Annotated in this window: 49 protein-coding genes, 4 tRNA genes and 1 riboswitch (1 of these 54 running past the window's edge); of the genes, 29 read left to right on the plus strand and 24 right to left on the minus strand. The window is 63.1% G+C overall.

Annotated elements, in window-relative coordinates:
* Positions 1–70: 70 nt before the first annotated feature.
* The 3 genes from CHB87_RS07505 to CHB87_RS07515 form a co-directional block, all read right to left on the minus strand.
* Positions 71–158: transfer RNA gene (locus CHB87_RS07505), tRNA-Ser, on the minus strand.
* A 34-nt stretch (positions 159–192) separates the two neighbouring features.
* Positions 193–3,492, minus strand: a complete 3,300-nt coding sequence (locus CHB87_RS07510) for a protein kinase domain-containing protein (RefSeq protein WP_089407794.1) — start codon at positions 3,490–3,492, stop codon at positions 193–195.
* Positions 3,493–3,701: 209 nt separating this feature from the next.
* Entirely contained in the window at positions 3,702–5,774 is a 2,073-nt protein-coding gene (locus CHB87_RS07515) for a hypothetical protein (protein ID WP_142988264.1), read from the minus strand.
* 84 nt (positions 5,775–5,858) lie between these two features.
* On the opposite strand from CHB87_RS07515, the gene CHB87_RS07520 reads away from it, so the two are divergent.
* From CHB87_RS07520 to CHB87_RS07540, 5 genes are all read left to right on the plus strand, one after another.
* The gene (locus CHB87_RS07520; RefSeq protein ID WP_089407796.1) at positions 5,859–6,575 is read left to right on the plus strand and encodes an HAD family hydrolase; all 717 of its coding nucleotides are present in this window, start codon (positions 5,859–5,861) and stop codon (positions 6,573–6,575) included.
* A gap of 127 nt (positions 6,576–6,702) precedes the next feature.
* Positions 6,703–9,390, plus strand: coding sequence for a sensor domain-containing protein (locus tag CHB87_RS07525; RefSeq protein WP_142988265.1), 2,688 nt, complete (start codon positions 6,703–6,705; stop codon positions 9,388–9,390).
* 122 nt (positions 9,391–9,512) lie between these two features.
* Positions 9,513–9,597, plus strand: a tRNA-Leu gene (locus tag CHB87_RS07530).
* Between the two features lie 55 nt (positions 9,598–9,652).
* Positions 9,653–9,973, plus strand: a complete 321-nt coding sequence (gene secG, locus CHB87_RS07535; protein WP_089407798.1) for a preprotein translocase subunit SecG — start codon at positions 9,653–9,655, stop codon at positions 9,971–9,973.
* A 116-nt stretch (positions 9,974–10,089) separates the two neighbouring features.
* A complete protein-coding gene (locus tag CHB87_RS07540) occupies positions 10,090–10,728 on the plus strand; it encodes an MBL fold metallo-hydrolase (RefSeq protein ID WP_089407799.1) in 639 nt (212 codons plus the stop codon).
* Positions 10,729–10,794: 66 nt separating this feature from the next.
* On the opposite strand, the gene CHB87_RS07545 is transcribed toward CHB87_RS07540, so the two are convergent.
* Entirely contained in the window at positions 10,795–11,955 is a 1,161-nt protein-coding gene (locus CHB87_RS07545) for a pyridoxal phosphate-dependent aminotransferase (protein WP_089407800.1), read from the minus strand.
* Between the two features lie 45 nt (positions 11,956–12,000).
* Between CHB87_RS07545 and CHB87_RS07550 the strand changes: the two genes are divergently transcribed.
* Together CHB87_RS07550 and CHB87_RS07555 are read left to right on the plus strand one after the other, a co-directional pair.
* On the plus strand, positions 12,001–12,630 hold the full coding sequence (locus tag CHB87_RS07550; protein ID WP_089407801.1) for an HAD family hydrolase: 630 nt from the start codon (positions 12,001–12,003) through the stop codon (positions 12,628–12,630).
* A 129-nt stretch (positions 12,631–12,759) separates the two neighbouring features.
* Positions 12,760–18,558 (plus strand): beta strand repeat-containing protein, encoded by a 5,799-nt coding sequence (locus tag CHB87_RS07555; RefSeq protein WP_089407802.1) that lies wholly within the window; start codon positions 12,760–12,762, stop codon positions 18,556–18,558.
* Between the two features lie 7 nt (positions 18,559–18,565).
* Here CHB87_RS07555 and bshA read toward each other — a convergent pair whose 3' ends face one another.
* The 3 genes from bshA to CHB87_RS07570 form a co-directional block, all read right to left on the minus strand.
* A complete protein-coding gene (gene bshA, locus CHB87_RS07560) occupies positions 18,566–19,729 on the minus strand; it encodes an N-acetyl-alpha-D-glucosaminyl L-malate synthase BshA (RefSeq protein ID WP_089407803.1) in 1,164 nt (387 codons plus the stop codon).
* A gap of 2 nt (positions 19,730–19,731) precedes the next feature.
* Positions 19,732–20,676, minus strand: a complete 945-nt coding sequence (locus tag CHB87_RS07565; RefSeq protein WP_089407804.1) for a ChbG/HpnK family deacetylase — start codon at positions 20,674–20,676, stop codon at positions 19,732–19,734.
* Between the two features lie 24 nt (positions 20,677–20,700).
* Positions 20,701–20,777: transfer RNA gene (locus CHB87_RS07570), tRNA-Val, on the minus strand.
* 275 nt (positions 20,778–21,052) lie between these two features.
* Between CHB87_RS07570 and CHB87_RS07575 the strand changes: the two genes are divergently transcribed.
* Positions 21,053–21,129 (plus strand) — tRNA-Asp (locus CHB87_RS07575).
* A gap of 87 nt (positions 21,130–21,216) precedes the next feature.
* Here CHB87_RS07575 and CHB87_RS07580 read toward each other — a convergent pair.
* Positions 21,217–22,569 carry a sensor histidine kinase gene (locus CHB87_RS07580; protein ID WP_089407805.1) on the minus strand — a complete coding sequence of 451 codons (1,353 nt, stop codon included), beginning with the start codon at positions 22,567–22,569 and terminating at the stop codon, positions 21,217–21,219.
* 50 nt (positions 22,570–22,619) lie between these two features.
* Here CHB87_RS07580 and ribA point away from each other — a divergent pair, with 50 nt between their 5' ends.
* On the plus strand, positions 22,620–23,258 hold the full coding sequence (gene ribA, locus CHB87_RS07585; protein WP_089408122.1) for a GTP cyclohydrolase II: 639 nt from the start codon (positions 22,620–22,622) through the stop codon (positions 23,256–23,258).
* A gap of 29 nt (positions 23,259–23,287) precedes the next feature.
* Here the strand turns inward: ribA and CHB87_RS07590 are convergent, their stop codons facing one another.
* Genes CHB87_RS07590 through CHB87_RS07615 form a run of 6 tightly spaced genes read right to left on the minus strand, consistent with a single transcriptional unit; the run spans position 23,288 to position 27,538 of the window.
* Entirely contained in the window at positions 23,288–23,821 is a 534-nt protein-coding gene (locus CHB87_RS07590) for a hypothetical protein (protein WP_142988266.1), read from the minus strand.
* 10 nt (positions 23,822–23,831) lie between these two features.
* Entirely contained in the window at positions 23,832–24,362 is a 531-nt protein-coding gene (locus CHB87_RS07595; protein ID WP_245817873.1) for a DinB family protein, read from the minus strand.
* Positions 24,363–24,377: 15 nt separating this feature from the next.
* Entirely contained in the window at positions 24,378–25,265 is an 888-nt protein-coding gene (locus CHB87_RS07600) for a glycine betaine ABC transporter substrate-binding protein (RefSeq protein WP_245817874.1), read from the minus strand.
* Between the two features lie 41 nt (positions 25,266–25,306).
* Positions 25,307–25,936, minus strand: coding sequence for an ABC transporter permease (locus CHB87_RS07605; RefSeq protein ID WP_089407809.1), 630 nt, complete (start codon positions 25,934–25,936; stop codon positions 25,307–25,309).
* Positions 25,936–26,679: an ATP-binding cassette domain-containing protein gene (locus CHB87_RS07610; protein WP_245817875.1), complete on the minus strand. Its 744-nt coding sequence runs from the start codon at positions 26,677–26,679 to the stop codon at positions 25,936–25,938. The genes CHB87_RS07605 and CHB87_RS07610 overlap by 1 nt, the downstream gene beginning before the upstream one ends.
* A gap of 16 nt (positions 26,680–26,695) precedes the next feature.
* A complete protein-coding gene (locus tag CHB87_RS07615) occupies positions 26,696–27,538 on the minus strand; it encodes an AAA family ATPase (protein ID WP_425432468.1) in 843 nt (280 codons plus the stop codon).
* A gap of 451 nt (positions 27,539–27,989) precedes the next feature.
* Between CHB87_RS07615 and gap the strand changes: the two genes are divergently transcribed.
* From gap to tpiA, 7 genes are all read left to right on the plus strand, one after another.
* Positions 27,990–28,997 carry a type I glyceraldehyde-3-phosphate dehydrogenase gene (gene gap, locus CHB87_RS07620; RefSeq protein ID WP_089407811.1) on the plus strand — a complete coding sequence of 336 codons (1,008 nt, stop codon included), beginning with the start codon at positions 27,990–27,992 and terminating at the stop codon, positions 28,995–28,997.
* An 80-nt stretch (positions 28,998–29,077) separates the two neighbouring features.
* Entirely contained in the window at positions 29,078–30,436 is a 1,359-nt protein-coding gene (locus CHB87_RS07625) for a hypothetical protein (protein ID WP_089407812.1), read from the plus strand.
* Positions 30,437–30,519: 83 nt separating this feature from the next.
* Positions 30,520–31,161, plus strand: coding sequence for a pyridoxamine 5'-phosphate oxidase family protein (locus CHB87_RS07630; protein ID WP_089407813.1), 642 nt, complete (start codon positions 30,520–30,522; stop codon positions 31,159–31,161).
* A 10-nt stretch (positions 31,162–31,171) separates the two neighbouring features.
* Positions 31,172–31,549, plus strand: coding sequence for a RidA family protein (locus tag CHB87_RS07635; protein WP_089407814.1), 378 nt, complete (start codon positions 31,172–31,174; stop codon positions 31,547–31,549).
* 74 nt (positions 31,550–31,623) lie between these two features.
* Positions 31,624–32,838: a phosphoglycerate kinase gene (locus CHB87_RS07640; protein WP_089407815.1), complete on the plus strand. Its 1,215-nt coding sequence runs from the start codon at positions 31,624–31,626 to the stop codon at positions 32,836–32,838.
* 103 nt (positions 32,839–32,941) lie between these two features.
* Positions 32,942–33,910 carry a hypothetical protein gene (locus CHB87_RS07645; RefSeq protein WP_089407816.1) on the plus strand — a complete coding sequence of 323 codons (969 nt, stop codon included), beginning with the start codon at positions 32,942–32,944 and terminating at the stop codon, positions 33,908–33,910.
* 61 nt (positions 33,911–33,971) lie between these two features.
* Positions 33,972–34,727 carry a triose-phosphate isomerase gene (gene tpiA / locus CHB87_RS07650; protein WP_089407817.1) on the plus strand — a complete coding sequence of 252 codons (756 nt, stop codon included), beginning with the start codon at positions 33,972–33,974 and terminating at the stop codon, positions 34,725–34,727.
* A 73-nt stretch (positions 34,728–34,800) separates the two neighbouring features.
* Here the strand turns inward: tpiA and CHB87_RS22210 are convergent, their stop codons facing one another.
* Positions 34,801–34,956, minus strand: a complete 156-nt coding sequence (locus tag CHB87_RS22210) for a hypothetical protein (protein WP_176441649.1) — start codon at positions 34,954–34,956, stop codon at positions 34,801–34,803.
* Positions 34,957–35,046: 90 nt separating this feature from the next.
* Positions 35,047–35,601: a signal peptidase I gene (lepB, locus tag CHB87_RS07655; RefSeq protein WP_089407818.1), complete on the minus strand. Its 555-nt coding sequence runs from the start codon at positions 35,599–35,601 to the stop codon at positions 35,047–35,049.
* Positions 35,602–35,903: 302 nt separating this feature from the next.
* Here lepB and murQ point away from each other — a divergent pair, with 302 nt between their 5' ends.
* The 8 genes from murQ to CHB87_RS07700 all read left to right on the plus strand — a co-directional run bounded on the left by murQ (position 35,904) and on the right by CHB87_RS07700 (position 45,704).
* Positions 35,904–36,890 carry an N-acetylmuramic acid 6-phosphate etherase gene (gene murQ / locus CHB87_RS07660; protein ID WP_089407819.1) on the plus strand — a complete coding sequence of 329 codons (987 nt, stop codon included), beginning with the start codon at positions 35,904–35,906 and terminating at the stop codon, positions 36,888–36,890.
* A gap of 570 nt (positions 36,891–37,460) precedes the next feature.
* Positions 37,461–39,638 (plus strand): NHL repeat-containing protein, encoded by a 2,178-nt coding sequence (locus CHB87_RS07670; RefSeq protein WP_245817876.1) that lies wholly within the window; start codon positions 37,461–37,463, stop codon positions 39,636–39,638.
* Positions 39,635–40,888: an FtsX-like permease family protein gene (locus CHB87_RS07675; RefSeq protein WP_089407821.1), complete on the plus strand. Its 1,254-nt coding sequence runs from the start codon at positions 39,635–39,637 to the stop codon at positions 40,886–40,888. Before CHB87_RS07670 ends, CHB87_RS07675 begins: the two co-directional genes overlap by 4 nt.
* Before the next feature lie 36 nt (positions 40,889–40,924).
* Positions 40,925–41,386, plus strand: a complete 462-nt coding sequence (locus tag CHB87_RS07680) for a carboxymuconolactone decarboxylase family protein (protein WP_089407822.1) — start codon at positions 40,925–40,927, stop codon at positions 41,384–41,386.
* Positions 41,383–42,081, plus strand: a complete 699-nt coding sequence (locus CHB87_RS07685; RefSeq protein WP_089407823.1) for an ABC transporter ATP-binding protein — start codon at positions 41,383–41,385, stop codon at positions 42,079–42,081. Before CHB87_RS07680 ends, CHB87_RS07685 begins: the two co-directional genes overlap by 4 nt.
* 2 nt (positions 42,082–42,083) lie before the next feature.
* Positions 42,084–42,419, plus strand: a complete 336-nt coding sequence (locus tag CHB87_RS07690) for a hypothetical protein (RefSeq protein ID WP_089407824.1) — start codon at positions 42,084–42,086, stop codon at positions 42,417–42,419.
* A 237-nt stretch (positions 42,420–42,656) separates the two neighbouring features.
* A complete protein-coding gene (locus CHB87_RS07695) occupies positions 42,657–45,131 on the plus strand; it encodes an ATP-dependent Clp protease ATP-binding subunit (protein ID WP_089407825.1) in 2,475 nt (824 codons plus the stop codon).
* A 93-nt stretch (positions 45,132–45,224) separates the two neighbouring features.
* On the plus strand, positions 45,225–45,704 hold the full coding sequence (locus tag CHB87_RS07700; RefSeq protein ID WP_089407826.1) for a cupin domain-containing protein: 480 nt from the start codon (positions 45,225–45,227) through the stop codon (positions 45,702–45,704).
* A gap of 107 nt (positions 45,705–45,811) precedes the next feature.
* Here the strand turns inward: CHB87_RS07700 and CHB87_RS07705 are convergent, their stop codons facing one another.
* Both CHB87_RS07705 and CHB87_RS07710 read right to left on the minus strand, forming a co-directional pair.
* Positions 45,812–46,108 carry a YtxH domain-containing protein gene (locus tag CHB87_RS07705; protein WP_089407827.1) on the minus strand — a complete coding sequence of 99 codons (297 nt, stop codon included), beginning with the start codon at positions 46,106–46,108 and terminating at the stop codon, positions 45,812–45,814.
* Positions 46,109–46,434: 326 nt separating this feature from the next.
* Positions 46,435–47,154 carry a uracil-DNA glycosylase gene (locus tag CHB87_RS07710; RefSeq protein WP_089407828.1) on the minus strand — a complete coding sequence of 240 codons (720 nt, stop codon included), beginning with the start codon at positions 47,152–47,154 and terminating at the stop codon, positions 46,435–46,437.
* Between the two features lie 121 nt (positions 47,155–47,275).
* Here CHB87_RS07710 and tig point away from each other — a divergent pair, with 121 nt between their 5' ends.
* From tig to lon, 4 genes are all read left to right on the plus strand, one after another.
* Positions 47,276–48,715 carry a trigger factor gene (gene tig / locus CHB87_RS07715; protein WP_089407829.1) on the plus strand — a complete coding sequence of 480 codons (1,440 nt, stop codon included), beginning with the start codon at positions 47,276–47,278 and terminating at the stop codon, positions 48,713–48,715.
* 55 nt (positions 48,716–48,770) lie between these two features.
* Positions 48,771–49,361: an ATP-dependent Clp endopeptidase proteolytic subunit ClpP gene (gene clpP, locus CHB87_RS07720; protein ID WP_089407830.1), complete on the plus strand. Its 591-nt coding sequence runs from the start codon at positions 48,771–48,773 to the stop codon at positions 49,359–49,361.
* Positions 49,362–49,558: 197 nt separating this feature from the next.
* Entirely contained in the window at positions 49,559–50,845 is a 1,287-nt protein-coding gene (gene clpX / locus CHB87_RS07725; RefSeq protein WP_089407831.1) for an ATP-dependent Clp protease ATP-binding subunit ClpX, read from the plus strand.
* A 236-nt stretch (positions 50,846–51,081) separates the two neighbouring features.
* Positions 51,082–53,451: an endopeptidase La gene (lon, locus tag CHB87_RS07730; RefSeq protein WP_425432469.1), complete on the plus strand. Its 2,370-nt coding sequence runs from the start codon at positions 51,082–51,084 to the stop codon at positions 53,449–53,451.
* 82 nt (positions 53,452–53,533) lie between these two features.
* On the opposite strand, the gene CHB87_RS21860 is transcribed toward lon, so the two are convergent.
* From CHB87_RS21860 to nuoI, 6 genes are all read right to left on the minus strand, one after another.
* On the minus strand, positions 53,534–53,683 hold the full coding sequence (locus CHB87_RS21860) for a lmo0937 family membrane protein (protein ID WP_142988267.1): 150 nt from the start codon (positions 53,681–53,683) through the stop codon (positions 53,534–53,536).
* Between the two features lie 118 nt (positions 53,684–53,801).
* Positions 53,802–54,080, minus strand: coding sequence for a MoaD/ThiS family protein (locus CHB87_RS07735; RefSeq protein ID WP_089407833.1), 279 nt, complete (start codon positions 54,078–54,080; stop codon positions 53,802–53,804).
* A complete protein-coding gene (thrC, locus tag CHB87_RS07740) occupies positions 54,080–55,372 on the minus strand; it encodes a threonine synthase (RefSeq protein WP_089407834.1) in 1,293 nt (430 codons plus the stop codon). Before thrC ends, CHB87_RS07735 begins: the two co-directional genes overlap by 1 nt.
* Positions 55,373–55,478: 106 nt before the next feature.
* Positions 55,479–55,584: riboswitch (SAM riboswitch) on the minus strand.
* A 204-nt stretch (positions 55,585–55,788) separates the two neighbouring features.
* Positions 55,789–56,175 carry a response regulator gene (locus tag CHB87_RS07745; protein WP_089408125.1) on the minus strand — a complete coding sequence of 129 codons (387 nt, stop codon included), beginning with the start codon at positions 56,173–56,175 and terminating at the stop codon, positions 55,789–55,791.
* Between the two features lie 162 nt (positions 56,176–56,337).
* A complete protein-coding gene (locus CHB87_RS07750) occupies positions 56,338–56,952 on the minus strand; it encodes an HD domain-containing protein (RefSeq protein WP_089408126.1) in 615 nt (204 codons plus the stop codon).
* A gap of 4 nt (positions 56,953–56,956) precedes the next feature.
* Positions 56,957–57,463: an NADH-quinone oxidoreductase subunit NuoI gene (gene nuoI / locus CHB87_RS07755; protein WP_089407835.1), complete on the minus strand. Its 507-nt coding sequence runs from the start codon at positions 57,461–57,463 to the stop codon at positions 56,957–56,959.
* 139 nt (positions 57,464–57,602) lie between these two features.
* On the opposite strand from nuoI, the gene CHB87_RS07760 reads away from it, so the two are divergent.
* Positions 57,603–57,671, plus strand: partial view of a molybdopterin-dependent oxidoreductase gene (locus CHB87_RS07760; RefSeq protein ID WP_245817877.1) — the beginning only. 471 nt of this gene lie beyond the right edge of the window; 69 of the gene's 540 nt are visible here — the first part of the coding sequence; it begins with the start codon at positions 57,603–57,605; the stop codon falls past the right edge of the window.

Below are 57,671 nucleotides of genomic sequence, written 5' to 3' on the forward strand. Positions count from 1 at the left end.
CGACTTTGGCCGACTTCCCTGCCCTTTGTTTTCTTATGTTTAGAAGTATTTACCGCAAGACACAGGTCTATGGCGGAGAGACAGGGATTCGAACCCTGGATACCTTGCGGTATACACGCTTTCCAAGCGTGCGCCTTCAGCCACTCGGCCATCTCTCCGCGATGTGACGCGACCTTTTCAAGGTAACACAGATCAGCGTGTGCGAGACTCCGCTTCCGACAACAGAGGCTGTCCGGGGTCGGCGTTCTTCCACAGTTCGAGGAAGCTCTTATAGGCGCTGGCGCTGTTGCCGTGGTCGCCGGTGTCGGCAAAGGCGCGCGCCACGCCGATCTCGGCCATGGGGTAGACGTCGCTGCCCACCGTGAAGGTGATGCCGCGATGAGACAGCAGCGTCTGGAAATCGACGATGCCGATCTGCACCTGACGCAACGCGACGTGCGCCCTGCCCCGCAGGTACGGCGTCAGCGAGATCAGGTCGTACTGCCGGGCGGACTTCAGCGCTTCGAGCGCGGCCTCCGGGTCGTTCGCTCCCAGCGCCAGCGCCGCCTTCAGGTCCGGAATGTAGTAGCCGTTGACGCTGGTGCTCTGCGGATACCCGGACGCAAGCGCGTCGATCGCCGCATTGGCGGTCGAGGTGTCGCCGCAGAGGGCCGACGCCATCCCAATGTTGAACGTGGCGATCGGTCCCCTGGGTTGCGCGCCAGCCTCGCGCGCCATGCTCAGCGCCTCGCCACAACTGCCGATCAGGGCCCGGTTCAGCGCGCCCTGGCTCAGCAGGGTCGAGCTGGACGAAGCAAGGCCCGGAACCTCCAGCGCGGTTGCCGCCCGGTCGCGCCAGAACGCCGTGCCTGCCTCGATGCGGCCAGAGTTGTCAAGGTACAGGCCGTGGTTCCACGCCAGCGTGAAGTGCTTCGTCTTGGTCTGCGACTCGGCTACGGCCGCGTCGATAAGGTCTTGCCGGCCAGCGAGGTATGCCGCGATGAGGCTGACGCCGTCGCGCGGTCCGCCCAGCCGCTGCACCTGCATATCCAACTGCAGCGCGGCGTCGTAACGATCCAGGCCAATCAGCGCGATCTCGGCCTGCGTATACGCGTCGCCGCTGAGCGGATCGGCGGCATAAGCCTGCTGCGCCGCCTGCAGCGCCTCGCTCAGGTGCCCCTGCAGCCGCAGCGCGCGGGCCAGGTCGGAGAGCACCTCCGCGTCATGCGGATAGGTCGTCAACATCTGCCGGATGATCGCGGTCGCGCGCAGATAGTCGCCGCTGGCGTTCATCTCGTAGGTGTACTGCGCGATCAGGCGGGTGCGCTCGCTGGCGGCGTTCGCCCCGTCGAGCGCTGCTCTGGCAGCCTCCGCCGCCGCGACCTCGGCCCGCTGTTGCCGGTAGATCAGGGTCAGCCGCAGGTTGGCCCGCACAAACTTTGGATCCAGCGTAGCTGCCTGCTTGTAGGCTGCGAGCGCCTCGACGGGCTGGCCCATCCGCGCGGCGGCCTCGCCCAGCGTGTACGCGTGCAGCGCTTCCATGCTCGCCGTCGCCTCGCGCGAGAGCGGCACATGGGTGCGGGCGATCGAATCGCTGTCCTCGCCCGCATCCGAGCGCAGCGTGTCCGAGATGCGGTCGATGGTGGTAGCGATCTGCTCCTGACTGGGAACGTGCTCTTCCACCGTTGCCATCGTCTCGTTCGAGACCGTGTCCTGCATCTCCACGTGGATTGTGTAGGGCGCGCCCGAACCCGTGATCGTGCCGTAAATGTAGGCCTTCGCGCCGAGCCGCTCGGCGACCTTGTGCGCCATCACCGGGTTCACCTCGCCCGGCAGACCGCTGCCATCGCCGCCAAGCTGCTGCAAGGTCGAGCGATAGTCGTCGCGCGTCAACAGCGCAAGATACGGCGACTGGCGCAGCGCCATCTGCAGCCCCTCGGAGACGGAACCGTCCAGGGCCTTGTCGCCCGTGCGGTTCTCGATCGAGGTCAGAATCAGCGTGTCCTTCTCGGTCAGCATCATCGGACGGAAGCGTCCGCCATGCACCGCGAAGACGATGCCCGTAACCAGCGCGCCGGCGCCGACGATGCCTGCGACGGCCCATACCCACGGAGGGGTGCGCTTCACCCGCCTGGGCTCAAGATAACCCGAATCGTCGTAATGTGTGCGCGTCGTCTCGGAGTCCGACTCGCGTGCCGCGGCCGGCCAGCGTCCGGTCGGGTCCAGATCGGTGGGGACAAGCGCGGGCGGCTCCTGCTCCCAGGACGTCGCCTGACCGGAGATCTCGCCCGATTCGACCGCCGCCGCTGTCTCGGGCGGCGCGCTTTGCGCCTGGAAGGCGGCAGGCGACACGGGCCCGGTGGGGATTCCTGGGATCGCCGGCAATGCACCGCTCTGGTTCAACGGCGCCGGAGAGCCGGAGCCACGCGGCACACGCGCCACCGGCCGTAGAAACGCCTCTTCGCCAGAGCGCGGACGCGCTGCGGGAGGCTCCGGCCGGGATGGAATGCGGGGCGGCGAGTCCGGATAGATCTTCTCGTCGAAATTTTCGGTCGGCGCCTCGGAGAGCCGCTGACGCTGTCTGCGTTCGCGCGCGATCGGGTCCGGCGCCTTGACCAGAGGGATCGTCGCACGCCGCAGCCAACCGCCGCCGGTTCCCTTTTCGGAGAACTTTCTCAGCGCCTCTTCGAGCTCGGTGGCGGTCTGGTAGCGCTGCGTGCGCTCCTTGGCCAGCAGCTTGAAGATGATTTTTTCGAGCTCGCGCGGCACGCTGTCGTTCCAGTCGCGCACCGGTTCCGGCGGATGATTCAGCAGCTTGACGAAGACGAGCGCGCTGGTCGTACCTTTGAACGGCACCTGCCGCGTCGCCATCTCGTACATCACCACGCCCAGAGAGAAGAGGTCCGAACGCGAGTCGAGCACCTCTCCCCTGGCCTGCTCGGGCGACATGTACGCCAGCGTGCCGACGGTTGCGCCGGCGGTCGTCAGGTCCAGACTGCGTCCGCCGCGTCCGCTTCGCGCGTTCGATTCGATCTTGGCAAGGCCGAAGTCCAGCACCTTTGCCTGACTCTTGCCGTTCGGCTTGTTGACGAGAAAGATGTTCGCCGGCTTCACGTCGCGGTGGACGATTCCCTTCGCATGCGCCGCGGCCAGCGCCTCGGCGACCTCCCTGGCGTAACAGACGATCTCGTCGACCGGAATGATCTTGTGCATGATCCGGTCTTTGAGCGTCTCGCCTTCGAGCAGTTCCATGACGAGGTAGGGGTCGCCGTCGCGATCGCCGATGTCGAAGATCGTACAGATATTGGGGTGATTCAGAGCCGAAGCGGCCCGCGCCTCCCGAAGGAAGCGTTCGCGCATGCCGGACATCGAGAACTCATCGTGCAGCAGCTTGATCGCCACCTCACGATGCAGACGCGCGTCCCACGCACGAAAGACGAGTCCCATGCCACCGCCACCCAGGCGGCCCAGGATCTCGTATGGCCCGAACCTCTGCCCTGGCTCAGGAATCATTCTTCGTTCTTCTCCCGCATCCCGGCTTGACGCATAGATGTTGTATCGAAACCTACTCTAAGTAATGGCCGTAAGGGGAATCATACTCCGGCGACGTACCGCATCAATCAAGTTCCGACTCTGAGTGTATGTCATTATCACGCATCGGACAGCCGCTTGGTTTGCCCAAAGATTGATTCAACTCTAACAGCCTTCAGGGCGTCTGTTTCTCAACGTCCACAGCTTACGATATGCACCGCGTCCGTTGCGACGACGGGCGGCAGCGTCCACGCCCAACTGCCGGGGCGAGTCCAAACCGCATCCCAGCGAGTGGCAACGAGGTAGTCCGCGTTCATCGAACGGCATAGGTTCTGGGCCTCGGGACCCGGTAATTTCACCGCATCATATATAGATGCAAGGTTTTTCCGTATTCCGGCACAGGGCACGGCGCTTCCGCCAAAGGCTGTATTGCACTCGGGGATCGCATTCAACGCCTGGCGCCCGAGGTTCAGAGTGACGACGAGGTTGTAAAAGTCCAGCGTCTCGGGCCGGTATGCGATCACCGCATCGCGCGGGACACGCTGCCCCATCTCGTTGAACGCCGTGTGGAAGGCGGCGTTTCGCTCCGCGAGATCCACGTAGCCCGCGCGTTGGCGCGACTCTTCAAATGGTAGAAATCCGCGCAGCCAGACCGCCTGCACGACGGTTCCGAGGACTCCGAAGCCCGCGAGAGCCAGCATCGCCAGCCGGGCGTCGCCCTTCCAACCGCCGAACATGCGCGCCGCCAACAGCAGCAGAAGGAACTGCGCGACCAGCGTGACGCGCATGGCGAAGTCGTTATTCGCGATCACGGTCGAACGCACCAGCCCGGTCAGGATAAGACACGCAATCGCCAGTGCGAGGCCCGTTCGATTCGCCTCGCCCAGAATCCGCCAGCGTCGAAGACCCAGCACCAGAACGACGCCGAAAAATCCCAGCTCCAGAACGTATCCGGGGGCCAGCAGGACTATGCCTGCAAGTTGTTCTTCCCCATAGGGATGCGTCTCGCGCAGAGACCGGAATCCAGGGACGGACGAAAGTATGCCGGACGAAAGGATCCGGCGCGGGCCGAATCCCAGCAGATGCGTCGCGGGCGCGGGCGAGCCAGCGGTCGTTGCAACGGCTGCCTGATCCGCTCCGCGCAGCTCCCGCAGATACGGCAGCAGCAGGACGGCGGCGACGGCTCCCGCCGCAAGCAACAGACTGGCGCGTCTGCGCGAACCCGTGGCCAGCAGCCACGCCAACCAGCCGCACATCAGAATGGCGAAGCCGAGCGCCACCCAGGTCGAAAGCCCGAAGGCCCCGGCGAACCCCGCTCCAGCGACGACGGCGACCAGCCACCGCCTGCGTTCGCCCTCCACCCATATCAGCAGAAAGCCCGTCAGGCATGCGATCACGGCGGCCATGTGGTGCGGCGCCCAGAGCAGCGCGTCCATCCACGAGGTCACCTGATCCTGCGCCCACCACTCCGGATCGGCGAGCGACTTGCCCGCCGCGACGCTGCCCAGCACCGGCAGCAGGTCGAAGCCCGTGACTGTCAGGAGCGCCAGCCCGGTCAGGACGCGCTGCCGCACGCGCGCCGGAGGTACGTCGTCGAAGTAGCGGGTAAAGAGTGCGATGAGACTCGCCAGCCCGTATCCGGACCAGACGCAACTCGCGATCAAGGCCGAACGAGCCGAGACCCCGGCCAGCTTTACCACGACCGCGCAAAGCACATACCAGAAATAGTAGTAGCGCATGGTCGAGGCGTGACCTGGCCAGTAGAGCGGGTTGACCGGAGGCACGCCCGTCCGCGCGACCGCATCGACGAAGGCTGTCCGCAGCGCGTGGTCGTAGACCGCCGAGCTCATGTAAAGCCGCGCGCCGACGGGCAGGTCGATCAGTTCGAAGATGGCGAAGAGCGTCCAACCGGCCAGCATCGCCAAGGCCCACCGGCCGCTGCGTCCAAGGCCCGTTTCGCCGCCCCCGCCGCGAGCCTCCCGCACCACGGTCCCGCCAAAGGCAAGCCCGAAGGCGCCGGCGAGCCAGCACAGCACTTCGACAGAAAGCAGCTTGCCCACCAGCACTGCCGCAATCGTCACGACACAGAGCGAGAGCGGCACGCTCCAGACCACGCGCTCCGCAGTCGACCTGGCGCGGAATTCGAAGAAGTCGAAGGCCCAGGCGAAGACATATCCGGGACAGAACAGCACCAGCGAGAACGTCGCAACCGCCAGGAGACAGCCGCCCACCTCCGGCGCCATCTGCGAAGTAGAGAGAGTCAAGGCGTTCAAAGGCTCCGTCCCGTGTCCTCGAAAGCCTGAGTCTACCACCCGCTCTTATGCACAGAGCCCTTTTATACTGATCGAGTGACCGCCCAAAATGCAGACCGGCTCCTCTCTCAGACCCTCTTCTTCGACGCGGACGATACGCTCTGGGAGAACAATATCTACTTCGAGCGCGCGATCGCGGCCTTCATCTCCTACCTCGATCACCGCGTCCATACGCCGGAGGAGGTTCGCGAGCACCTGAACGTCTGCGAGCGCGCCACGATCGCAGAGCATGGCTACGGCCTGCAGAGCTTTCGCCGCTCGCTGATCGCCTGCTTCGAGCGCCTCTCCAGCAGTCCGGTGACTCCGGAGAAGCATGCCCGCATCGTCAGCTTCGCGAACTCCATCGCGGAGGCGGAGATCGAACTGCTGCCCGGCGTCGGCGCCACGATCGCGGAGCTGGCCACGCGCCACCGCGTCATCCTCGTGACCAAGGGCAATCTGGAGGAGCAGACCGATAAGCTGAAGCGCTCCGGTCTTGCGGCGCACTTTGCCGCGGTCGAGGTGCTCGCCGAGAAGAATACCGAGGCCTACCTCGAACTGATCGAGCGCCACGCCTGCGAGCCGGCCTGCACCTGGATGATCGGCAACAGCCCCCGCTCGGACATCAATCCGTCGCTCGCGGCAGGCATCAACGCCATCTTCATTCCGCACGATTTTACCTGGGTGCTCGAGCACGAGACCGTCAACCCGGCGCCCGAAGGCCGGGTGCTGCTGGAGCTGCCGGCCTTCAGCGACCTGCTCTATCGCTTCTAATGTGACCGCAGGTTACCAAAGAAGGTGTTGTACCACCAGAGTTGCAGACCGCCCTCGCCAAGCGGTACATACCGGACGCCCCACCCCGCCTACACTTGAAATTCAGGGCAAGTAAGCGGAGACTTTAGTGGATTCAGCAGTTGAGAGCAGCGTGTTGCAGGGGCCGGGCGAGCTCTCTTCCTTTCGGAAGCTGAGCCTTCGCCTGGTGGGTTTGCCCGCGCTGGTCTGTCTGTTGCCGGCTCTTGCAGTCTGGATGCGCGGCGGTCTGCGGCTCTCGCACTCCTACCTCTGGCACTTCCAGAGCCACTCGCTCTTCGCGCTCCACTTCTTCTCCGACCTGGCCATCTTTGTTTCCTACCTGTTCATCGCGGCGATTCTGCTGCTGAGGCTGCGGCGGGAGTGGTCGAGGCTACGCGCCAACTGGGTCGTACCCTTCTTCGTGCTCTTTCTCGCTGCCTGCGCCTTCACCCAGGTCGTCGACATGCTGGAGCTGTGGCGTCCCTTTCTGTGGGTTGCGGGCGCGCTGAAGCTCGTCACCGCCGTCGCCTCCATCATCACGGTGGCGACCCTGCCGCCGATTCTGATGAAGCTGCACCGCGTGCTGGAGTCCTCCGACCGTTCGCGCCTGAACGCCGAACGTTTTCGCGCCGCGGCCGAGAGCAGCCTCGACGCCTTCTATATTCTCGACAGCGTGCGCGACGACGCAGGCCAGATCGTCGACTTCCGCTTCGTCTACCTGAACGACAACGGCGCGCGTATGACCACCTACGACCGCGACTCTCTGTTAGGCAAATACATCTGCGAGGTCATCCCGGTCAACCGTACGGGCGGCTTCTTCGACCACTACAAGCAGGTGGTCGAGACCGGCGTCCCGATGGACTATGAGTTCCCCATCTCGTCGCCGGAGACGACCTGCAACTGGATGAGCTCGCGCGTCGTCCGGGTCGGCGACGGTGTCGCGCTGACCTGCCGCGATATCTCCGCGCGCAAAGAGGCCGAGCGGGAGCTGCACAACAATCTCGATACGCTGCGCGTCTCCGAGTCCGAGCATCGCTCGTTCAGCGACCGGCTGCAGCTCGCCAATCAGGTCGCGCAGGTCGGCGTCTGGGAGTGGGATCTCGCGACCGACCACCTCATCTGGGACGACACCATGACCCAGCTCTACGGCATCGAAAGCCTCCCGGTGATCGAGTACGACCGCTGGCGCCAGATGGTCCACCCATCCGATCGGCCCGAGGTCGAATCCGTCCTGAAGAGCGTCATCTCGAACGGTAAGTCGGCCAGCGTGGACTTCCGCATGTTTCGCGCTGACGGCGCCGTGCGCTATATCTCTTCCTCGCAGGGTGTCGTGCGCGATCCCTCCGGGCGGGTGACGCGCGTGGTTGGGGTCAACGTCGACGTAACCGACCGTCGCGTCGCCAACGCCCGCATCTCGCACCTCGCGCACCACGACGCCTTGACCGGTCTGCCCAACCGCGAGCTGCTGCAGGACCGCCTGCGCGTCTGCCTGGATCGCTCCAAGCGCTTCAAGACCCGGCTCGGCGTGCTCGTCATCGACATCGACCACTTCAAGAAGACGAACGATCACCTCGGCCATCGCCAGGGCGACGAGGTGCTGAAGATCGCCGCCACCCGGCTGAAGGCGCAGTTCCGCAGCGTCGACACGGTCGGCCGCCTGGGCGGAGACGAGTTCGTCGCCGTCCTGCCCGACCTGCAGAGCGTGCAGGACGCCCGTCGCCTCGGACAGAAGGCGCTGGTCGCCCTGCATGAGCCGATCACCATCGCCGGGCAGGAGATCCGCATCACCGCCAGCATCGGCATCGCCACGTTCCCGGACGGCGGCATGGACCCCGACCTGCTGCTGCACAACGCCGACACGGCGATGTACTTCGCCAAGTCCGCCGGACGCAACAACCTGCAGATTTTCACCGAAGAACTGGACGACGCGGCCGCGCGCAAGAACCGCATGGAAGATGCGCTGCGCCTGGGCATCGCAAACGGCGAGTTCGAACTCTTCTACCAGCCGCAGGTCTCGCTCCAGAACCACACCGTCACCGGGGTCGAGGCGCTGATCCGCTGGAACTCCGCCACCCTCGGCGTCGTGCTTCCGCTGGAGTTCATTCCCCTCGCCGAGGAGACCGGCCTCATCGTCGCCATCGGAGAGTGGGCGCTCAAGACCGCCTGTAACGACGCGATCAAGATTCAGCGGATGGTCGATCACCCGGTCACCATGGCCGTCAACCTGTCGCCGCGCCAGTTCGAGCAGGACAACCTCTCGCAGCGCATCGAGCTCATCCTTGCCGAAAGCGGCCTTGCGCCCAGCCTGCTCGAGATCGAACTGACGGAGAACATGCTGGTCAGCGACACGTCCGACGCGCTCGCCATCCTCAACCGCATCCGCAATCTCGGCGTGCGGCTCTCGATCGACGACTTCGGCACCGGCTTCTCCAGCATGTCGTACATCGTCAAGTTTGCCATCGACCGGTTGAAGATCGACCGCTCCTTCATCTCCGCCTCGGTCAACGATCTCTCCTGCCGCACCGTCACCAAGGCCATCATCGGACTGGCGCGCGACCTGAAGATCGAGGTCGTCGCGGAGGGCGTCGAAGACGAGGAGCAGCGCGCATTCCTCGCGCGGCTGGGCTGCGACGACGGCCAGGGCTATCTCTTCTCGCGCCCCAGAACCATCGCCGAACTGCCCGCCACGCTGCGCGGCCTCGAAGAAAAAGCCGCTCGTCATCGCCTGGGCGGGTTGCCGAAGGCATGGCCGGCCGGACCGTTCCTGATCGATACGGAGCCCTCGCGGACGGCGTAACGGCTGCCTCAGAAACTGTGCATAACCCGGTTTGGAAAAGCCCGTCGCGAATGCTATACTCATTTTCAGGATTGCACGTCACACCTGTTCCCCACGAACCAGATTCCAAGGGCAGGCCTCATGCGGAGGTGGCGAAATTGGCAGACGCACTAGCTTGAGGTGCTAGCGCCGCAAGGCATAGGGGTTCAAGTCCCCTCCTCCGCACCAATCCGAACTATTCCCGCCTTGCAGAAGGTTACCGAAGGATTTAGCCCCGCCTCCTATGACAGCTCTTCTTTATCTTCTCGTGGTTCTGCATGTCATCATCAGCCTGTTCCTGATTGGCGTGGTTCTCCTCCAGCAGGGCAAGTCCGCCGATCTCGCAGCAGCCTTCGGCGGTCAGGGTTCGCAGACCGCCTTCGGTCCCCGCGGCGCGGCCAACCTACTCACCAAGCTGACCACCTATGCGGCGGTCTTCTTCATGGTCACCTCCATCGGCCTCACCATTCTGATGGCCCGCACCGGCTCCGACCACTCGGTCCTCTCCGGCATGAGCGGCAAGGCCAAGACCACGCAGACCACCCCGGCTCCGGCCAAGAAGTAACTCAACTTTCGAGATCGACCCAATGCACAAGCTCCGGCTTGTGCATTTTGCTTTTCCTGTTTGCCCTCCTTTGAAGGCTCTGCTGTTTCTTTCGCTCTTGATACCCAGGTGAGCCCATGATCCATGAAGTCCTCCGCGTCGGCGCGCTCCAATGCAACTGCAGCATCCTCGGAGACGAGACCTCCCGCGAGGCGATCGTCGTCGATCCGGGCGACGACATCCCGAAGATACTCGCACTGCTGGCAAAGCACCGCCTGACTGTCCGGCAGATCCTCATCACCCACGCGCATATCGACCATATCGCCGGGGCGCAGCGGCTGAAGCAGGTCACCGGGGCGCCTATTTTTTATAACCAGGCCGACCTGCCGCTGGTCGCCATGATGGACATTCAGGCGGGTTGGCTCGGTCTACTCACGCCGCCCGAGGTTTTGCCGCCCGACGCCGATCTTGCCGATCTGCAGACCGTCACGATCGAAGGTCTCTCGGGCACGGTCCACCACACGCCGGGACACACCGAGGGCAGCATCTGCCTGCATCTCCCCGCCCATGGCCTGCTCATCGCGGGCGATACCCTCTTCGCTGGCAGCGTGGGCCGCACCGACCTGCCCGGCGGCGATATGAAGAAGCTGCTCAGCTCGGTTCACGAGCGGCTGCTCACCCTGCCGGACGACACCGTCGTCATTCCCGGTCACGGCAGTCGCACGACGATCGGCGAGGAGCGCGAGCACAATCCATTTCTTGTGAAGCGGCGCTAGTTTATTTATCAATCAGTTAGCCGGAACAGCTCAACCGGAGGACGACCTGCCTGCTTGCCGGGTTAATCAATTAGGTTCAAAAGCCCTGCGCAACTCCATGATCCCAGCGCGGAACTCCTCCAACGGCCCCAGCAGGCTGATGACCACCCGGCTTCGCTCCCGCATCCCGTAGAACGAGCCGGAGTGTACGACCACGCCAAACTCCGCAATCAGTCGCACCAGCAGCGACGCAGACGATTCAAGGTCCGGCAGCCGTACCACGGCGCACCAGCCTGCCTCCGGCGTCAGCACCTCGAACCCGGCGGACGTCAGCAGCTCCAGATTCGCACGCACCCTTTCGAGAATGTGCTCCTGAATTCCCTGCCGTTCCCGCAACCACGCGGGCATCGCCAGTTGCACCGGCGCGTTCATCGAGAGGAAGGTATCGGCGACGATCTCCAGCCGCCCGAGCGCCCCTCGCCGGACCGCCTCCGGGCCGAACGCAGCCAGCCATGCAGCCTTCATCTGCGGCAGCCCGCAGATCTTGCTCAGTCCGCTGACCACGAAGGTCAGCGCCGCGTGCGGTCCCTGCGCAAAGCTGTCGATCGGTCCGTCGAGTCCGTAGTCCACAAAGACCTCATCCACGATCAACGCCAGGCCGTGCCACGCACAAAGCTCCTCGAGCCGCGTTCTTTCGAGTGCGCGCGTCGCGTGGCCGGTCGGGTTGTTCGGATGCACAAGCAGCACGGCCCGCGTGCGTGGGCCGATCGCGGCTTCCAGAGCGGCGAAGTCGATCCACCAGCCGAAGTCGTAGAACAGCGGGTACGGCTTCAGCCGCACGTCGTCGAGGTCGGCGAGAAAGTCGAAGAGTGGATAGCTCGGCTGGGCGACCAGCACCTCGTCGCCGGCGTCGCACAGCAACCGGAAGAGGTAGCTGTAGGCCTCGCTCGTGCTCGTCGTCAGGATGACGTCGTCCGGATCGATCTGCGCGTCGTGGTCGGCGTAGTACGCAGCGACCGCCTCGCGGGCCACTCGCATCCCGCGTGGGTCGGGGTCGTAGAGCATCGCCGCGGGCTGCGCCAGCGCGCCAAGCACCGCCGCCTCGTCGTACGCGAAGCCGCAGGCCGTGGGGTTCGAAAGCGTCAGATCGTGGATGCGCCGGCCGGATGCGCGTGCGTGGCGCACCTCTTCGGCGAGTGCGCTTTCGCGGGTGTCCCAGTTCGTGCGTGTTGAAAATCGTGCCTTCACCCCTTCATCTTAACGGCTCGCCGATCCCCTACAATAAGTCCATCCATGTCCTCCGTTCACGCAGTTCTCTTCGACTACGGCCTTGTCCTTTGCGGGCCGCCCGACCCCGCCGCCTGGGCTCGGATGCGCGCCATCACCGGTTTCGACGAGCCAACGCTCCAGAAGGCGTATTGGACGCCGCGCCATGAGTATGACCGAGGCACGTACACCGGCCAGGGCTTCTGGCTGGAAGCGGGTCGCATCGGCGGCGTCGCGCTCTCCGATGCGCAGGTTGAGGAACTCATCGAAGCCGACACCGATCTTTGGACGCAGCCCAACCAGCCGATGATCGACTGGGCCGCCCGGTTGCAGGCCGCAGGCGTCAAGACCGGCATCCTGTCCAACATCGGAGACGCGATGGAGATTGGGGTTCGCGCGCGCATGCCTTGGCTCGCGGCCTTCGCGCACCATACCTTCTCGCACAACCTCAAGCTGGCGAAGCCCGAGCAGGCGATCTATCGCCATGCGGCCGAGGGCCTCCGCACCGCCCCGGAACACATCCTCTTCATCGACGACAAGCCCGAGAACGTCGCCGCCGCGCATGAGGCCGGAATGCAGGCCCTCCAGTACACGGACCACGCGGTCTTCCTGCGGGAGCTGGCTACGCTCGATCCAGCCAACCTTTGGACGTCTTGAATTCCCATTCTGGGACACATCGCCACACCAACGTTCCACATTCGTACCGAACCGACCGCACAACCACCCCAGAACCGTGGATAGTGAAGGACAGGCTGCAACCTGGGCAACGCCGCAGCCAACACCACCATGACGATTCCCGCGCCTCTTCGCCGACGCCCCCTGCTCCAGCTTCTCCTGTTGTTTGCCGCGCTGACCCTGACGGCGGACGCGGCGGCTCAGCAGCTTGCCTTCGCGGGTCTTCGCTCGGCCGCGCAGCAGGGACAGTTCAATGCGGTTCAGACGGATGCGGCCGGTAACCTCTACCTGCTGCTGGACGAGAAGGATGGCGTTCGACTGCTCAAGACCGACAACGCCGCCCAGACGGTTCTGGCGCAGGCGAAGCTGGGCGCCGCCGGCGACATCGGCCTCGCCATGGCGCTCGACCCCAGCGGAAACGTCTACATCGCCGGGACGACGACCTCGACCACGCTGACCGCGACCGCCGGAGCGGCCATCACCACGCGCGCCGACGGCTCGACCAACACGTTTGTGGCGCGTTTCGATGCGAGCCTCAACCCCGTCTTCGTCACGCTGGCCGGAGGGAGCCGGATCGTTCCCACCGGCATCGCCGCCACGGCGGACGCGGTCTTCATCACGGGCTTCACCTACGGCGCGAACCTGCCCGTGACCGCCTCCGCCATCCAGCAGGCCCCGGCCTACGCGAGCTCGCAGAATGGCTTTGCCGAGCGATTCAACTCGGCCGGAAGCCAGCTCGTCTACGCCACCTATCTCTCCGGCGCCAACGGAGACACCGCGCCCGCGGCCATCGCCGCCGACGCATCCGACAACGCCTACATCGCCGGCGAGACCTCCGCTACCGGATACCCCACAGTCGCCGCCGTCGTCCCGGCGATGCTCGGCAGCCCGTCGGGCTTCCTGACAAAACTGACCCCCGCCGGAGACGGGATCGCCTTCTCCACGTTTATCCCCGGCTCCGGCATCACGTCGGTTGCGGTTGGGGCGAACGTCCTTGCTCTCGCTGGCGGCGTCTCATTCGGGCAGTTCCCTATCGATACGGTCACGGCGCCGCTCGTTCCGGCGACCTGGCAGGCGCTGGTCCGCATGCCGCTCGACGGCTCCACGGTCCTTTCCTCCACGGCGATCGCGCCCGGCGCGCAGACCTCGGTGGCCTTCGCTCCGGATGGAACGCTCTGGGTCGACGGCGTATTCTCGGCGCCGCTTCTTCCCGTTGCGGCGCCTGCGAGTGTCGGCCAAGCCTTCGCGGCGCACGTGAATGCGCAGAGCCAGGTCGACCGGACGGCCCGGCTCGGCGGACTGCCGAACGGCAACCCCAGCTTCGCCAGCCTGCCGATCGTGGTGACATCGTTGGGGATCGATCCCGCCGGCGAGCCGCTTGTCGCGGGCGGAGTCCAGCCGACCGCCGGTTCGAGCCTGCTCGCGACCCAGACCTACGATCTGCCGCTGCTGAACGCGCCGACTGCGGCTCTTCCTTCGACGCTGCGTTCCGCCATCCCCGCCACCGCAAGCTGCAACGGCAGCCTCTGCCCCGGCTACGCGGCCTATCTCGCGAAGCTCAATCCAGCCGGGACGGCTCCCGCTCTCGCGCTCTCGGTCGACGCGGCCCCGTTCGTCACCCTGCGGAACCTCGGCACTGCTGTGGCGACCGGCCTGCAGATCGCCGCAACCGGACCGGCCGTCCTGGGGAGCAGTTGCGGCACGACTCTCAACTCCGGCGCCGAATGCAGCGTCCTGTTGAACACGACCGCAGGAAGCCTTACGGTATCCGCCGCCAACGCCGGCTCGCAGACGGTGACCATTCCGGCAAGCACAGCGCCCGCAAGCACCATCCTCTTCGCTCCTCGAGAGATCGACTTCGGCATCCAGAGCTCAACCAGTCCGGCGGCGACCCGCACGGTGACGGTTACGAACCTCGGCCAGCAGAGCCAGAGCTTCCCGTCGAACCTCGACAGCTCGGCCAAGACCGCCTCCCCTTTCACACAGACCTCGACGGACTGTACTTTGTCCACAGCCAACACCTACACGCTCCCCGCCGGCGGTTCGTGCCACATCACACTCGCCTTCACCGCGCTTTCGACCTCGGTCAGCGACGGTTTCCTGCAGGCTCAGTGGCTGATCGGCGCGCGGGACGTCGTGCTCACCGGATACACGCAGGCCGCGGCGCTCTCCGTCTCCTCGACCGAGATCGACTTCGGCACGCAGATCGGCGGCGGTCTGCGTCTGCCACGCTACCTTTACCTATCGAACAACTCGGCCAGCGCAGTCGCTCATACGGCGGTCACTCTGCCCGCAAGCTCGCCCTTCACGGTGGCCGATGCCTGTCCCGCGACGCTCGCCCCGGCCAGCGTCTGCCGCATCCAGCTCAACTATCTCTCCTCTGTCGCCACGTCGACCGATTCGGTGACCATGGCGCTCGACGATGGGATCAGCGTCCTCGTGACCGGGCAGACGCTGCCGGCGAAGACGGGTACGGCCACGAGCGTCAATCCGAACCTGACCGTGACCCCCGTGTCCGTCAGCTTTGCCAACGCTGTGCCGGTCACCGGCGTATCGAATTCTACCCAGACGGTCGGCATTGCCAACACCGGCGCCTCGTCTTTTACGCTGAACCTTGCGCTTTCGGGGGACTTCACCGACTCGACCAACTGCGGCGCGACGCTGGCTGGCGGCGCCTCCTGTTCGGTCGTCGTCAGCTTCGTCCCCGGCCAGCCGGGTACGCGCGACGGGCTGCTCGCCGTCACAGCCGGGGCCAACACGACGCCCGCTTACACGACACTCACCGGCTCGGCGACGGCCATTCTGCCGGCAAACAATGGCACGCTTGCCTTCGGCTCGGAGCCGGTTGGACAGCCTACGGTCCAGTGGTACAAGATCTCGCAGCCATTCAGCGCGCTGACCGCGACGACGACCGGCCCCTTCGCGGTCCTGCTGGTCGAAGACACCGGCTACGGCCACGGGCAACCGTCAACCGCCGCCTACACCAACTCCGCCGCCGGAAGCTGTCTGAACTGCTACCTCGGCCTGGAGTTCACCCCGACGGCGACTGGAGTGCAGACCGGCTCCCTCAGCCTCAGTTCGGCCAGCGGCGGCAACCCCTACGTGCTGGCGCTTACGGGAACCGGAACCGCCTCGACCGGACTCATTCTCACACCGCTTGCGCAGGACTTTGGGACGGTCGCGCTCCACAGTCGAAGCGCGCCCGTGCTCTTCCAGTTGACGAACGCGACCACGGCTCCCGTCACGCTGCCGGCGCCTGCGGTCACCGGCGACTTCGTCCAGAGCACGGCCCCGAGCGGCGGACAGACCTGCGCCGCCGGACCGCTTGCCGCGGCGGCGACCTGCTACCTGCAACTCGCCTTCGTCCCGACGGCGACCGGAGCGCGCAGCGGAACGCTTACCTTCGGGACCTCCAGCGGGACCGTCGCTTCGACCCTCACAGGATTCGGCGGCGCCGATCCGGGCGTCTCGTTCAGCCCGGTCTCGCTTACGTTCCTGAATGTCCCGAGCGCGGCGGCGACTGTCCAGACCATCACCATCGGCAATACGGGTACGGCTTCGATCCAGATCGGCGCGCCGACTACATCGACCACGAGCTTTGCCGTCGCCTCCACCTGTTCGACGCTGGCGGCGGGAGCGACCTGCGGCGTCCAGGTCACCTTTACTCCATCAACCGCGACGGTAGCCGACACACTGCAGATTCCCGTCACGACCGCAAGCGGATCGGCCACCTACACCGTACCGCTCAGCGGCGCCTACACCAGCGAGAACGCCGGGCTGCAGATCCTGCCGCTCCAGATGGAGTATGGCCCGCAAGCTGTAGGCAGTGAAAGTGTTGCGCGCCAGATCACGATCACCAACCTGACCGCGAAGTCGCTGACGCTGAACGTTGTGCTGCCCCGCCAGTTCGTCCTTACCGGGTCGGCGTGCGCGGGCCTGGCGCCGAACGCGAGCTGCAGCTTTCCCGTTGCGTTTCTGCCGCTGACCAACGGCGATGTTCCCGGCACGATCTTCGCCCAGGGCACGCCGACGGATAGCTCCGCAACGCTGAACGGCATCGGTTATGTCGAGGGCTATGGCGTCGGCACGGCCACGCTCGCGCTGCCCCTGGCTCTGGGGGCGGCCAGGTTGGTCAACTTTGGACAGGTTGTCAGCGGCCAGACCCTGACCGCTCTGCTGACCCTAACGAACACCGCCGCCACGCCGTTGACCGTCCGCCGTATCACCAGCCAGGCGCCGTTCTTCACCACCACCACCTGCGGCGCGACCCTCGCGCAGGGGCAGACCTGCACGGCCAGCGTGGTCTACACCCCCATCAATCAGGTCGCGACCGGGACGACCTCGCCCGCGACTACAAACGATGCGGGCGTGCTCGTCATCGAGAGCGACGCGGCCTCCAGTCCGGATACGGTCACACTTGCGGGTTCGGCGCTGCCTATCGCCGTCGCCAGTCCGGTCAATGTCACTCCGCTCGCGACCTTCGCGGTCTCGCAGAGTTCGCTGACCTTCGCGAGCACGCAGGTGGGCAAGGCCTCCGCACCGCAGGTCGTCACGCTCTCGAACACAGGCACGAGCACGATCCATATCCTCAGCCTGCAGACGACCACCGACTTTTCGCTGCAGAGCGCCTGCGGGACGCTCGTCGCCGGCTCAAGCTGCAATGTCACCGTGACCTTTCTGCCACAGTCCACCGGGACGCACGCCGCCGCGCTTGAGATCGGCTCGGACTCGGTCACGCCGCTGGAGTTCGTCAGTCTGCTCGGCCCGGCTACGCCGTCGTCGCTCGCGCTCAGTCCGGCTGTGCTGGCCTTCGGCCTCGTTCCGGTTGGAACCACCGTCACCCTTCCCGTGCAGGTGACGAATCAGGGCACAACGCCCATCGTCTTCGCAGCCGTGACCGTGACCGGCGATTACGCGGTCTCCGGCAACTGCCCGGCCGCCGGTGCGTCGCTCGCAGCAGCAGCGACCTGCACGCTCCAGGTCGCGTTTTCCCCAACTGCCGAGGGCGCGCGGAGCGGCACACTCAGTGTGGGTTCTTCGGCCAGCGTGTCGCCGTTGACCGTGCCGCTGACGGGTACGGGCGGTCTGGCTCATCTGCTGGTCGCTCCCGGCGCGCTCGCCTTCGGCAGCCTCTCGCTGGGGCAATCGACCAGCCTGACCGTGACGCTGACGAACACCGGCGCGATCCCGCTGCGGAGTCTTGCCCTGTCGACCACGGGAGATTTCAGCATCGCGGTTCCCTGCGGCGCGACCAGCCTTGCGGCGGGCGCATCCTGCACCGTTCAGGTAAACTTTACCCCGACCGTGGTCGGCCCGCGGACCGGCGTCCTGACGATCGTGAGCACGGACAGCGGCTCGCCCGCCAGCATTCCGCTTACCGGAACGGCAGTCGCCGGCGGAGGCTTTACCCTGACGGTCGATGGCGGCGCCAGCTCTTCGGCCTCGGTTTCGAGCGGCAATCCGGCGACCTACCAGCTCGTCCTTACGCCGACCGGCGGCTTCACCGGCACGGTCGCGCTCACATGCAACCCGGTTGCAGCGGCGGCGTACGCGAGTTGCTCGCTCCTTCCACCAAGCCTGACGCTGGCAGGCTCGGCGCAGACCTCGGTCGCGACCATCAACACGATTACCTCGGTCGCGGCGGCGCCGGCCGGACGTCCTACCGGCGTTCTGCTCTGCCTGCTGGCGCCGGCTGTGCTGCTTGCCTGGCGCCGGCGGGCGCGGCTATTCCTGCTCGCGATGATGGTCGGCGCGATGCTGGGAGCGCTCGGAGGCTGCGGCGGCGGTAGCCCCGCCAATCCGCATCTCCGCTATACCCCGGCCGGGAGCTATCAGTTTCAGATCACCGCCAGCTCGACTGCCGGACCGTCGATCGTCCAGAGCGTCAATGTCACGCTGACGGTTCAGTAGCGCCAGCCTACCTGGCCAGAACCCGCTCATAGTAGCTCTCATAGTGCGGAATGATCCGGCTGGCGCAGAACTTATCCTGAGCCGTCTTGCGTGCGGCGTTCGCCATCGCAAGCAGCCGGTCTTCGTCGTTCAGCAGCGAGATCGCCGCCGCAGCCATCGCTTCCACATCGCCGATGGGAAAGAGATAACCGTTCACGCCGTCTTCGATCAGCTCCGGAACGCCGCCCACCTGGGTAGCGATCGCCGGCACGCGGCAGGCCATGGCTTCGAGCGCCGCCAGCCCGAAGGACTCCATCTCCGACGGCATGATCATCAGGTCGGCCAGCGGCAGCAGTTCGTTGACGTTGTCCTGCTTGCCCAGAAAGTGGACGCGATCCTGAATGCCATGTTTGCGCGCCAGATACTCGGCGGTCGACCGGTCCGGGCCATCGCCGATCAGCATCAGTCGCGATGGAACCGACTTCGCCACGCGCGCGAAGACCTCGACCACGTCCTGAACCCGTTTGACGGGGCGGAAGTTCGACAGGTGGACGATCAGCCGTTCGTTCGCCGCGGCGTAGCGCGGACGCATCGCGGCGACCAGTTCCGGGTCGCGCTTGTAGACGTCGCAGTTGACGAAGTTGCGGATGACCTCGATCGGGCTCTCGATGGTGAAGGCCTGGTGCGTGCGATCGCGCAGATAGCTCGAGATCGCGGTTACGCCGTCCGACTGCTCGATGCCGAACTTCGTGATCGGCAGGTACGACCGGTCGAGTCCTACCAGCGTGATGTCCGTGCCGTGAAGCGTCGTAATGAACGGCAGCGTCAGCCCGCGGTCGGCCAGCATCTGCCGCGCCAGGTACGCCGAGACCGAGTGCGGAATGGCGTAGTGAACATGTAACAGGTCGAGCTGATAGAACTCGGCCACCTCGGCCATCCTAGTCGCCAGCGCCAGGTCGTACGGCGGATGCTCGAAGAGTGGGTAGTGATAGACCTCCACCTGATGAAAGTGGATATTGGCCTCACGTCCGGTGAGCCGGAATGGCGCAGACGAGGTGATGAAGTGGATCTCGTGCCCGCGTGCGGCAAGCTCGATGCCAAGCTCGGTGGCGACCACGCCGGAGCCGCCATAGGTGGGATAGCAGGTGATGCCAATCTTGAGCGGACGAGGGCAGGGGTGAGGCAAATCCATGGCTAAAGCACGCTTTCATAACCGGTGTTGGGTCGGTGCTGCCCGGACTCGCGCAGCAGTCCAGTCACGCCGAGGTTCCCGTAGTGGATGAGTTCGGGAGCGTTTGGTTGCTGAAGAATCTCAGGCACGACTGTGAGCAGGGCTTCGCGCTCGATGTCGCGCGTCTCGCGCAGCCGGGTGTGAATCATGTCCAGCGCCGCGTCGTTGTATCCGGGGTGGCAGCAGAGCTCGTAGAGGCTGTTTTGTTCGGATGGCTGGGTGAGCGAGCCGAGCAGGCTGCGCAGGCGGTCGGCGTCGAGCGTGCCCGTGGCGGCGATGCCCAGGGTGCCGTCCGTGGTGAGGATGTCAGCGGACTTCAACTGCGGCAGCAGCCGGAACTGCGGCTGAAACCTCCGCAGCAGGCGGATCTGGGTGCGGCGGATGAACGGCGTGCGCTTCCCTTGCGCGTCGGTTTCGATCGGGCCGAAGGGGTTGCGCACGGCGGTCACTCCGCAGCGCTGCGCCACGTGGAGCAGAGGCTCGGCGATCGCTGGGAAGAGGTGCGTGTGTTTGTGCGTGTCGACGTGGGTGACGTCGATGCCGGCGCGCTGCAGCCTCTGAATCTGCGCCTGCACCTCGCGCGCGACGTCTCGCGGATGCACCGTGCCGCGCAGGACCGCCTGCACGAAGTCCAGCAGCGATGGGCGAAAGGTCTTGCCATCGGCGCCGAGCAGCGACGGGATCGACTCCGGATGCGAGACGGGGATATCGTCGACCAGTACGATGTGGCAGCCGACGCCGAGGCCGGGATTACGCAGCGCAATGCGCACGGCGTCGTCGAAGGCGCTGCCGGTCGCCATCAGCGTCGTGGAATGCACGACGCCTGCCCGGTGCAGCTCTTCGATGGCGCGATTGATACCCGTGGTCAGCCCGAAGTCGTCAGCGTTGATGATGAGGCGCGCGGGCATGTACGGGTTGTCGAGGTGGGAAAATGGTGGGCAGAGAGGGATTCGAACCCCCGACACCCTCGGTGTAAGCGAGGTGCTCTAACCAGCTGAGCTATCCGCCCGGTCCAGTAGTACGTTTGGGCCAACCCCAGTGTAGGGCAGTCGGGCCAAGGATGCAACGCCGGAGGAATCCACAACTTTTCTGTCGCATACGGTGTGCAAACTCGCACAAACCGTTGTTCGATCTGATAGACTCAGTCTTGTAGTCGAGAGCGCGTCACCGAGTGGGAGCGAACATCCTCCGCCGGAAGAGCGCAGGCTGACTTGGTAGATTTGCGAGTAGCCAATACTTCGAATCTATGTGACAGTAGTATCTGGATTGCTTCAAACGCAATTTGGGGACGTAGCTCAGTTGGTTAGAGCGCTGCCCTGTCACGGCAGAGGTCGCGGGTTCGAGCCCCGTCGTCCCCGCCATAAACTCCTGAGAGTTTACGGCAACAAACAAGAGTATGTTTGATCGAGGGCGCTGAATACAGCGCCTTTTTCGTGTTCCCACGACTCTTATCGTAGCGCTGTTCCGTCGCGATTGCCGCCCCATCCGCCTCCACCTTCCATCACCGGCATCATCAGCGTGACGCGCGTGCCTCTTCCCGGGCTGCTCTGCACCGTTACTTCGGCGCCGATGCCGTAGAGCACCTCCATCCGTTCGCGAACGTTCCTCATGCCGATGCCGGTTCCCCGCTGTCCGACCGCGCGACCCAGGCTGACTTTTCCGTTGGGAGGCATCCCGATACCGTCGTCTTCGACCTCGATCGTCAGACGGCCGTCGTCGGTGATGCGGCTGCGCAGCGTTACCGTGCCTCCGCCGATCCTCGGTTCGAGTCCGTGCTTGATGCTGTTTTCAATCAGCGGCTGCAGCAGCATGCTGGGCACGACGATGGATAGCGTCTCCGGCGCTATCTCCTTCACCACGCGTAGTTTATCGCCGAAGCGAACCACCTCGATGTCGAGATAGTCGTCGGTGAAGGCGAGCTCGTCCGAGAACGGCACGAAGGCCTCGCGATCCTTCAGGAGCATGCGCAGGATGTTGGCCAGCTTGACGATCATCTCGCGCGCCAGCTCGGGCTTCGACCGGACCAGCGAGGTGATCGAGTTGAGCGTGTTGAAGAGGAAGTGCGGATTGATCTGGCGCTGCAGCGCGTCCAGCCGGGCCTCGAGCAACAGGCGCGACTGCTCCTCGAGCTTTTGCTCGATGCGAATCTGGTTCCAGATCTTCAAAGGAATGCCGACTACGACCGGCGCGCAGACGCAGATGGCGAGTTCCACAAGCCATGATGGGGAGTACAGCCCGAAGAGCCAGTGTGGGCGAAAGTGCGACAGCAGGCTGGTTCCGAAGGCGACCAGCGTGATCAGCACCAGAAGCAGAATCTGGCGGTCGAGCTGCGGCTTCTTGAGGTTGCGCGTAAACCAGCGATAGATGCTGAGGTCGACCAGCGGGGAGAACGACCAGACGTCTTCCGGGTTGGCGAAGTTGCCGAAGGCTCCGGCAAGCGCGCCGACGAGGAGGTTCACCGGCAGCGACCAGATCTCGAAGTGCAGCAGCGCGGGCAGGGCCAGCGCCGCGCCGCCGGCCATCGCGGAGAGTGGTCCGACCAGCACGCCGAGCAGAATGACCGTCTCGATCGAGAGATCGGCCGCCAGAAAATTCGGCACACGCACGCGGATCGCCACGCCGAGCACCAGCGGCACGCAGATCCATGCGACCAGCCGGAAGGTCTCGCGCGCCGAGCGGTATGGCGCAAGGAGCAGCCGTTTGAAAGTGTTCGACCGCGCCAGCGAGCTGGAGACCGCGGCGGCGACGCCCAGCTTGACCAGCAGCGTAATCAAAATCAGACTGGATGCGACCTGAGCCATCTATCCTTACTCTAATCTGCATGACGCAGTTCGAAACGTATAATCAGACGATGCCTTTTCTCGCCGTACGCAAGCTGGCCGACGCCGATTTTCCCACCCGCTGGGGACACTTTCGCATCCTGGGGTTCGAAGGTGTGGTCGCCAATCCGGAGCCATGCAACGATGTAACGCCCGCCCCGGCGACTCGGATCGAGTCCGCTGTCGCCCTGGTGATGGGGGATATCCACTCCGCGCCGCCGATCGTTCGTATTCATTCGCAGTGCCTTACCGGCGATGTCTTCCACTCGCTGCGTTGCGATTGCCACGACCAGTTGCATCTCGCCCTGCGTACAATCTCGGAGGCCGGTTCAGGCATCCTGCTCTACGAGCAGCAGGAGGGACGCGGCATCGGCCTGATGGCGAAGCTGCGCGCCTACGAACTGCAGGACAACGGACGCGACACCATCGAGGCCAACCTGGAGCTTGGGTACAAGGCGGACTGCCGCCACTTCGAGCTGCCGGCCGAGATTCTGAAGCTGCTCAAGGTGCCCGCGGTACGCCTGATCACGAACAATCCCGAGAAGGTCGAGGCGCTGGAGGTGGCCGGTGTGCGGGTGGTCGAGCGGCTTTCGGCCGTCGTTGCCAGCGACCCGAACAGCGAGTTCTATCTGCAGACCAAGCGTGAGAAGATGGGGCATCTGGTCGGGTAGCCGGTCTGCCAAGGTAAGCCGCAGCAGCTCTATTGCGGCGGCGCCAATTCGAACTGCACTGTATTGGTACGCAACCATTTGCCAGACCCATCCTGAGGGCCCGATTGATCGTAAACTTCCATGTACACGGTGTACCTTCCCGGCACGCTGAAATTGTAGAATTTTGTTAAATCGTACATGCGATCGTTTGACGATTCAGGCGCAATATCGATGCCGTAGTTCGGTCCATCGACGAGAGTCGGACCATCTCCTGAACGATAATCACCGTATAGATGGCGATGCCACTCCGTTTTCGGAAGCTCACTGTCTTTGTCCTCAACATGGACTCGGAAAAGATGCGAAGCTATCGACCAACTAATTTGCTGGTGGCTTGAATTCTTAAATGTAAGGAAGACTCGGGGCTTCTGACCTATCGGTATATGGTCTTTCTCTATCGCTAGCCTTATTGCCACCAAAGGCGCCTGGTGAGCGACCGAAGCAGCCTGAGCGTGCATGAACATGCTCTGGGGAGCGAACAAAGCGATTGCCGTCATGGAAAGCGCGGAATTGCGAAATCGTAGCATGACATCTCCTTTACTGCGAGGTTGGCTGCTCCCACTCCTCGGGCATCAGCAGGATGCTGCGCTGCTGCATCGCCGCGACCAGCTTGGCTGTGGTGACCATCTGTCCGGAGTGGCGCTGGGTGTGTTCGGCACAGTGGATGAGCAGACCGCCGACGGTGCTCGGCAGGGACTCCCGTCCGACTCCGCGCGAAATCTCATAGGCGCCGGGCTGAATCCTGCGGATGCGCGCAGCAGCGGTCGCCATGCCGATCTCGAATTCGGCAAAGAGTTCGGCGCGCGAGGCCGGCACGGTGTGCTCGGTGCGGAGATCGGCCATCTGACCGGGACTCAACGGCGAGCCTTCGAGGTATGTCAGCAGGCGGTCCAGGCTGCGCACAGTGTGAAGCATATGGAAGCTCACCGACGGCAGATCGAACGGACACTCGGTGAGTTGCTGAAGCGACAGCTCCACACACCAGCGGCTGCAGTCCTCCTCGGCCAGCAGCAATGCGTGCAAGACCTGCCGCCGCACCGCATCGACCTCCGTTAGCGTACCTCTCAACCAAGGCTCAACCATCTAAAATCCCTTCTGCCGCCGATATGCGCGGACGACCTCTTCGACATCGCGATGCTGGCCATCGACCGCATCGTTCATTGCCTGCATCTCCCCGGCCGAGACCTTCCCCGCCATGCGATCGAGCGCCGTTTGTATCTCTGGATGGGTCCGCAGGGAGTCCTCACGGAAGAGCGGCACGGCCTCATACGGCGGGAAATAATGCAGGTCGTCTTTCAGTACGCTGAAGCCAAGAGACCGGATGGCTCCATCCGTAGAATTACCCGCCACAATGTCAACCTGGTTGGACGCGAGCGCTCGATAAAGCAAGCCCAGGTCCATCACTCTTTGTCGCTTATCGAATACAAGATGATACCGCTGGATTAAACCAGCCAGTCCGTCGGGGCGCGACTGAAACTCGTACCCCACACCCAGCCGCCATGGCTGCCCCGGCGCCGGGGTGAGCCGCGCGACATCGGAGATCGTCCGCACGCCCAGCCGCTTCGCGTCGCTGTCCCGTATGACCATGGCAAAGGTATCCTCGAAGCCGAGTGGAGCTTCGGCGCGAACATGGTAACGCTGCTCGTACATCGTCCGCACGTTCGCGAGCACACGCGTGGCGTCGCGGTCGAGCGGTTGCTTCAGCACCGCGGACAGGGCGGTGCCGGTGTATTCGACATAGCCATCGATGCGCCCGCTGATCAGCGCCTGATGGCAGAGATAGCTGCCGGCAAGATAGAACCGGCGCTCCACGCGCTGCGGTCTTCCCTCTTCGGCCGAGACTGCCTCAATCTCCTGCGCGACAAGCTCTCCCAGCACGACCTGCTCGGTGAAGTTCTTCGCGCCGATCGTGATGCGCGAGGAACGCGGCGGAGCGCAGCCCAGCAGAAGCGAAAGTGTGCCCCAGATCACGCCTGCTATGAACCCTGAGCCTCGGACCCGGAACGCTTGCATCACCGCCGCACCGCCACGCGCTTCTCGATGAAGCCGAGCAAGGCGTCCGCGACCAGGGCGAGCAGCGCCGCCGGTATGGCTCCTGCAAGTACAAGGCCGTTGTCGACGCTCGCCACGCCGCGAAAGATAAGTTCGCCCAAACCACCGGCTCCAATGGCCGCCGCGATCGTCGCCACCCCCACGCAGGTTACGGTCGCGGTCCGCAGCCCGGCAAGGATGACGCTTGAGGCCAGCGGCAGCTCCACCTTTGTCAACCGTTGCCAGCCCGTCATGCCCATCGCCCGCGCGACGTCGATCAGCGCCGGATCCACGCTGCGGACCCCAGCGTAGGTATTGCGCAGGATCGGCAGCAGCGCGTAGCCGGTAAGCGCGAGGATGGCGAGACGCGCCGCGTTTTCGCCCAGGAACGGCACCGGCAGCAGCAGGCCGAAGAGCGCGAGGCTCGGGATGACCTGCACGACGTTGGCGAAGGCGATCGCCGGACGCGCGGCCCACTCGTACCGCGTGAGCAGCACGCCTGCCGGAAGCCCGATCGCGATGGCCAGCAGCATGGCGAAGCCCGTAAGCCACAGATGTTCGAAGCTGAGGCGGGCGATCTCGGCGCCATGCTGATGCAGGAATACGCCCATCAGCGCACCGCCCGGTGGACCGCATTGACATACGCCTGCACATGCGGATTCTCTGACCGGAGCACCTCGCAGGCGGCAAGCTCGGCGACGAGCTTGCCCGACTCCACGAAGACGACGCGCTCGGCCAGGTAGAGCGCCTCATCCAGATCGTGCGTCACCAGCAGAACGGTCTTGCGGACGCGATGAAGAAGATCGCGCAGCATGGTCTGCATCTCCGCGCGCGTCATGGGGTCGAGCGCGCCGAAGGGCTCGTCCATGAGCAGGATGCCGGGGTCAGTGGCGAGCGCCCGAGCCAGCCCGACGCGCTGCCGCTGGCCGCCGCTCAGCTCCCACGGCATGCGGTTCGCGAAGGACGGGTCCAGTCCCGCCGAGTTCATGACGGCGGCTACACGTTCGGCGATCTCGGCAGCCGGGCGCCGGGCGAGCTCCATCGCCAGACCGGCGTTGCGCGCGACGTTCATGTGCGGGAAGAGGCCGGTCTCCTGGATGACGTAACCGATCCCCCGGCGCAGCTCCAGCAGATCCCACCCACTGGACGGCCGGCCGGAGACGAGCGTCTCACCCGAGGTCGGCATCACCAGCCCGTTCACCATGCGCAACAGCGTGGTCTTGCCGGAGCCCGAACGGCCAAGGAGTGCGGTGGTCGTTCCAGGCTCCAGACGGAGCGAGACGTCCTCCAGAAGCAGGCGGCCCGAGGGCAGCGCGTAGCTCACATTGCTGAACTCGACACTGGACTCGGGCACGTAGGCTCCTGGGAATTTACGTTGCGGCGTCGTAGTCGGCGTCCGCTCCCCACTGCTTGCCGAGCGGCTCGGCTTCATCGGTGGGCGGCACGACGAACGCGGGTACAGCCTCCGGAGCTGCCGCGACCGGCTTCGGCTCTGGCGATTCCGGCGCCACGACCGGTTCGGCGATCGGCTCCGACGGGGCCGCGCCCTTGACGCGTACGACCGTTATCTTGTCGAAGCCCTCTTTGAAGGCCGGCGGACGCAGGCGTTCCGCCATCTTCTGCATTACCTCGTCCGTGACCTGGCGGTCGCGCTTGGAGTTGCGATCCATGCATACGGCCAGCGGCACGTCGAAGAACACAGCCTGAACCTCGTAGCCGAAGCTCTTCGCCATTTTGATCCACTGCTTGCGCTCGTGCGGGCTCAGGTTGGTCGCGTCGACGTAGTTCCACGGCATCTTCGCGATCAGACGCGCACGCAGCAGGCTGCGGAGGGTCGAAAAGACGAGGCCCTGATAGCGCTGTTCGGTGATGTCGTCGAAGAGGATCGAGCGCAGCATGTCGCTCGAAAGCGGGGTGACGCCGCGGCGCTTGTACCAGGTCGTCTTGCCCGAACCGGGCAGCCCGATGGTCAGCACGACGTATCCGCGCGGGCTCTTGACCGCGGTCTGCTCGGCTGGCGGGGTTGCAAGCGAGTCCGGCTGGGTCTCGACCACGACCTTCTTCTCCGCTTCGGCCGGCGCGAATCCCTCGGGCGCCGTGAGATCGGGCTGCGACTCTTCCGGGGGGCCGCCTGCGCTCTCGCCGGCGTCGTCCACAGCGACGGCGTAGTCGGTCTGCCGATCGGCCTGGGGCGCGTCCTGTATGTCCTGCACCTCTTCGTGGGCCGAGGTTGCCGGCTCCGCGGACGCTTCGAGTTCGACCGGATCCTCAGGCCGTACGATGGGTTCTGGGTAAGTGGGCCGCAGAGGAGCTAGCTGTCCGGTGGGTAATCCCTGTCCGCTTTTTCCCGTGGACTCCGACTCATTCGGTCCACGTCTGGAACGTCTTCTCATTTTGTCCGATATCCATTCGCGCACATTGCGCATAAGTTCAAGCACCTGAAAACAATGTCTGTCGCCAGCGTGTAACACGTCCATACTACCCGCTGACACCCGGCGCGCCAATCCCCCGTTCCCCGGGGCGTACCAGAATGGATGCGGCGCGGGACAGATTTGCGCCCGCCGAACCCCGGTGATAGCCTTTCGGATGGGGATACCCGTGCGTATATCGGACTGAAAACCCCGGAACCATAGCGCATTTCAAATCGTCAGGAGCAAACTGAACATGGCAGTCAAGGTTGGCATCAACGGATTCGGCCGCATCGGCCGCAACGTATTCCGCACGGCGCTCGGCAACCCCGAGATCGATTTCGTCGCCGTCAACGACCTCACCACCCCGGCCACCCTTGCACACCTGTTGAAGTACGACTCCATCCTCGGCAACCTGAAGAACGAGATCAGCTTCGGCGAGGACTTTATCTCGGTCGACGGCAAGAAGATCAAGGTCTTCGCCGAGCGCGACCCGGCAAAGCTCGACTGGGCGTCCGTTGGCGCGGAGGTCGTTGTCGAATCGACCGGCTTCTTCACCGACGCGACCAAGGCGAAGGCTCATCTCGGATCGACCGTCAAGAAAGTCATCATCTCCGCCCCGGCAACGAATGAGGATCTGACCATCGTTCTGGGCGTGAACTCGGACAAGTACGACCCGGCGGCGCACCACGTCATCTCGAACGCGAGCTGCACGACCAACTGTCTCGCGCCGGTGGTCAAGGTGCTGCACGACACGTTCGGCATCGCCAGCGGCATCATGACGACGATCCACAGTTACACGAACGATCAGGTGATCCTCGACACGCCGCACAAGGATATCCGCCGCGCCCGCGCCGCTGCCCTTTCGATGATTCCCTCTTCGACCGGCGCCGCGAAGGCTCTGAAGCTGGTCATTCCCGCGATGTCCGGCAAGCTGGACGGCTTTGCGATCCGCGTCCCGACCCCGAACGTCTCGGTCGTCGACCTTACGTTCGTTGCCGAAAAGCCGATCTCGGTCGCCGCGATCAACGAGGCAATCAAGGCCGCCAGTGAATCGGGCGCGCTCAAGGGCATCCTTGGCTATACCGAAGAGGAGCTGGTCTCGGTGGACTTCCGTGGCGACGCCCGCTCGAGCATCTTCGACTCCAAGCTGACGAAGGTGGTCGGCACGACCGGTAAGGTGATCAGCTGGTACGACAACGAGTGGGGCTACTCCAGCCGAGTGAAAGACCTGATCCTGTTCCTGGTTGAAAAAGGTCTGTAACTTAAAACCATTCGCATTTGACGTCGCCGAACGAGCAACCCTCGTTCGGCTTCCTTTCTTCTGCTAAAAGTCGGGTGCTTATGCTGGAACGCGGATACGTGATCGACTATCGCATTCGGGCCATTGTGGTCTGCGCCGTGTTCGGCATGCTGACCTACGCGGGACGACACTTTCGCCTCGACGATGCGTACATCTACGCGCGGTACATCGACCACGCGCTGGCGGGCCGTGGGTTGGTCTTCAACGACGGCGAGCAGGTCAATGCGTTGACCTCGATCCTCGACACCTGGCTTCAACTGGCGATCGCCTATCTGGCGCACGGGCACATCCTCGTGATTCAGGCGGTTTTGAGCGGAATCTTTTTTCTCGCTGCCGCTCTCATGGCGGAGAGCCTCGTCCCACTCTCCGGCATCATCATCGCCGCCAGCTCCTACTTCTATTTCACGGTCGGGATGGAGACATCCCTATTTCTGTTTTTGCTTATGCTGACCATTCACGCATATGCGCGCGAGAAGGTAGAGTGGCTGCCGCTTCTCTGTGCGCTCACGCTGCTGACCCGCTTTGAGGGCGGAGCGCTGGTCGCGGTGATCGCGTGGCGGCTTTGGAGCACGCGGCGGCTTCCCTCGCTGCGATCCATGCTGGCGCCGGCGGTTCTGGCCGTCATCTACTTTGCGTTCAATGAGTTTTTCTACCAGCGGATCCTGCCGCAGTCGGCGAGCGCGAAGCTGGGGCAGGGATTCTCCGGCTTCTGGGGGCGCTGGCCGACTGCATTTCTGCGATTCCCCGAACTTGTCTACCGTCCCCTCGGCGGGGTCTGGACCTTCGTTCCCCTGTTACTTGTTCTTGCCTGCTTCGGAGCGTTGGACCCCCGTATGAAGAAACGCAACGAGGTCGCGGTTCCGTTCCTCTTCATCCTCGGTTGCTTTTATGTGCTCTTCAATATTCCGAACTACCACTGGTACTACGCGCCATTCCTCTACTTCTTTGCGATCTATGCGGTTCGCCTGATTCCAGATACGAAGGCCGCCACCTGGGCGACGCTGGCCCTGGTCCTGCTGCTCTTCAAGGGTAGCTTCAACTATCTTCGCGACAATGCCGTCGAAAATCCGCAGTACGCGAAGATTGGACAGTGGCTGATGCAGAATACCGCCCCCAACGAGCGTATCGCCGCGATTGAGACCGGCACCATTGCCTGGTACTGCGACCGGAACATCATCGATATCGTCGGGCTGACGACTCCGCAGAATGGAAGATTCACGGCGAAGCGAGACTTTTCTTCATGGATCAAGGACAAGCCCGACCTGATCGTCGTCCATCCGGACCTTCCTTTTGCCTGGGAAAAAGTAGCCTTCCAGAGCCCCGACTATGAATACGTCCCGGTTCATTTCGACGGAGTCTATCTGCTGCGTCGAAAGCGCACCGAGGCAAAGCTCCCCTGATCGGAATTTCTGAAACGGACGGCAACCGTTCCGAATCAAAGAATTGGCAGCGAGTCCACCTGCCGGGATCGAGCACCAAGCCGATGAGCCGTGCATTCAGCGAAATTGCCTTCACCCCCAACGTTAAAGCACTCCAGCAGCAACACGGCAGCCGCCGTCAGTACGAGCGCATGGAGCAGTCCGCGCCGGAGGACAGCGGTAAGACCCTTACCGCGAGCGAGGAGACCTTTATCGGTCTCCGCGACAGCTTCTATATGGCCTCGGTCAGCGAGACGGGATGGCCATACCTCCAGCATCGCGGCGGGCCAAAGGGATTCGTGCATATTCTCGGCCCGTCGACCCTTGGCTTCGCCGATCTGCGCGGCAATAAGCAGTACATCTCGCTCGGCAATCTGCAGCACGACGCGCGCGTGGCGCTCTTCTTCATGGACTACCCCAACCAGACGCGGCTCAAGATTCTGGGCCGTGTCGAGATCCATGAGAACGACTCCGAGGCCGCGGCGCTCATCGCTTCGCTGACGACGGGCGAACGCGGGGCCGTGCCCGAGCGGGCCATCCTGATCCACGTCGAGGGCTACGACTGGAACTGCCCTCAGCACATCACGCCGCGCTTCACCGTCGATGAGTTCGAGCAGGCGCTGGGGCCGGTGAGACTGCGGCTCGCGGAACTGGAGGCCGAGAACGCGGCTCTGCGCGAGGCTGCCGCGAAGCTGAAAACGGCATAGACTAGACTGCATGAGCGAACGTCAGAATATAGCAGGCACCAGCCCCTACGAACCCATCATCGGCTTCTCGCGCGCGGTGCGCGTTGGCGGACACATCATGGTCTCGGGCACCGGCCCGGTCGGCGCGGACGACCTCGACGCCGCCGGCCAGACCGAGCAGGTTCTCACCCTCATCGCCGCCGTGCTCAAGCAGGCCGGCGCCAGCTTCGAGCACGTCGTTCGCACGCGGATGTACCTGACGCATGCCGAGGACTGGGAGGCCATCGGCCGTGTCCATGGCAAGTTCTTCGGCATCGTCCGCCCGGCCAGCAGCATGGTCGTCGTCGCGGCGCTGCTGAATCCGAAGTGGCGGATCGAGATCGAGGCCGACGCTCTGCTGCCGGAATAATTTCGGCGCCGATTCGGCGATTTAACGTCATTGCAGCCCTGGTTTCAACCGGGAAATCGAGTACAAAGGAAGTCATGCCCAAGCTCTCTATCAGCGACCTCGACCTCACCGGCAAGCGTGTGTTCATCCGCGTGGACTTCAACGTGCCGCTTTCGAAGGATGGCCGGACCATTCTCGACGATACCCGTATCCGCGAGACCATTCCGACCATCGAGTATGCGCTGCGCCGCAAGGCCTGCGTCATTCTGGCCTCACACCTCGGCCGTCCCAAGGGCGTGCCCGTGCCGACGATGAGCCTGCGCCCCGTCGTCGACCGTCTGCGTCAGTTGCTCGACGCCGTCATCGACGACAACGAGAACGTCGCCTTCTCGCCGGACTGCGTGGGCGACATCGCGACGGAGCTGGCCGGTAACCTCGAGCCGGGACAGACGCTGCTGCTCGAAAACCTGCGCTTTCACCCGGAAGAAGAGGCCAACTCCCCGGCCTTCGCGAAGCAGCTCGCCTCACTCTGCGACGTCTACGTGAACGACGCCTTCGGCTCGGCGCACCGGGCGCACGCCTCGACCGAGGGCATCACGCACTTCGTCAAGCAGTCCGCGGCGGGCCTGCTGATGGAGAAAGAGCTGACCTACCTCGGCAAGGCCCTGACCACGCCGGACAAGCCGTTCGTCGCGATCATCGGCGGGGCGAAGGTCTCGGACAAGATCGAGGTCATCAACAGCCTGCTGGACAAGGCCGACTCGATCCTGATCGGCGGCGGCATGGCGTATACCTTCCTGCGCGCGCAGGGACAGCACACCGGCAAGTCGCTGGTCGAAGAAGACAAGATCGACGTCGCCCGCGCGGCGCTCGACAAGGCCACGGCCAAGGGCGTGAAGTTCCTGCTGCCGGTCGACCATGTTCTGGCAGGAAAGTTCGACGCGCACGCCGAGCACACGGTCTTCTCGGGCTCCGGTGACTTTCCCGCCGATCAGATGGCGCTCGACATCGGGCCGAAGTCGATTGCGCTCTTTGCGGAAGAGATTGGGCACGCTCAGACCGTGCTCTGGAACGGTCCCATGGGCGTCTTCGAGTTCCCCGCCTTTGCGATCGGGACGAACGCCATCGCCAAGGCGGTCGCAAAGAATGAGGATGCGACCACCATTGTCGGCGGCGGCGACTCGGTCTCGGCGATTCACAAGTCGGGCTTCGCCGACAGGATCACGCATATCTCGACCGGCGGCGGCGCGAGCCTGGAGTTCCTCGAAGGCAAGGTGTTGCCGGGCGTCCAGGCGCTCACCGAAAAGTAACGCATCTCAGTTACCGATTCCCTTTCGTTTCTTCGATTTTGTGGGATATACGGCACGCCCCGATACGCCTAGTATCGGGGCGTTGCTGTTGTTGGGAGGTTGTATGTCTCATGTTGCCGGACAGATCATCGAATGCGATGCCGAGAGCTTTCAGCGGGACCTGAACCTGCTGCCCTATGAGATCGGCCATAACCTCGCCAGCCACCCATTGTTTCAGTTGCCGGCGCTGGTCGAGCTTGCCCAGCGCGTGGCCGCTCGCAGGAACCCGCATATGTCCGGCGGCGACGCCTACTTCAACGAAGGCGCCATCGAAGCCGGCGCCAAGCCCAACTACGACCGGCCCGAGGAGCAGCGCGCGGCGGTCGTCGACCTGGTGCGCAAGATCGAGCAGGCCGAGGCCTGGATCATTCTGAAGCACATCGAACGCGAAGACGGCTACCGCGAGGTGATGGAGGCGGCCGTCTGCGACGCGCTGAAGATCGCGGGCGACGCCGGCAAGGAACTCTTCAAGAAGATCAAGTGGTTCGAGGCGATCGTCTTCATCACCTCGCCGCATCGCGTGACGGAGTACCACATCGACCGCGAGTGCTCGTGGATCTTCCAGATTCGCGGCAATAAGGCCATCCATCTCTTTGACCGCGCCGACAAGGAGATCGTCCCTGAGGACGAACTGGAGCGCTTCTACACGGTCGACAACCGCGCCTCTACCTACAAGCCGCAGTTCGAGGACCGCGCCATCGTCTTCGAGATGACGCCTGGAACGGGCGTCCATATCCCGGTGAACACGCCGCACTGGCTGAAGAACGGCGACGACGTCTCAATCACGCTGAACGTCAACTTCCAGTTCCACGACTCGGAGATATCGAATCTCTACAAGGCGAACTACTACCTGCGTCGTGCAGGCATGACGCCGAGCATTCCCGGCCAGCACAAACTTGCCGACCGGGCCAAGGCGCTTGCGTTTACCGGCGCCCTGGCTCTGAAACGCACGCTGAAGCCTGGCGATGGCGTCGTGCCGCCGGAGGCGAAGGCGCAAAAACGCAGGATCGCCGAGTTGGTCGGCGCGCGGTAAACGTCCTCTTCCCCTATTGGAGTCTTCACAAGGCGGCGCGAAGATGGAATACTGACCACCTATGCGGAAACCCCTGATCGCCGGCAACTGGAAGATGTATAAGACTCCTCGCGAGTCGCTCGCCTTTCTCGAAAAGTTTCTCCCCCTGGTGGAGGGACACACGCGCGACGAGATCGCGCTCTTCCCCACCATGTCGTCGCTTGGTTATGTGCTCGAGGCGACGGAGGGCACGAACGTCCGCGCGGGCGCCCAGACGATGCACTGGCTGAATGAAGGTCCGTACACTGGTCAGACCTCTCCGACCATGCTGGCGAGCATCAACTGCACCCACGTCCTGCTCGGCCACTCGGAACGCCGCATCTATGCGAACGAGACCGACGACATGGTGAACTGGAAGCTGAAGGCCGCGATTGGGCACAATCTGGTGCCGATCGTCTGCGTCGGCGAGACGATGGACAAGCGCCAGAGCGGCCTGACCGAGGCGGTGCTGCGCTGGCAGATCGCCAACGCACTGAACGGCGTCGAACGTGAAGGATCGGAGAAGCTGATCATCGCCTACGAGCCGGTCTGGGCGATCGGCACTGGCAGCACGGCCACCCCGACGGTCGTCTCGGAGGCCCACCGCATCATCCGTCGCGAGGTTGCCGAGCGGCTTGGTCAAGAGCGCGCGGACGCCACTCGCATCATCTATGGCGGATCGGTAAAGCCCGAGAATGCCAGCCAGTTGATGGCGCAGCCGGAGATCGACGGCGCCCTGGTCGGCGGCGGCAGCCTCGACGCGGAGACCTTCGCCAGAATCGTCAAATACAGCGCATGAGCTTCGGCCCAAGAAAAGAACCCTCCGCGCCAGACCGGCGTGGAGGGTTCTTTTCAAGCGTCAGACCTGCGGACTACCGATGGCGGTAGTGGCGGTGATGACGATAGTGGCGATGGTGATGAGGGTGAGTGACGATCACGACCTGAGCTTCAGCCGGAGTGGGAATCAGTTCGGCTGTCGCTACGAAAAACACAAACATCATCAGAAATACTTTTCCAAACTTCTTCACTGGTCTTCTCCGGGAGTTGCGCTTCGAGGGAATGTGATGCGCGGATCGGTCGCTGCGTTGTTCCGCCGCACTCGCGGCCCGAAACCCAGGCTAACGAACCACCCCAAGCTGTTCGATCGGCCAGTAGACGAACGCCGCCTTCCCATAGATCAGACTGCGCTCGACCGGCCCGAAATCGCGGCTATCGCTCGAAATGGAGCGGTGATCTCCCATGACGAAGTATTCCTTGTTGGGAATCGTCATCTCGGGCTGCGAGCGGTCGTCCATGAAGCGGGGCGGAACGTACTTCTCGACCTTCGTTTCGCCATTGACGTAGACACGGCCATGATCGATACGCACGCGGTCGCCCGGCAGCCCGATTACTCGTTTGATATAGCTCTTGGAGTGATCGCGCGGATACTGGAAGACGACCACATCGCCACGTTGAATATCGCCAATCCGGAAGGCCATCTTGTTGATGAATAAACGATCCTGATCCTCGAGCAGAGGAAGCATGCTGGTGCCTTCGACCCGCACCGGCTGGTAAAGAAAGACGATGATGAACGCCGAGACGCCGATCGACAATGCCAGATCGCGCAGCCATGCGCGAATACCGGACTTTTCCCTCGCTGGCGGCGAAACTCCCAGTCCACCGGGATCTTGCATTTCGGACGGCTTTTCCTGCACTTCGACCCTTCTCATCTCATCAACCGTCTTCCAATAAACGCGCTGACCCGCTAGCATGTATCGTAATCTCTGAACCCACTTAACGTCGTCCTGAAAAGAATCCGGGATAAAGATTGACTCGTAGCAAGGGTGTGTCAGAATGAGCGCATACCTTATTTGATTGTGCCAGAGAATCGAACGCGCAACGGCAGACATTACCTCTGGCTATACTGCTCTGCGGCTTGTTTGATGCATCTGACGTGTTGAACAGGTAAACTCGCTACGGAAGACGGCGAAAACATATGGCAACTGTGACCATGATCGAGCAAGCGCCCGTGGAGAATCCGGAAAAGCCCGAACGGTCGGCCCCACGCGGCCCGACTGATCTATTTGGACTCGCAACCGAGAGCGCCAACAGCGCCTCCGAAGGCCTGGACACCAAGTCCGCGCTCGAAATAGCACGTATCATCAACCACGAGGACGCGAAGGTCGCGGCCGCGGTGAAGAAGGCTCTGCCCGAGATCGCTATCGTCATCGATACGGTCGCTCGCGCCCTGCGCGATGGCGGACGTCTGATCTACGTCGGCGCGGGTTCGAGCGGACGCATCTCGTCGCTCGACGCCAGCGAGTGCCCGCCGACATTTTCTACCTCTCCCTCGCAGGTGCAGTACATCATGGCCGGCGGCCCCAAGGCGCTTGCATCCGCCTCGGACGTGAATGAGGATTCGCCGGAGATCGGTCAGCGGGATATCGCCCGCCGTCGTCCTACGCGCAAGGATGTGATCATCGGCGTCTCGGCCAGCGGACGCACACCGTACGTGGTGGGCGCCGTCGAATATGCACGCGCTCGCGGCGCCAAGACCGCCTGCGTCACCTGCAATACCGATACTCCCCTGGCAGATGTCTCCGACACGAGCATTATTGTGGAGGTCGGCCCCGAGGTGATCTCCGGCTCGACGCGCATGAAGGCGTCGACCGCGCAGAAAATGGTTCTGAACATGATCACGACGGGCGCGATGACGCGTCTCGGCTATGTGTACGAGAACCTGATGGTCAACGTCCACATGAAGAACGCCAAACTGGTCGAGCGCGGCATTCGCGTGCTGATGCATGTTTGCAAGATTGACCGCGAGACGGCTATTCGGACCATCAAGTCCGCGGGTAAGTCGATTCCGATCGCGCTGGTGATGTTGAAGGCCGGCGTCGACAAGATGGAGGCAGTCCGCCGACTGACCAAGGCGGACGGCAACGTTCGCCTGGCCATCGACGACTCCCGTCTAGAACTTTGAGTCTTCATTAGGATGGAAATTAGTGCTTTCAGATGGTTCGAGAGGCAGAGCGGTACATTTAGATATGTACTGCTCACCTTGCTCGGTCTGGGCCTCGCCTGCGCGTCGGTTGTCGTATTCTTTGCGTACGAATTTTCTGATCGGCAAATGTGCGGTAGCCATGGTTTTCAAGCGTTCAACTCTCCTGAGGGAAAGCTTCGAGCGGTCCTGTATGACTATGACTGTGGCGCTACCACGGACTTTAGCACTCGGCTCGCAGTCGTAAAGCAGTCCTCAAAGTTCGATCCGTTCGATGTCAGTGAGCGCGAACTGGTCATGATCGCGGACAGCAATCACGGGGCTGCAGGTGTGGACTCGAACGGAATTCTTCCGATCGCGGTCGAGTGGACCGACTCACAGCATCTGAGCGTACGTCTGCCTGAAGGTGCTCGTACGTTCGTTCATAAGCAGAATGCTGGGTCTGTCGTAATCCACTACGAGAATGACGCCCAGTAACGTACGCACAGAGATCCGTTGCCGAAACCAGTTAGACTCAGGATCAAGATGATGCGAAGTGTCTCGATCCTGATATTGGCGTCCCTCCTTCCCGCAGCCGCTCTTGCGCAGGGGACAAAGCTCTGGAGCACCAGCCGCTACGACGAGATGGAGCGCAGCACGAATCAGGGCGTGGCCATCCGTGGCGACGGTCGTCTCGAGCCCGGCCCGCTGGCTACCCCGGTCTACACCTCGGGCGGAAACTACATCTGGTCGCTTGCGGCGGACGCGAAGGGCGTGGCGTACGTCGGCCTCGGCGGCACTGCGTCTGGCTCCGCCGCCGTGATGCGCGTGACGCCGGATGGCAAATCGACCAAAATCTTCAGCGGCAAGGAAATCGCCGTGCAGGCGTTGCGTCTGCTGCCGGATGGCGGCGTACTCGTCGCAACCTCGCCCGACGGCAAGCTGTATCGCGTGGCGCCCGACGGCGCCGGTACGCCGGCGATTCTCTTCGACCCGGCCGAGACCGCCGAGAAGCCGAAGTACATCTGGGACGCGGTCGTCATCGGCAAGGCCGTCTACGTCGCGGCGGGCGCACCCGCAGCCGTCTATCGCGTGGACCTGAGCCACGGCGCGCCGGTCAGCCGTCTGCTCTTCAAGACCGCGGACCAGCACATCCGCACGCTGCTCGCCACGCCGGACGGCACGCTGTGGGCAGGCTCCGATGGCGCGGGCGTCATCTACAAGATCTCGACGACGCAGCCCGATGCGAAGCCCTTCGCCATCTATGCCGCGCCACGCCGGGAGATCACCGCGCTGGCGATCGATCCGGCAGGAGTGGTTTACGCCGCGGGAGTTGGCGCGAAGGGCGCGCCCTCGCTGCCGCCACTGCCCGTCACTGGCGCCGTTGGAGTCAGCATCACTTTTGTGCAGCCGGGCTCGGCCTCCGCCGCAGGCTCGAACACGCTCATCCCCGAGGGATCGGAGATCTACCGAATCGGCGCGGATGGCCTTCCCTCCCGCTTTGCGGCGCTGAAGGACGATGTGGTCTACGCGCTCGGCATGCACGATGGCGCCTTACTGGCCGCGACCGGCAACCACGGTCGCATCTACAAATTCGACACGCATGGCAACGGCGCCGAGTCGTTGACCGACCTCGTTCACCTCGAAGCTGCACAGGCCATGGCGCTTGCGCCCGTCGCTGGCGGCGTGCTCGTCGCGTCCAGCAACAGCGGCAAGCTCTTCCGCGTGCCGGATGCGCCTGCCCCCGACGCCGCCTTCACCAGCGAGGTCTTCGACGCGCAGCAGTTCTCCCGCTGGGGACGTCCCGAGGTCCGTTCCGCGTCGCCCGCCAGCTTCGACCTGCTGGTGCGTGGCGGCAACGTGCCCAACCCCATCGACGGCTGGAGCGACTGGAAGAAGGTCACGCCGAACGAAGATTCGCTCGCCGCCTCGGGCGTGCCGGACGCGCGCTATATCCAGTGGAAGGCCGTGCTGAAGCCCGGCGGCAGCCTGCAGGGCGTCGCGCTGAACTATCTGCCGCGCAACGTCGCGCCAGTGGTCGACGACGTCGTCGTGGCCCCAGGCGCGCGTGTCGCCGCGACCGCCGCCACAACGCCGAACCAGACCGTGCAGGTCACCTTCCCCGCCGCAAACGTCGCGCAGGCCATCGGCTTCGTGCAGGACGCGGGCACGCAACCGCTCAGCGCGCAGAAGGACCGCACCGGGATCACCATCCGCTGGTCTGCCCATGACGACAACGGCGACGACCTGATGTTCGCCGTCTGGTATCGCGGCGAGGGCGAGCAGACGTGGCGGCTCCTGAAGGACAGGATCACCGATAAGTTTTACAGCTTCGACTCCGTCCTGCTGCCCGACGGCGTCTACACGGCGAAGATCGTCGCCAGCGACGCCCCTGTCCACGTCGACGCCGACACCCTCACCGGCGAGCGTGCGAGCGGCGCCTTCACCATCGACACGACGCCGCCCGTCCCAGGCGCGCTCGTCGCGAAGTTGCAAGCCGGCAAGATTCACGCTGCCTTCGACGCGAAGGACGCGACCAGCCCCATCGCCCACGCCGAGTACGCGATCGACGGCGGCGCCTGGCAGTACCTCGAACCCGCCGGTCACCTCTCGGACTCGCTCGCCGAGCACTACGACTTCACCGCCGACCTTCCGAAGCCGGAAGAAAAGACCGGCGACCACGTCATCGCCATCCGGGTCTACGACCGCTTCGAGAACATGGCCGCGGCGAAAGCAGTGGTACACGAGTGAGATTCGAACTTTTCATCGCGGCGCGTTATCTTCGGGCCAAGCGCCGGCAGGCCGTCATCGGCGTCATCACGCTCATCTCCGTACTGGGCGTCGCGGCCGGCGTCGCCTCGCTCATCATCGCGCTGGCGATCACCAACGGCATGCGGCGCGACCTGCAGGAGCGGCTGCTGGGCTCGACCGCGCACGTCGAGCTGATGCGCGTCGCGGGCGACGGCATCCGGCAGTGGCAGCCGCTGCTCGAACGCCTGAAGGCGACGCCGCACGTTACCGCCGCCGCGCCGGGACTCTACGGACAGGTGCTCATCTCGCGCGGCGCAAGGTCGGGCGGCGGGTTGATCAAGGGCATCGTCCCGTCGGACGAGCGCAAGGTCAGCGACCTGCTGCAGGCGATCAAGAAGGGCTCGGCGGCGTCCCTCGAACCTGTTTCCTGCGCCGATCCCTGCCGGCCGGATACGCTGGCGATCCCGCCGATCGTCATCGGCAAGGATCTTGCCGAGAGCATCGGCGCGTCGGTGGGCGACACGGTGCTGGTCACCAGCCCCCAGGGCGAACTCACTCCGCTGGGCCTGGTGCCGCGCTACCAGCGGTACACGGTCTCGGGAATCTTCGCCTCGGGCTTTTACCAGTACGACTCCAGCTATGCCTTCCTGCGTCTGACGGACGCGCAACGGCTCTTCAGCGAGCCGGACCTGATCTCGGTCATCAGCTTCAAGGTCGACGATCTCTACCACGCCGACCGGATCGGCAAGGAGATCGAGCGCTCGGCTGGCCCCGGCTTTCAGGCGACGAACTGGATGGAGCAGAACCGCGAGCTCTTCCGCGCGCTGAAGCTCGAACAGATCGTGACGTTCATCGTGCTGGCCCTGATCGTCTGTGTCGCCGCGCTGAACATCCTGATCGCGCTGACGATGATGGTGATGGAGAAGACGAAGGACATCGCCGTGATGATGAGCTTCGGCGTCACCGCGGCTCAGGTTCGGCGCGTCTTCCTGCTACAGGGGCTGCTGATCTCGCTGATCGGCACGAGCGTCGGTCTGATTGTCGGCTACGGCGCAAGCTGGTTCGGCGGGCACTATCGCTTTCCGCTCGACGCGGCGGTCTACTCCATCGACTACCTGCCCTTCGCGCCGAAGATTACCGACGCGTTGATTGTCGCTGCGGTGTCGCTGGGAGTGAGTCTGATCGCTACGCTTTATCCAAGCAGTTCAGCTGCGAAGGTGCTGCCAGCGGAGGCTTTGCGGTATGAGTAGCATCCGATGGAGTGGACTCATCTGAGGAGTGCGTCAATGCCAGCAAGACTGAAGTATCCCGATCTAGCCCCCGAAGGTCTGGCCCAGATGCGGGCGATGGAGCATTACGTCAGCACCGGCTCGCAGTTGGAGCCGAACCTGCTCGGCTTCGTCCGCCTGCTTGCCTCGTTGCTGAACGGCTGCGAGTATTGCATCCACCTGCACACCGCCGAGCTGCGCAAGCTGAACGAGACGTCCGGCCGTATTACCGAGTTGGCCGACTGGCGAGCATCCGAGGCCTACACGCATCGCGAACGAGCGGCGCTGGCCTGGACCGAGGCCGTCACGAACATTCAGGACGGTCATGCGCCGGACCCTGTCTATAACGAGGTTCGCGCGCATTTCACCGAGGTCGAGACCGTGAACCTCACCCTCGCCATCACGACGATCAATGCGTGGAATCGGATCGCTATTGCGCTCGGCACCTATCCCGGTCACGCGGGAGCGGAGCCTTCATGACCGAAGCCCCAATCATGCAGGCCGTCGGCCTCACCAAGCTCTACCCTGCCGTCGCGGGACGCAGCGCGGGCGACCTCACGCTCTTCCGCGACCTCGACCTGACGATTCAGCCGGGCGAGATGGTCGCCATCGTCGGCGAGAGCGGCGCGGGCAAGAGCTCGCTGTTGCATCTGCTCGCCGCGCTCGACCGCCCGACCTCGGGCGATGTTCACTTCGGCGACATACGCCTCAGCCAGCTCAACACCCGACAGGCGTCCGAGTTCCGCAACCGGTCGGTCGGCTACGTCTGGCAGTTTCACTACCTGCTGCCGGAGTTCACCGCGCAGGAGAACGTCGCCATGCCCTTGCTTGCTCGCGGCGAACGGCGCGGCCAGGCGATGGAGAAAGCCGCGAAGTGGCTGAACGAGGTCGGCCTCGGCGGGCGGCTCGACAACCGATCCGGCGAGCTGAGCGGCGGCGAACAGCAGCGCGTCTCGCTCGCCCGTGCGCTGGTCACCGAGCCGAAGCTGCTGCTGGCCGACGAACCGACCGGCGATCTCGACGGCAAGACGTCCGAGGCGGTCTTCACCCTTCTCCAGACCCTTCATCGCACACACCGTCTCACCAGCGTGCTGGTCACTCACAATCTGGAGTTCGCCGCACGTTGCGACCGGATGCTACGATTGCGCGACGGAAGGTTGGAGCCGGAGGTGTAACGGTGTTTGAGAAATACTCGGAGGATGCAAAGCGCGTTATCTTCTTCGCCCGCTACGAGGCAAGCCGTGCAGGCGCAACCTCCATCGAGGTGGAGCACCTGATCCTCGGCATTGGACGCGTCGACAAGCGCCTGGCCCGTCAACTTCCAGATCTTCAGCCGGAAGATCCCGGGCAGCCGTGGTGGCGAAGGCTCATGCAAAGCCGCGTATCCACCTCGGTTGCGCTCCCATTATCCAGCGCAAGCAAGGTGATCCTCGCCGGCGTCAAGCCGGACGAAGCAGACAGAATCACCCCGGAGGCTCTGGCGCGGTCGATCCTTCGCGAGCAACAGCATTGACCACACCAAATCTATTCCGCACAAAGTTTGGCGCCGGATTTGCACAGCCCACGTCTAACGGCTGTGCTGTTAGTGTATGCATAACTTTTGCCGGGCTTTCGCTTACACCCCGTAGGCGAATACACTGTTAAAGTTGTCTCTTTTGTTTGAGAGCTCCGGATCGGCCGGAGCGCGCAGTACAGCACTGGGACCACGGTTCTCCAGTCTTCGGGCTGGCGGGCCGGTTGAAGGGGGAACATGTTCGAACGCTATACGGAGAAGGCGCGGCGTGTGATTTTCTTCGCACGCTATGAGGCCAGTCAGTTTGGGTCGCCTTACATCGAGACGGAGCATCTTCTGCTCGGTCTGCTGCGGGAGGACAAGGCTCTTACGAATCGTTTCCTGCGGTCGCACGCCTCGGTGGAATCCATTCGGAAGCAGATTGAAGGCCACACCACCATCCGCGAGAAGGTTTCGACCTCGGTCGACCTTCCACTCTCAAACGAATGCAAGCGCGTGCTCGCCTATGCGGCCGAAGAGGCCGAACGGCTCTCGCATAAGCACATCGGCACAGAACACCTGCTGCTCGGCCTTTTGCGCGAAGAAAAATGCTTCGCCGCCGAGATCCTGCAGGAGCGCGGCCTGCGCCTGCCCGCCATCCGCGAGGAGCTGCAGCGCACCACGCAGGAGAAGGCGCCCATGCAGGCCGGCAGCGGCGGCAAGCAGGCGCGCGGCGAGCAAAGCATGCTCGCGGAGTTCTCGCGCGACCTGACGCAGTCCGCCATGGACCAGCAGCTCGACCCGATGATCGGCCGCGACGCCGAGGTCGACCGCGTCATCCAGATCCTCTGCCGCCGGACGAAGAACAATCCCGTCCTGATCGGCGAGCCGGGCGTGGGCAAGACCGCGATCGTCGAAGGCCTGGCGCAGAAGATCGCCGATGGCGAGGTGCCCAGCTTCCTCGCCGACAAGCGAGTTCTGGCGCTCGATCTTTCTCTCATCGTCGCGGGCACCAAGTATCGCGGCCAGTTTGAGGAACGCCTCAAGACCATCATGAAGGAATTGGTCGAAAACCCTAATTCCATTGTGTTTATCGATGAGCTGCACACCTTAGTCGGCGCCGGTTCGGCCGAGGGTTCGCTCGACGCCGCCAACATCCTGAAGCCGGCGCTCAGCCGTGGCGAGATTCAGTGCATCGGCGCCACCACGCCAGCCGAGTACCGAAAGTCCATCGAGAAAGATCGTTCGCTCGAGCGTCGTTTTCAGGCGGTCAAGGTTCCTCCTCCGAATGAAGAGGATGCGATCAAGATCATCATGGGCATCAAGGACAAGTACGAGAAGTTTCACGCCGTCAGCTACACCGACGAGGCGATCACCTTCTCGGTCTCGCACTCCAGCCGCTACATTCCGGATCGCTTCCTGCCGGACAAGGCCATCGACCTGATCGACGAGGCCGGCGCACGCGTCAAGCTGCGCCAGACCTCGCTGCCCGAGGAGTTGACCGAGGTCCAGAAGCGCATCAAGTTCATCGTCCACCGGATGGAGAACGCCATCGCGAACCACGAGTTCGAAAAGGCGCGCTTCTACTCGGACGAGGAGCGCAAAGAACGTGAGAACCTTCGTGCGTTGCGCGACAAGTATCACCTCGACGACTCCTCGGCGGGCATCGTGACGCGCGAGGACATCGAGGATGTGGTCAGCCGCTGGACCGGCGTACCGATGTCGTCGCTGAAAGAGGAGGAGATGCAGCGCCTGCTGCGTGTGGAAGAAGAGCTCCACAAGCGCGTCATCTCGCAGGAGAAGGCGATCTCTGCCCTCTCGCGCGCGATCCGTCGCTCGCGTGCGGGCCTCAAGAATCCTGCCCGCCCGATCGGCAGCTTCCTGTTCCTCGGACCCACCGGCGTCGGCAAGACGGAGATGGCGCGGACGCTCGCGCAGTTCCTCTTCGGCTCCGAGAAGTCGTTGATTCGATTTGACATGTCGGAGTTCATGGAGAAGCACTCCGTCTCGAAGCTGATCGGTTCGCCTCCGGGCTACGTCGGCTACGAGGAGGGCGGCCAGCTCACCGAGCGGGTCAAGCGTTCTCCTTACTCCGTCGTTCTGCTCGACGAGATCGAAAAGGCTCACCCGGATGTCTACAACCTGCTCCTGCAGGTCTTTGAAGACGGCCAGCTGACCGATGGTCTGGGCAACACGGTCGACTTCAAGAACACGATCATCGTCATGACCTCGAACATCGGGGCCAAGCACCTGCAGAAGCAGCAGGGTCTCGGCTTCCAGAGCGAGAAGAACGAGATGGTCCTCGAAAAGATGGAAGAGCTGGTAAAGGGTGAGGTCAAGCGGACCTTCAACCCCGAGTTCCTCAACCGTCTGGACGAGATCATCATCTTCACCTCGCTCTCTGAATCGGACCTGATGCAGATCCTGGAGCTGCTGGTCGCGCAGTTGAACGTCAACCTCGTTCACAAAGCGATCACCATCTCGGTCAACGACGACGCCAAGCGCTACATTCTGGCGAAGACGGCCTCCGACCGCACCTACGGAGCTCGTCCGCTGCGTCGCGCGCTGCAGCGCTTCGTCGAAGACCCGCTCTCGGAGGCGCTGATCGCCGGCGGCATCAAGGAGCGTCCTGCGTTCCTCGAGGTCTACCTGGACAATAACCAGCTCTTCTACCGTCCAATTCTGTCGGACTCCGAAGAGAAGGCGTCGGGACTGGCTCTTACGGCGGTCTAACCAATCTAGCATTGCAAACAAACGAAGCCCCGGTCATCATTGGCCGGGGCTTCGTTTGTTCGTGTATCTTTCTCGGCGGAGGTTCTACCACTTATGGATCGCAGACAGTTCTCCGCCATGGCTCCGGCGTTTCTCGCCATGGCTACACTCGCCGCCAAGGAATCGGAAGCCCAGTACACCGGTCCCGCTGGACAGGATCCCAAGCCGAAGCAGAAGGAGCTGAAGACGCTGACCTCGGGAACCTTCAAGCCTGGCCCCGGTTATGGCAGTTTGCCGAAGCGCGTCTCGCACCGCTATCTGATCGGCATGCTCCAGGCCGGGAATATCCGGATCGAGATGCATGAGACCATCCAGGAGCCCGGGGCGCTCCACGAGCCGGTCGACACGCATCTCCACAACGAGATATGGTGCGTGCGCGAGGGCGTCGGCGAACTCTTTATCAACGGCGAAACCCACAAGATGGAGGTCGGCGATGTCGGCCTCGTCTGCGCGGGTGACAAGCACTGGATTCGAAATGCCGGCGAAGGGACGCTGGCTTACTTTGTGATTACGGTCGGTCCGCCTGAGCCGTAGCTTCAAAAGCAAAAAAGAAGATTCCCTGCGGGATTGACAGACGAGAGCGCCGAATGCCTCTCGCGGTCATCCCCGCAGGGAATCTTATCGTTGAAATGGCTGTAAGACTAAACCAGCGCCTTGGCCGACTTGACCGCGCTGGCGACGAGGTCGCCGGCCTGGTCGACGGCGTCCTCTACTTGGCCCTTGGTCTTTTTGGCGAGCTTCTGCGCTTCCTTCGAGAGCTTATCGGCCTGATCCTTCAGGTAACCGGCAGCGTCTTCGAGGTAGTCGCCCGCGTCTTCCGCACTGCGCTTCAATTTCTTGCGCGTCACGGTTCCGGTCTGCGGCGCATACAACAGAGCAACGGCGGCCCCAGCGGCAGCGCCGATTCCAAATGCAAATGCCAGATTCTTCAAAGACATGTATGTCACCTCAGAGATTTTGTACCAACTTCTCAACTGATTGGAGTAGAGATAGAGGAAATAGGTTGGACAAAAAAATGCCGGAAGCAAGTTTCTATGTTGCGAACATTCGCCGACATTTCCCGATGCGGAAAAAAGAAAAGTGTTCCCTGTTTGGTTACCCCTAGTGCACAATTAGTTATGCACAACAATCCTCCCCGGGATACTTTCAGTGCAGTGAGGGCCACCCCATGCACAACTTGTTGATCGTCATTGTTTTTCTCGCCGCCGTGATTGCCCCCGCCTTCGTTGCTCTCACCGTATTCGAGGAGCAGAGTTCAATCTAACTAGAGTCCGGCAAGCTCCCGCGCCCTGACGAAGACGCGCGCGAACATCGTCGCATCGAGCCTGCCGGTGTTGGTATTGCGCAAAGACGGGTGGTAGCTGCCCAGCAGCGTCAGCCCGTTCGGCAACTTGTACTCCGCGCCATGGCCAAAGGTGTAGGCCGACCGGCGCTCGATCGTTCCCTCGCCCAGCAGATGGGCCAGATATCCGTCCCACGCGATCTTTCCCAGGCAAACGACCACGCGCACCTTGTGCAGCGCGGCGATCTCGCGCGTCAGGTGGACCGAGCAGTTGCGAATCTCCTGCGGCGTCGGCTTGTCTCCCGGCGGCGCGCAGCGTACGACGGAGGCGATCCAGGCCTGCTTCAACCGCAGACCGTCGTCGCGTGAGATCGCCTTCGGCTTCGTGGCGAAGCCCAGTTCGTGCAGGATCGGATACATGAAGTCGCCCGAGCCGTCGCCGGTGAAGGGCCGCCCGGTGCGGTTGGCTCCGTGGGCGCCGGGCGCCAGACCGAGGATCAGCACCCGAGCCCTGGGGTCGCCAAAGCCCGGCACCGGTCGCGACCAGTAGACCTGATCCTGATAGGCGCGCCGCCGCGTCTCGGCCAGGCCGGCGCAGTAGAGCCGTAGCCGCGGGCAAAGCTCGCACTCGATGATCTGCTCTTGAATGCGGAGCAGGGCTTCCGCGGGGTTGGGAGTTGCAGGGACACGCACAATCCTCATGATATCCGCCGGCTGGCGTTTGACCCTGTGCCGCCAACAACCGTACAGTGGAGTAAGGCGATTCGCCGCCTATGCGCCTCGTACGCGAGCGCCGCGGCATATTCACGCGCCATAAGAAGGCATGACTTTGAACCCGACCGAGACAATTGAGACGAACGAACTGGCCGAGACTCAGCCAGAGGCAGCAACCACGCACGAGCACACCCACGATCACGATCATGCGCACGATCACGACCATGCCGGCCACAATCATGGCCCATCGCTCAATCCCGAGCTGATGCGCGAGATCTCGGTGGAAGTCGATGCCGAGACCGTGTCGAAGGCCTTCGCGAGCGTTGTAAAGAAGTACCAGAAGCTCGCCCGCATTCCGGGCTTCCGCGTCGGAAAGGTGCCGGAGTCGGTCATCAAGAGCCGCTTCTCGAAGGACGTCCGCCAGGAGGTTCTGGATACGCTCGTCTCCGAGCGCTTCCGTCAGGCGATCGTCGAGCAGAAGATCAGCCCGGTCTCGCAGCCGCAGTTGACCAATCTGCTGCTGGAGGATGGCGCGCCGCTGCAGTTCAAGGCTGCGTTCGAGGTTCTGCCCGAGCTCGATATCACCGGTTATGACGCGATTGCCGTCACGCGCCCGAACACCGAGCTCTCCGAGCTGGAGTATCAGGCCGAGCTGGCGCGCATCATGGACAACGTCGGAACGGTCGAGCCGGTCGAGGAAGAGCGCGAACTCGTCGACGGCGACTGGGCCGAGATTCAGTTCAAAGGCATCGTGAAGGACGCCGCGCAGGTCGTTACCGAGGATGGCGCCGAGAACGCGACCGTCACCGAGCCGATCACCGGCGAGAACGTGCTGATCGAGGTTGGCGGTTCGAACACCCTGAAGGCGTTCTCGGACGCGCTGCGCGGCCAGAAGGTCGGGCAGGAGATGAACTTCGAGGTCTCCTACCCGGCGGACTTCGGCGAGCCTCGTCTGGCCGGCCAGACCGTCTCTTACGATGTGACCCTGAGCGCGATCAAGAAGAAGACCTTCCCCGAGAAGGATGCGGAGCTTGCCAAGCAGTTCGGCAACTACGAGACGTGGGAGCAGTTCGAGACCGAGCTTCGTGAGCGCGCCGTCGCCCAGAAGAAGGAGCAGGCCGAGAATCAGGCGAAGGAGAAGATGCTCGAAGAGCTGATCGCCAAGTTCATCTTCCCTGTTCCCGAGACCTTCGTGCAGCAGCAGATCGACGCGCGTCTCGACCGCGGTCTCCGCGCGCTCGCCCAGCAGGGTATGACGTCGGACGAGATGCGCAAGCTCGACTTCGTTCGTCTGCGCGCCGCTCAGCGCGATCAGGCCATCAGCGAAGTGAAGGCGTCGCTGATCCTCGATAAGATCGCCGAGGCCGAGAATGTCGTGGTTGAGGACGACGAGCTCGATCGCGAGATCATGATGATGTCCCTCCAGACCCGTGAGCCGCTCGAGACACTGCGCGAGCGCATGACGAAGGATGGCGGTATCGATCGCATGCGCGAGCAGATGCGCCGCGAGAAGACCGGAACCGTGCTCTACGAAAAGATCGCGGCCTAGCCTTTACGGGCCGCGAGCAACCGCAACCGTACCAACCGTAGAGTGAGGAAACACAATGCCATTGATACCGAGCGTCATCGAGCAGACCAGCCGTGGAGAGCGTGCCTACGATATCTACAGCCGCCTGCTTCGCGACAACATCATCTTCCTGGGCACGCCCATCGATGACAACGTCGCAAACGTCGTCATCGCGCAGCTTCTCTTCCTCTCGGGCGAGGACCCGGAGAAGGACATCCAGCTCTACATCAACTCGCCCGGCGGTTCCATCACGGCCGGACTCGCGATCTACGACACCATGCAGTACATCAAGAACGATGTCGTCACCTTTTGCCTGGGACAGGCCGCCAGCATGGGCGCCTTTCTGCTGATGGCTGGAAACAAGGGCAAGCGGTTCGCGCTGCCCAACTCCCGCATCCTGATCCACCAGCCGTCCATGGGCGGGCTGAGCGGTCAGGCGACCGACATCGACATCCACGCTCGCGAGATTCTGCGCATTCGCGAGATCACCAATACCCTGATGAGCAAGAGCACTGGTCAGCCGCTGTCTCAGATCGAGCGCGACGTCGAGCGCGACTTCATCATGACCGCTCCGCAGGCCAAGGAGTACGGGATCATCGACGAAATCATCGATCGGCCTCGCAGTTAGTAGCTGTTCTTCCACACCCGCAGGCAGCGCCCGGACCCGTACGGTTCGGGCGTTTCCACGTCGTTTCCTTTTTATTTCAAGAGGGTTGGCAGTACCTCAGGATACTCTCCCGGCGCCCCTCGCTTCTCCGGGCGATGTTGAATAAGGTGTAAACTAAGCAACGTACGACGCATGGTTAACCAGAGGCCCCACGAACTATGAAAACGCAAAGAGGCTCGGACGAATCGCTACGCTGCTCGTTCTGCCATAAATCGCAGGATGCCGTAGCCAAGCTCATCTCGTCGCCATCGGACTATCCACGCGCCTACATCTGCGACGAGTGCGTCGCGGTGTGCAACTCCATCCTCGAAGACGACCGTTCGGAGGCGCCCGCGGGCGCTGCGCCGGCCCACCTGCCCAAGCCGCAGGAGGTCAAGACCTTCCTCGACGAGTATGTGATCGGCCAGGACCAGACCAAGAAGAAGCTTGCCGTGGCTGTCTATAACCACTACAAGCGCATCCAGATGAATAAGACCCGCGGCAACGATGTGGAGCTATCCAAGTCCAACATCCTGCTCGTCGGGCCGACCGGCTCGGGCAAGACCCTGCTGGCTCAGACGCTTGCCAAGGTGCTCGATGTTCCCTTCGCGATCGTCGACGCGACGACTTTGACGGAGGCCGGCTACGTCGGCGAGGACGTCGAAAACATCATCCTGAAGCTGTTGCAGGCTGCCGATGGCGATGTGGCCCGCGCGCAGAGCGGCATCATCTACATCGACGAGATCGACAAGATCGGACGCAAGGACGAGAATCCCTCGATCACGCGCGACGTCTCCGGCGAAGGCGTGCAGCAGGCGTTGCTGAAGCTGCTCGAAGGCACGGTCGCAAACGTTCCGCCGCAGGGCGGACGCAAGCATCCACATCAGGAGTTCACCGCTGTCGACACCACGAACATCCTTTTCATCTGCGGCGGCGCGTTTGTCGGCCTCGAAAAGGTGATTGGACGCCGCGTTGGCAAGAAGGCTCTCGGCTTCAAGACGGCTCCCCCGGCAGATGGCAGCAACCCCGATATCACGCCGATTCGTGCGCAGCGCGACGCGGAGCTACTACGCCAGGCCGAACCGCAGGATCTGCTCAAGTACGGCCTGATTCCGGAGTTTGTCGGCCGCCTCCCTGTTCTCGGCATCCTGAACGAACTGGACGAGGCTGCGCTGATCGACATCCTCACCAAGCCGAAGAACGCGATTCTAAAGCAGTATCAGAAGCTCTTCGACTATGAAGGCGTGAAGGTGACCTTCACCGACGAGGCTGCCCGCGAGATCGCACGCGAGGCCCTGCAGCGCAAGGTCGGCGCACGCGGCCTGCGCATGATCCTCGAGGAGCTGATGCTCGACCTGATGTACTTCGTGCCCGGCAACAAGAAGGTCAAGGATCTTTCGATCACCGCCGAGATGGTGAAGAAGCATGCTTTGACTCTGCCGATGCTGCTCGAAAAGGCTGGCTAGAACCGCTTCAAAAGAAACACGAGCCGGGTGGCGCAATGCGCTCCCCGGCTCTTCTTTTGGCCCTGCCAAATCAATCCTCACTGGGCTGCTGTATTGCAGAGGGGAAACGCATTACAATCGCTTGAACGCAGGATGCCGGGGTTGCATCGTTCCAGTTGCCGACCACGTCTAATCTCAGGAGAACAATGAAAAGTCCAGCCAAGCAAACTCTGAGCGGCGACGTACGGAAGCTACCCATGATGCCCATCCGGGACATGGTGATCTTTCCCCACATGATGACGCCCTTCGTCGTAGGCCGCGAATCCAGCGTTCGCGCGCTCGAAGAGGCGCTCACCGGCGATCGAAAGATCTTTCTTGCAACCCAGCATGACGCCTCGGTCGACGAGCCCAGCGCCGACGACATCTTCGAGGTCGGCACCATCGGCAACATCGTCCAGAGCGTAAAGATGCCGGACGGCAATATCAAGGTGCTGGTCGAAGGCATCGAGCGCGGACGCGCCACCGAGATCAACGACGAGGACGGCTTCTTCGTCGCGACGGTCCAAACCGGCCGCACCCATCTCGACCTCACCCCGCAGGTTGAAGGCCTCATGCAGCGCGTCCACACGCTCTTCGAGCAGTACGTGAAGCTGCAGCAAAGTCTGAACTACGAGACCATGGCCGCCAGCGTACGGGCCGACGAACCCGCGAAGCTGGCCGACACCATCGCCGCCAACCTGCAGCTCTCCATTGAGGAGAAGCAGGCGCTGCTGGATGTATTCGACCCGGAATCGCGCCTCTCGCAGGTCGCCGACGTGCTCGACCTGGCCATCGAGAAGCTCAACATGGACCGCACCATCCAGTCGCGCGTGAAGCGCCAGATGGAGAAGGCCCAGAAGGAGTATTACCTCAACGAGAAGATCAAGGCCATCCAGAAGGAGCTCGGCAAGGGCGAAAAGTCGGAGTACGACGAGCTGAAGAAGAAGATTGAAGCCGCCGGCATGCCGAAGGATGTCCTCGACAAAAGCCTGCAGGAGCTCAAGAAGCTCGAAGCCATGCCGCCGATGTCGGCCGAGTCGACCGTGAGCCGCAATTACCTCGACTGGCTGCTGGCCGTGCCGTGGAAGAAACGCTCGAAGGAGATTCGTTCGCTTGAGCACGCGGAGCAGATTCTGAACGAGGACCACTACGGCCTCGAAAAGATCAAGGAGCGCATCCTCGAATTCCTGGCGGTGCGCCAGCTCGTCAAGAATCCCAAGGGCTCGATCCTCTGCTTTGTCGGACCTCCGGGCGTCGGCAAGACCTCGCTCGGCCAGTCGATCGCCAAGGCCACCGGCCGCAAGTTTGTCCGCATGTCGCTGGGCGGCGTGCGCGACGAGGCCGAGATTCGCGGGCATCGTCGCACCTACATCGGCGCCCTTCCCGGTCAGGTGATCCAGTCGATGAAGAAGGCCGGGACCAAGAATCCGGTCTTCATGCTGGACGAGATCGACAAGATGGCCTCGGACTTCCGCGGCGATCCGGCCAGTGCCCTGCTCGAGGTCCTCGACCCGGAACAGAACACGAGCTTCCAGGATCATTATCTCGATGTCGAGTACGATCTTTCGCAGGTGCTCTTCGTCGCCACGGCCAATGTTCTCGACACCATCCCGGGGCCGCTGCAGGACCGCATGGAGATCATTCGGTTGCACGGTTACACCGAGGTCGAGAAGCTGGAGATCGCCCGCCAGTACCTCGTCAAGAAGCAGCGCGAAGGCAACGGCCTGACCGAGGACCAGTTCTCGATCGACGACTCGGCCCTGAAGTCGATCATTCGCTACTACACGCGCGAGGCGGGCGTCCGCAACCTCGAACGTGAGATCGGCAATGTAGGCCGCAAGATCGCCCGCAGGGTCGTGCAGAACGGACCGGAGCACACCGAAAAGGTTACCGGCGAGACGGTCGAAGATCTGCTCGGCACGGCGAAGTTCCGCGACTCCGAGGTACAGGCGGCCAGCGAGGTTGGACTTGTGACTGGGCTTGCGTGGACATCGGTTGGCGGTACGATCCTCCAGACCGAGGTGCAGGTGCTCGAAGGCAAGGGTAAGATGTCCGCGACCGGCCAGCTTGGCGACGTGATGAAGGAGTCGGCCGAGGCCGCGCTCACCTACATCCGCTCGCGCGCCAATCACCTGGGGCTGACCAAGGACTTCTACCGGCACATCGACATTCATGTTCACGTGCCGGAAGGAGCCACGCCGAAGGACGGTCCGTCGGCCGGCATCACCATCGCCACCGGCCTTGCCAGCGCGCTCACCAAGATCAAGGTGCGCCGCGACATCGCCATGACGGGCGAGATCACCCTTCGGGGCAAGGTGCTGCCGATCGGCGGCCTGAAGGAGAAGCTGCTGGCGGCACACCGCGCGGGCATCTTCGAGGCGGTGCTCCCTGCCGATAACCGCAAGGATCTGGCCGATCTGCCCGACCTCATCAAGAACACGATGAAACTGCACTTCGTCGAGCAGATGGATGAGGTGTTGAAGATCGCGCTCGAAGAGAAGCTCACCGCGCTCGACGAGGACACCCCGGCCGTGCTGGCGAATGTGATTCCGCCGGTGATGCCAGCATCTCATCCCGCGCATCAATAGTTGGGTGCAAGACGAACAAAGCAAAAGGCCAGACTCGAAAGAGTCTGGCCTTTTGCTTTGCCTGAAGACGTTATGGCGGCGGTTAGACCGTTCGACGGCCACTGACAAAGTGCATGATGATGGAGATCAGGGCGAACAGCAGAAGGATATGGATCGCAAAGCTGCTGACGTGCATGATGGTGAAGCCACCCAGCCAGAGAACGATCAAAACGACGGCGAGAATAAGAAACATGGGAGACCTGCTTTCTGTTTGGCGATCGTCGCAGCCCGCGCAATCGGCAACAAATAGTGAGAGCAACGAATGCCGCCATTCGTTGCTCGCAGGTTTAAAATAGTCTCGATTCCCGCTTCTAGCAGCCGCCGGCGATGGACGGGATCAACATGACCTCGTCTCCATCCTGAAAGGCGTAGGTATCACCGCCGAGGAAACGGATATCTTCGTCGTTGACGTAGATGTTGATGAAGCGACGGATCTTGCCGTTCTCATCCTTGATCTGGGTAGCGAGCGCCGGGAAGGTCGTGTCGATCTCGGAGACGAGTCCGGGGAGATTGGCGGCGGTTGAGACGAGCTGCTTCTGACCGTCGGTATGGCGGACAAAGGCGGTCGGAAGAATCACTTTGAAAGACATCAGTAGGCTCCTGCGGGTTCTAGTTCGGGTTTCTGGTTCGTCGCGCCATCGAGCTCTTCGAGGTACGCAGCAAAGTCGGATAGACGCGGGCGCACAGCGCGCGAGTCCAGATGCGTGAATCGGCCAGCGAGCGCGTCGGTGGTCTTCAGGCCGTTACCGGTGATGACCGCGACCGTGACCTCATCCTTGCCGATGCGACCCTGCTGGATCAGGCGAGCGGTGACGGCGGTGGTGACGCCGCCGGCGGTCTCGGTGAAGATTCCCTCGGTCTCAGCGAGTTCCTGGATGCCGGAGACGATCTCGACATCGGAGACGTCCTCCGCCCAGCCGCCGGTTCCCTGAATCATCTTCGACGCAGCCGGGCCGTCCGCCGGGTTCCCGATCGCCAGCGAACGAGCGATCGTGTTCGGCTTCTGCGGCTCGATGTAATCCCATCCCTGCTTGACCGACTGCGAGATCGGCGAGCAGCCGGTCGCCTGCGCACCGAAGAAGCGTACCGGCTTATCCTCGACCAGACCCAGCGTAATCAGTTCATTGAAGGCCTTGCGAATCTTGCGAATCAGCGAGCCGCCGGCCATCGGGCAGACGATGTTGTCGGGGAGCTTCCAGCCGAGCTGCTCGGCGATCTCATACCCCACCGTCTTCGAACCCTCGGCGTAGTAGGGACGGAGGTTCACGTTCACGAAGCCGTAGCTGTACTCGTCCGCCACCAGCGTGCAGAGACGGTTCACATGGTCGTAGTTGCCGTCGATCCGCACCAGGCGTGCGTTGTAGACGAGTGTATTCAGAATCTTCGCCGGCTCGAGGTCCGCCGGGATCAGGATGCACGCCTTGATGCCCAGACGCGCGGCCTGTGCGGCGACCGAGTTGGCGAGGTTGCCGGTCGACGAGCAACCGACGGTCTCAAAGCCGAACTTTTGCGCATTCGCGAGCGCGACCGAGACGACGCGGTCCTTGAAGGAGAGCGTCGGGAAGCAGACGGCGTCATTCTTGATGTAAAGATTGGTGGCGCCGACGCGCTTGCCAAGATTGCGGGCGCGCAGCAGCGGCGTGAAGCCGACCGGCAGATCGGGCTGGAAGCCCTCGGGGATGGGGAGAAGCGCCGCATAGCGCCAGATGTTGTGCGGACCCGCAGCGACGGACTCGCGCGTGAACTTTCCACGGACCTGCTCCAGATCGTAGGCAATCTCAAGTGGGGCAAAGCAGTCAGGGCAGCCGGAGAGTGGGCGATTGCCGAAACGCTTGCCACACTCGTTACATTTCAGCTCATAGACCGACGAAAAGTATTCCATCACACTCTCTTCCGAGGGTATGGGATATGGTCCTGAGACTGTCTCTTTTAGAAGGGGGATGCAGGAAAAACGGACGGCAGGCCCTACAAAGCCATGCATGCTCCGAATCTCATGTTCCCCGTTTCCAGGAGAGAGTTGACACCGGTACGATCTTGCCTTGTCCGGTTGTCGTGGCGTCTCAGGGCTCGTCCCTCAACCACTCTGCATGAAATTCAAATCTGCCGAAGCAGACTGGAATAGAGCGACTTTATCATAAACATCGAAGCGTCTGCAAACCGTACGATATGCGCGCCTCAACTGGAATCAGGCTTCACGGAGAACACATCATGGCTTGCTCCGTCCTCTATCACTTCCCTGAAGGCGACTCGATGCCGATGCTCGAAGATGAAGAGGCCTGATCCGTCAGGCCTGCTCTGTCAGTGCCGGGTAACCGCGTCGCGAACGCCATCGACGAACGCGCCGGGATCAAACTCCGTGCGCAGAATCTCGTCCGGGCAGTCGGTCATGATCGCCACGCGCCAGTTGCAGACGAAGGCAACCAACTGCTGATGCTGCGCGGTCTTGATCTGCGAGCAGAGCTCTTCGGCCTCGCTCACGGCAGACTCCCCTTCCACGTCGATCAGCACCAGGTCGTAAGGGCGCGACCAGAACTTCATCAGGCCTTCCTTGGCCGACAAGGTCGAGTCGACCTCGAAGCCGGAGATGCGCAGAATCTGATCGCGCAGCGGGCGCAGCATCTCGCGCTTGCAGATGTGAAGAACCGATTTCTTTTCAGGTGAAGACAGCGGAGGAATGGCGCCCATCGAGTTCATTATCCAGCAAAGATTCCTGTGCCAGGTCACCATTCTAAACACGGTGAGTGCACCCAAACCCTATCGCACAGGGATGGCAGGATTGATCTCTGTTTGAACAGTTTATCGGGGGGCTCGCGCGACTGCAACCTCCCGCCATCGACGATCGCCCGTTCAGTGCAGATGCTCGGCAGCTTCGATGGAGACCGCGGCAAGAAACGCCCGGTGCGCCAGAATACGCTGCTCCGCCAGTTCCCTTGCGGCCGGGAGATTCAGGAGCTGTGGGAGCGTATCGACGGCTCTTTGCAGCAGCGCCACGGCGGGGGTGAACGTCGCAAAGCGCGTGTCTCGCCCTACCTTGCAGATCGTCCGCAGGATGCCGACCGCGCCGAGCTGCTCAAGGATGTCGGCGTCGCGCAGGATGGCGCCTTCGATCGTCGTCGGTTCGAACTGCGGCTGGTGCGTTCGAATGCACTCCAGCACAGCTTCAATCTTTTCCGGCGGAAATCCCATCCCGGTCAACAGACTGGGCGAGACGCGCAGCGCATACCCACAGCAGTCCCATGCCTCGAGCGCCGCTTTTTCTTCCGGACGATGCCCGGTGAAGACGCCCAGATCGTGCATCCAGGCCGCTGCGTAGACGACGTCGTCGTCATAGGCCAACCCGGCGCCGATCTTGCGAGTTAGTTCGTAAAGGCGTGGCTGATGGCCGAACTTTTCAACAGGCTGCGCCTCGCGGGCGATGTAAGCCGCCAGCTCCGCGCGCCAGTCCGACCCGGTTCCGTTCATCAATCTACGCCAGCGCGTCCGCGTGATCCTTGCCGCCGCCCGGCTTCAGTGGCATCGCCGGCTGGATGCCGACCAGCAGGTCTTCCTTGCGCATGACCAGCGTGGTCGCGTTCAGAGAGGCCAGCTCGAAGCCGTGGCCGTGCGTGATCGCGTCCGTCGGGCAGGCCTCGACGCAGTACCCGCAGAAGATGCAGCGGTTGTAGTCGATGTTGTAGACCTTGGCGTAGCGTTCGGCCGAGGAGATGCGCACCTCTTCGGTGTTCTCCGCCGCCTCGATGTAGATGCAGTTCGAAGGACAGGCCGCCGCGCATAGAAAGCAGGCGACGCACTTCTCGAGGCCGTTCTCGTCGCGCTGGAGCTGGTGCTTGCCGCGGAAGCGCTCCTGGAAGATGGCGCCACGCATCGGCCCCTTGCCGTCGGGATAGTTCTCGACCTCGGTCGGCTGAAACATCTGCCCGAAGGTAATGCTCATACCTTTGGCGAGGGCGGCGGCGTCTTTGACGATGGACATAAAAAAAGTATAACCGTTTTCTTTTTGTCATTCCCGCAGGGAACCCGCTGTTGCGTTTGTTTTTCCGGTTGTGCTCTTCGCAGCGGATCTGCCATTGCCTTTTCAGCTCTGCGATAATCTCCAGACGGAGCCAACCAACATGTTCAGCCGCCGCACGCTTGCCGCCGCCTTCGCCATCGCCGCCTTCGCATCGCAGATCCAGCCCGTC

The organism is Granulicella rosea (genome assembly GCF_900188085.1).
GTDB classification, from domain to species: Bacteria; Acidobacteriota; Terriglobia; order Terriglobales; family Acidobacteriaceae; genus Edaphobacter; species Edaphobacter rosea.

Bases quoted from the DNA above. Each gene is read 5' to 3' on its own strand.
- CHB87_RS07510 (WP_089407794.1), bottom strand. From the start codon at position 3,492: ATGATTCCTGAGCCAGGGCAGAGGTTCGGGCCATACGAGATCCTGGGC.
- secG (WP_089407798.1), top strand. From the start codon at position 9,653: ATGACAGCTCTTCTTTATCTTCTCGTGGTTCTGCATGTCATCATCAGC.
- CHB87_RS07540 (WP_089407799.1), top strand. From the start codon at position 10,090: ATGATCCATGAAGTCCTCCGCGTCGGCGCGCTCCAATGCAACTGCAGC.
- CHB87_RS07550 (WP_089407801.1), top strand. From the start codon at position 12,001: ATGTCCTCCGTTCACGCAGTTCTCTTCGACTACGGCCTTGTCCTTTGC.
- CHB87_RS07555 (WP_089407802.1), top strand. From the start codon at position 12,760: ATGACGATTCCCGCGCCTCTTCGCCGACGCCCCCTGCTCCAGCTTCTC.
- bshA (WP_089407803.1), bottom strand. From the start codon at position 19,729: ATGGATTTGCCTCACCCCTGCCCTCGTCCGCTCAAGATTGGCATCACC.
- CHB87_RS07565 (WP_089407804.1), bottom strand. From the start codon at position 20,676: ATGCCCGCGCGCCTCATCATCAACGCTGACGACTTCGGGCTGACCACG.
- CHB87_RS07580 (WP_089407805.1), bottom strand. From the start codon at position 22,569: ATGGCTCAGGTCGCATCCAGTCTGATTTTGATTACGCTGCTGGTCAAG.
- ribA (WP_089408122.1), top strand. From the start codon at position 22,620: ATGCCTTTTCTCGCCGTACGCAAGCTGGCCGACGCCGATTTTCCCACC.
- CHB87_RS07590 (WP_142988266.1), bottom strand. From the start codon at position 23,821: ATGCTACGATTTCGCAATTCCGCGCTTTCCATGACGGCAATCGCTTTG.
- CHB87_RS07605 (WP_089407809.1), bottom strand. From the start codon at position 25,936: ATGGGCGTATTCCTGCATCAGCATGGCGCCGAGATCGCCCGCCTCAGC.
- gap (WP_089407811.1), top strand. From the start codon at position 27,990: ATGGCAGTCAAGGTTGGCATCAACGGATTCGGCCGCATCGGCCGCAAC.
- CHB87_RS07625 (WP_089407812.1), top strand. From the start codon at position 29,078: ATGCTGGAACGCGGATACGTGATCGACTATCGCATTCGGGCCATTGTG.
- CHB87_RS07630 (WP_089407813.1), top strand. From the start codon at position 30,520: ATGAGCCGTGCATTCAGCGAAATTGCCTTCACCCCCAACGTTAAAGCA.
- CHB87_RS07635 (WP_089407814.1), top strand. From the start codon at position 31,172: ATGAGCGAACGTCAGAATATAGCAGGCACCAGCCCCTACGAACCCATC.
- CHB87_RS07640 (WP_089407815.1), top strand. From the start codon at position 31,624: ATGCCCAAGCTCTCTATCAGCGACCTCGACCTCACCGGCAAGCGTGTG.
- CHB87_RS07645 (WP_089407816.1), top strand. From the start codon at position 32,942: ATGTCTCATGTTGCCGGACAGATCATCGAATGCGATGCCGAGAGCTTT.
- tpiA (WP_089407817.1), top strand. From the start codon at position 33,972: ATGCGGAAACCCCTGATCGCCGGCAACTGGAAGATGTATAAGACTCCT.
- lepB (WP_089407818.1), bottom strand. From the start codon at position 35,601: ATGCAAGATCCCGGTGGACTGGGAGTTTCGCCGCCAGCGAGGGAAAAG.
- murQ (WP_089407819.1), top strand. From the start codon at position 35,904: ATGGCAACTGTGACCATGATCGAGCAAGCGCCCGTGGAGAATCCGGAA.
- CHB87_RS07680 (WP_089407822.1), top strand. From the start codon at position 40,925: ATGCCAGCAAGACTGAAGTATCCCGATCTAGCCCCCGAAGGTCTGGCC.
- CHB87_RS07685 (WP_089407823.1), top strand. From the start codon at position 41,383: ATGACCGAAGCCCCAATCATGCAGGCCGTCGGCCTCACCAAGCTCTAC.
- CHB87_RS07695 (WP_089407825.1), top strand. From the start codon at position 42,657: ATGTTCGAACGCTATACGGAGAAGGCGCGGCGTGTGATTTTCTTCGCA.
- CHB87_RS07700 (WP_089407826.1), top strand. From the start codon at position 45,225: ATGGATCGCAGACAGTTCTCCGCCATGGCTCCGGCGTTTCTCGCCATG.
- CHB87_RS07705 (WP_089407827.1), bottom strand. From the start codon at position 46,108: ATGTCTTTGAAGAATCTGGCATTTGCATTTGGAATCGGCGCTGCCGCT.
- CHB87_RS07710 (WP_089407828.1), bottom strand. From the start codon at position 47,154: ATGAGGATTGTGCGTGTCCCTGCAACTCCCAACCCCGCGGAAGCCCTG.
- tig (WP_089407829.1), top strand. From the start codon at position 47,276: ATGACTTTGAACCCGACCGAGACAATTGAGACGAACGAACTGGCCGAG.
- clpP (WP_089407830.1), top strand. From the start codon at position 48,771: ATGCCATTGATACCGAGCGTCATCGAGCAGACCAGCCGTGGAGAGCGT.
- clpX (WP_089407831.1), top strand. From the start codon at position 49,559: ATGAAAACGCAAAGAGGCTCGGACGAATCGCTACGCTGCTCGTTCTGC.
- lon (WP_425432469.1), top strand. From the start codon at position 51,082: ATGATGCCCATCCGGGACATGGTGATCTTTCCCCACATGATGACGCCC.
- CHB87_RS21860 (WP_142988267.1), bottom strand. From the start codon at position 53,683: ATGTTTCTTATTCTCGCCGTCGTTTTGATCGTTCTCTGGCTGGGTGGC.
- CHB87_RS07735 (WP_089407833.1), bottom strand. From the start codon at position 54,080: ATGTCTTTCAAAGTGATTCTTCCGACCGCCTTTGTCCGCCATACCGAC.
- thrC (WP_089407834.1), bottom strand. From the start codon at position 55,372: ATGGAATACTTTTCGTCGGTCTATGAGCTGAAATGTAACGAGTGTGGC.
- CHB87_RS07745 (WP_089408125.1), bottom strand. From the start codon at position 56,175: ATGGGCGCCATTCCTCCGCTGTCTTCACCTGAAAAGAAATCGGTTCTT.
- CHB87_RS07750 (WP_089408126.1), bottom strand. From the start codon at position 56,952: ATGAACGGAACCGGGTCGGACTGGCGCGCGGAGCTGGCGGCTTACATC.
- nuoI (WP_089407835.1), bottom strand. From the start codon at position 57,463: ATGTCCATCGTCAAAGACGCCGCCGCCCTCGCCAAAGGTATGAGCATT.